The 40,940-nt window shown below is 71.8% G+C and carries 39 protein-coding genes (1 of these 39 running past the window's edge); 23 read left to right on the plus strand and 16 right to left on the minus strand.

All coding sequences use genetic code 11. The features are described 5' to 3' along the window. Window positions 1–151 carry the end of an ATP-binding protein gene (locus tag F0L46_RS06240; RefSeq protein ID WP_149816190.1) on the plus strand. It extends 2,705 nt beyond the left edge of the window, so the window shows 151 of its 2,856 coding nt (coding positions 2,706–2,856); its start codon lies off the left edge, out of view; its stop codon occupies window positions 149–151. Between the two features lie 182 nt (window positions 152–333). Here F0L46_RS06240 and F0L46_RS06245 read toward each other — a convergent pair whose 3' ends face one another. Together F0L46_RS06245 and F0L46_RS26055 are read right to left on the minus strand one after the other, a co-directional pair. Then, window positions 334–642 carry a hypothetical protein gene (locus F0L46_RS06245; RefSeq protein WP_149816191.1) on the minus strand — a complete coding sequence of 103 codons (309 nt, stop codon included), beginning with the start codon at window positions 640–642 and terminating at the stop codon, window positions 334–336. A gap of 65 nt (window positions 643–707) precedes the next feature. Further along, on the minus strand, window positions 708–872 hold the full coding sequence (locus F0L46_RS26055) for a hypothetical protein (protein ID WP_188311872.1): 165 nt from the start codon (window positions 870–872) through the stop codon (window positions 708–710). Window positions 873–977: 105 nt separating this feature from the next. Between F0L46_RS26055 and F0L46_RS06250 the strand changes: the two genes are divergently transcribed. After that, window positions 978–1,448: a GNAT family N-acetyltransferase gene (locus F0L46_RS06250; protein WP_149816192.1), complete on the plus strand. Its 471-nt coding sequence runs from the start codon at window positions 978–980 to the stop codon at window positions 1,446–1,448. 4 nt (window positions 1,449–1,452) lie between these two features. On the opposite strand, the gene F0L46_RS06255 is transcribed toward F0L46_RS06250, so the two are convergent. Further along, complete coding sequence (locus tag F0L46_RS06255; RefSeq protein ID WP_149816193.1) at window positions 1,453–2,430, minus strand: helix-turn-helix transcriptional regulator; 978 nt, start codon at window positions 2,428–2,430, stop codon at window positions 1,453–1,455. A gap of 674 nt (window positions 2,431–3,104) precedes the next feature. On the opposite strand from F0L46_RS06255, the gene F0L46_RS06260 reads away from it, so the two are divergent. Together F0L46_RS06260 and F0L46_RS06265 are read left to right on the plus strand one after the other, a co-directional pair. Then, window positions 3,105–3,746: a response regulator transcription factor gene (locus tag F0L46_RS06260; protein ID WP_149816194.1), complete on the plus strand. Its 642-nt coding sequence runs from the start codon at window positions 3,105–3,107 to the stop codon at window positions 3,744–3,746. A gap of 158 nt (window positions 3,747–3,904) precedes the next feature. Next, the gene (locus F0L46_RS06265) at window positions 3,905–4,786 is read left to right on the plus strand and encodes a response regulator (RefSeq protein ID WP_188311873.1); all 882 of its coding nucleotides are present in this window, start codon (window positions 3,905–3,907) and stop codon (window positions 4,784–4,786) included. A 37-nt stretch (window positions 4,787–4,823) separates the two neighbouring features. Here F0L46_RS06265 and F0L46_RS06270 read toward each other — a convergent pair whose 3' ends face one another. Further along, on the minus strand, window positions 4,824–5,306 hold the full coding sequence (locus tag F0L46_RS06270) for a sigma-70 family RNA polymerase sigma factor (RefSeq protein ID WP_149816196.1): 483 nt from the start codon (window positions 5,304–5,306) through the stop codon (window positions 4,824–4,826). 283 nt (window positions 5,307–5,589) lie between these two features. On the opposite strand from F0L46_RS06270, the gene F0L46_RS06275 reads away from it, so the two are divergent. The 4 genes from F0L46_RS06275 (at window position 5,590) to F0L46_RS06290 (ending at window position 11,663) form a co-directional block, all read left to right on the plus strand. Further along, window positions 5,590–6,933 carry a dicarboxylate/amino acid:cation symporter gene (locus tag F0L46_RS06275; protein ID WP_149816197.1) on the plus strand — a complete coding sequence of 448 codons (1,344 nt, stop codon included), beginning with the start codon at window positions 5,590–5,592 and terminating at the stop codon, window positions 6,931–6,933. A gap of 115 nt (window positions 6,934–7,048) precedes the next feature. Further along, entirely contained in the window at window positions 7,049–7,942 is an 894-nt protein-coding gene (locus F0L46_RS06280) for a helix-turn-helix domain-containing protein (protein ID WP_149816198.1), read from the plus strand. A 237-nt stretch (window positions 7,943–8,179) separates the two neighbouring features. Further along, a complete protein-coding gene (locus F0L46_RS06285) occupies window positions 8,180–10,468 on the plus strand; it encodes an ATP-binding protein (protein WP_188311874.1) in 2,289 nt (762 codons plus the stop codon). Between the two features lie 217 nt (window positions 10,469–10,685). Then, the gene (locus F0L46_RS06290) at window positions 10,686–11,663 is read left to right on the plus strand and encodes an alpha/beta fold hydrolase (RefSeq protein ID WP_240539890.1); all 978 of its coding nucleotides are present in this window, start codon (window positions 10,686–10,688) and stop codon (window positions 11,661–11,663) included. A 258-nt stretch (window positions 11,664–11,921) separates the two neighbouring features. On the opposite strand, the gene F0L46_RS06295 is transcribed toward F0L46_RS06290, so the two are convergent. Genes F0L46_RS06295 through F0L46_RS06310 form a run of 4 tightly spaced genes read right to left on the minus strand, consistent with a single transcriptional unit; the run spans window position 11,922 to window position 14,459 of the window. After that, a complete protein-coding gene (locus F0L46_RS06295) occupies window positions 11,922–12,977 on the minus strand; it encodes an NAD(P)H-dependent flavin oxidoreductase (protein WP_149816200.1) in 1,056 nt (351 codons plus the stop codon). 58 nt (window positions 12,978–13,035) lie between these two features. Beyond that, entirely contained in the window at window positions 13,036–13,266 is a 231-nt protein-coding gene (locus tag F0L46_RS06300; protein WP_149816201.1) for a tautomerase family protein, read from the minus strand. A 20-nt stretch (window positions 13,267–13,286) separates the two neighbouring features. Beyond that, window positions 13,287–13,997 carry an SDR family NAD(P)-dependent oxidoreductase gene (locus tag F0L46_RS06305; protein WP_149816202.1) on the minus strand — a complete coding sequence of 237 codons (711 nt, stop codon included), beginning with the start codon at window positions 13,995–13,997 and terminating at the stop codon, window positions 13,287–13,289. A 48-nt stretch (window positions 13,998–14,045) separates the two neighbouring features. Then, window positions 14,046–14,459, minus strand: a complete 414-nt coding sequence (locus tag F0L46_RS06310) for an organic hydroperoxide resistance protein (protein WP_149816203.1) — start codon at window positions 14,457–14,459, stop codon at window positions 14,046–14,048. A 352-nt stretch (window positions 14,460–14,811) separates the two neighbouring features. Here F0L46_RS06310 and F0L46_RS06315 point away from each other — a divergent pair, with 352 nt between their 5' ends. Next, on the plus strand, window positions 14,812–16,998 hold the full coding sequence (locus tag F0L46_RS06315; protein ID WP_149816204.1) for a mechanosensitive ion channel family protein: 2,187 nt from the start codon (window positions 14,812–14,814) through the stop codon (window positions 16,996–16,998). Between the two features lie 28 nt (window positions 16,999–17,026). Here F0L46_RS06315 and F0L46_RS06320 read toward each other — a convergent pair whose 3' ends face one another. Both F0L46_RS06320 and F0L46_RS06325 read right to left on the minus strand, forming a co-directional pair. Next, on the minus strand, window positions 17,027–17,833 hold the full coding sequence (locus F0L46_RS06320; RefSeq protein WP_149816205.1) for an SDR family NAD(P)-dependent oxidoreductase: 807 nt from the start codon (window positions 17,831–17,833) through the stop codon (window positions 17,027–17,029). A gap of 27 nt (window positions 17,834–17,860) precedes the next feature. After that, window positions 17,861–18,277: an organic hydroperoxide resistance protein gene (locus F0L46_RS06325; protein ID WP_149816206.1), complete on the minus strand. Its 417-nt coding sequence runs from the start codon at window positions 18,275–18,277 to the stop codon at window positions 17,861–17,863. A gap of 488 nt (window positions 18,278–18,765) precedes the next feature. Here F0L46_RS06325 and F0L46_RS06330 point away from each other — a divergent pair, with 488 nt between their 5' ends. The 5 genes from F0L46_RS06330 (at window position 18,766) to F0L46_RS06350 (ending at window position 22,726) form a co-directional block, all read left to right on the plus strand. After that, entirely contained in the window at window positions 18,766–19,230 is a 465-nt protein-coding gene (locus F0L46_RS06330) for a hypothetical protein (protein ID WP_149816207.1), read from the plus strand. Between the two features lie 28 nt (window positions 19,231–19,258). After that, window positions 19,259–19,723, plus strand: coding sequence for a hypothetical protein (locus F0L46_RS06335; RefSeq protein WP_149816208.1), 465 nt, complete (start codon window positions 19,259–19,261; stop codon window positions 19,721–19,723). A 36-nt stretch (window positions 19,724–19,759) separates the two neighbouring features. Further along, window positions 19,760–20,557 (plus strand): TVP38/TMEM64 family protein, encoded by a 798-nt coding sequence (locus F0L46_RS06340; RefSeq protein ID WP_149816209.1) that lies wholly within the window; start codon window positions 19,760–19,762, stop codon window positions 20,555–20,557. Beyond that, entirely contained in the window at window positions 20,554–21,984 is a 1,431-nt protein-coding gene (locus tag F0L46_RS06345) for a dihydrolipoyl dehydrogenase family protein (RefSeq protein ID WP_149816210.1), read from the plus strand. The genes F0L46_RS06340 and F0L46_RS06345 overlap by 4 nt, the downstream gene beginning before the upstream one ends. Before the next feature lie 178 nt (window positions 21,985–22,162). Then, window positions 22,163–22,726: an SPOR domain-containing protein gene (locus tag F0L46_RS06350; RefSeq protein WP_149816211.1), complete on the plus strand. Its 564-nt coding sequence runs from the start codon at window positions 22,163–22,165 to the stop codon at window positions 22,724–22,726. A gap of 9 nt (window positions 22,727–22,735) precedes the next feature. Here the strand turns inward: F0L46_RS06350 and F0L46_RS06355 are convergent, their stop codons facing one another. Genes F0L46_RS06355 through F0L46_RS06365 form a run of 3 tightly spaced genes read right to left on the minus strand, consistent with a single transcriptional unit; the run spans window position 22,736 to window position 25,119 of the window. Beyond that, window positions 22,736–23,428, minus strand: coding sequence for an amino acid ABC transporter permease (locus F0L46_RS06355; protein ID WP_149816212.1), 693 nt, complete (start codon window positions 23,426–23,428; stop codon window positions 22,736–22,738). After that, a complete protein-coding gene (locus F0L46_RS06360) occupies window positions 23,425–24,159 on the minus strand; it encodes an amino acid ABC transporter permease (RefSeq protein WP_149816213.1) in 735 nt (244 codons plus the stop codon). Before F0L46_RS06360 ends, F0L46_RS06355 begins: the two co-directional genes overlap by 4 nt. A gap of 51 nt (window positions 24,160–24,210) precedes the next feature. Continuing rightward, on the minus strand, window positions 24,211–25,119 hold the full coding sequence (locus F0L46_RS06365; RefSeq protein WP_149816214.1) for an amino acid ABC transporter substrate-binding protein: 909 nt from the start codon (window positions 25,117–25,119) through the stop codon (window positions 24,211–24,213). A 383-nt stretch (window positions 25,120–25,502) separates the two neighbouring features. Between F0L46_RS06365 and F0L46_RS06370 the strand changes: the two genes are divergently transcribed. The 8 genes from F0L46_RS06370 to F0L46_RS06405 all read left to right on the plus strand — a co-directional run bounded on the left by F0L46_RS06370 (window position 25,503) and on the right by F0L46_RS06405 (window position 38,636). Next, window positions 25,503–27,026, plus strand: a complete 1,524-nt coding sequence (locus F0L46_RS06370) for a hybrid sensor histidine kinase/response regulator (RefSeq protein ID WP_149816215.1) — start codon at window positions 25,503–25,505, stop codon at window positions 27,024–27,026. Window positions 27,027–27,200: 174 nt separating this feature from the next. Then, window positions 27,201–32,471, plus strand: coding sequence for an AAA family ATPase (locus tag F0L46_RS06375; RefSeq protein WP_149816216.1), 5,271 nt, complete (start codon window positions 27,201–27,203; stop codon window positions 32,469–32,471). Between the two features lie 443 nt (window positions 32,472–32,914). Continuing rightward, on the plus strand, window positions 32,915–33,532 hold the full coding sequence (locus tag F0L46_RS06380) for a CDP-alcohol phosphatidyltransferase family protein (RefSeq protein ID WP_149816217.1): 618 nt from the start codon (window positions 32,915–32,917) through the stop codon (window positions 33,530–33,532). A gap of 5 nt (window positions 33,533–33,537) precedes the next feature. Next, complete coding sequence (locus F0L46_RS06385; RefSeq protein ID WP_149816234.1) at window positions 33,538–35,319, plus strand: bifunctional alpha/beta hydrolase/class I SAM-dependent methyltransferase; 1,782 nt, start codon at window positions 33,538–33,540, stop codon at window positions 35,317–35,319. Next, a complete protein-coding gene (locus tag F0L46_RS06390) occupies window positions 35,316–36,641 on the plus strand; it encodes a phosphatase PAP2/dual specificity phosphatase family protein (RefSeq protein ID WP_149816218.1) in 1,326 nt (441 codons plus the stop codon). The genes F0L46_RS06385 and F0L46_RS06390 overlap by 4 nt, the downstream gene beginning before the upstream one ends. Then, a complete protein-coding gene (locus F0L46_RS06395) occupies window positions 36,638–37,072 on the plus strand; it encodes a hypothetical protein (protein WP_149816219.1) in 435 nt (144 codons plus the stop codon). Before F0L46_RS06390 ends, F0L46_RS06395 begins: the two co-directional genes overlap by 4 nt. Continuing rightward, window positions 37,069–37,701: a lysophospholipid acyltransferase family protein gene (locus tag F0L46_RS06400; protein ID WP_149816220.1), complete on the plus strand. Its 633-nt coding sequence runs from the start codon at window positions 37,069–37,071 to the stop codon at window positions 37,699–37,701. The genes F0L46_RS06395 and F0L46_RS06400 overlap by 4 nt, the downstream gene beginning before the upstream one ends. Then, on the plus strand, window positions 37,698–38,636 hold the full coding sequence (locus F0L46_RS06405; RefSeq protein WP_149816221.1) for a phosphatidate cytidylyltransferase: 939 nt from the start codon (window positions 37,698–37,700) through the stop codon (window positions 38,634–38,636). Before F0L46_RS06400 ends, F0L46_RS06405 begins: the two co-directional genes overlap by 4 nt. A 252-nt stretch (window positions 38,637–38,888) precedes the next feature. Here the strand turns inward: F0L46_RS06405 and F0L46_RS06410 are convergent, their stop codons facing one another. Together F0L46_RS06410 and F0L46_RS06415 are read right to left on the minus strand one after the other, a co-directional pair. After that, a complete protein-coding gene (locus tag F0L46_RS06410; protein ID WP_149816222.1) occupies window positions 38,889–39,368 on the minus strand; it encodes a hypothetical protein in 480 nt (159 codons plus the stop codon). Window positions 39,369–39,414: 46 nt separating this feature from the next. Next, window positions 39,415–39,600, minus strand: a complete 186-nt coding sequence (locus F0L46_RS06415) for a hypothetical protein (RefSeq protein WP_149816223.1) — start codon at window positions 39,598–39,600, stop codon at window positions 39,415–39,417. A gap of 99 nt (window positions 39,601–39,699) precedes the next feature. On the opposite strand from F0L46_RS06415, the gene F0L46_RS06420 reads away from it, so the two are divergent. After that, window positions 39,700–39,927: a hypothetical protein gene (locus tag F0L46_RS06420; protein WP_149816224.1), complete on the plus strand. Its 228-nt coding sequence runs from the start codon at window positions 39,700–39,702 to the stop codon at window positions 39,925–39,927. A gap of 73 nt (window positions 39,928–40,000) precedes the next feature. On the opposite strand, the gene F0L46_RS06425 is transcribed toward F0L46_RS06420, so the two are convergent. Beyond that, the gene (locus F0L46_RS06425; RefSeq protein ID WP_149816225.1) at window positions 40,001–40,381 is read right to left on the minus strand and encodes a hypothetical protein; all 381 of its coding nucleotides are present in this window, start codon (window positions 40,379–40,381) and stop codon (window positions 40,001–40,003) included. Between the last annotated feature and the right edge of the window lie 559 nt (window positions 40,382–40,940).

Genomic DNA, 40,940 nt, shown 5'->3' on the forward strand with positions numbered 1-40,940 from the left:
CGCGGCGACCGAGCTTGCCGCCATGTGGGCCGACGAGGGCAGGGCCGACGCGGCCCGCGACGTTCTGGAGCCCCTGCACGCAGCCTTCGGCGAGGGCGGCGAGACCGCCGACCTCCAGGCCGCGGCATCGCTTCTCGCCCGGATCGCCTGACGGTTATGTGAGGCCTGGGACGGGGGTCGGACCTGCCGGGATCGCGGCATGGAAAAACCCGGCGGCGCACATCGCAGCCGCCGGGCCAAGTCGGCAGAAAGAGGAGAACGCCCGACCTCGGGCTTCATCAAGGTGCGCCCGTATGGTTAACCGATGGTTAACGCCGGACGACGAACGGTGCCCTACCGACGCCGCCCCGGCCGGGCGGCGGGCGCGACGGGAGCCGGCGGGTCCTCCTGGGCCACCGCGAGCGGCGGCACCGCATTCGCGGCGCGCAGGCGCTCGAAGGCGAGGACGTTCTCGCGCGCGGCCCGCATCGCGGCCTCGGCCCGCCCGTCCTGGAGCCGCCGGGGCTGCTCCTCCATGAAGACCGCATTGCGCCAGATGAAATAGCCGCGCCCCGGCGGGCTCGGCGGTACCTGCTGCTCCTGCCCGAACGCGACGTCGCCGGTGCCGAGCAGCACGAGAGCGACCAGACCGAACTTACGCATGAGGGACCTCCCGCCGGCGACGGACGCCCGTGCACCGATATCGGAAGCGTGCCCCCGCCCCCGGCTCACGTCTTGAGCGCAATTGCGCGGCTTCGCTCGATCTTGAGCCAAAGGGGCGAGCGGCCGGGCGGCTTTCCGGAAATCGGCGGGCTGCCTTCCGGATTTTCCGGCTGCCGCGAGAAGACCCCGGGGATCAGCATGGCTGTGCTGCGGGCCGGAGAACGCGCCATGACCGATCCCCTCCATCGTTACCCGTCCGAGCTGATCGAGAGAGTGGATCTGGGCGGGAGGCGCCGCCTGACGATCCGGCCGATCCTGCCGGGGATGCGCCCGGGGTGCAGGCCTTCGTCCGGGATCTCTCGCCGGGATCGCGCCGCAACCGGTTCTTCCGCACCTTGCACGAGCTGCCCCAGCCCCTCCTGGAAGCGCTCACGCGGATCGACTACCGCACGCACATGGCGCTCGTCGCGGAGGTCTGCGACGGGGGTGCTGGAACCGTGGTCGCCGAAGGGCGGTACGTGATCGATGCGGGCGGCGGCTCGGCCGAGGTCGCCCTGACGGTCGGCGACGGCTGGCAGGGATTGGGCCTCGGCGGTCTCCTGCTCGCACGGCTGGTCGCGCATGCGCGGGCGCAGGGGCTGCGGCGCCTCCACGGACAGGTCCTGCCCGCGAACCGCGCGATGGCGGCTCTTGCCCGCAAGAGCGGCTTCACGATCGGGCGGGATCCATCCGATCCCGGCATCCTGCGCATAGAACGAGCGCTCCAAGGAGCGCCCGCGTCCACCAGGCCCTTGCAGGCGGCGTAAGCTTTCAGAGCCGCGAGCGGAGCCACGCGCGCGGGCTGATGTTCTCGTTCTTGCTGAAGGTGCGGGTGAAGTGCGACTGGTCCGAGAAGCCCACCTCGAGGGCGATCTCGCTCAGCGACAGCTTGCCGGCCAGAAGGTGCTCCTTCGCGCGCTCGACCCGGGCGTTGATCAGCCACTTGTGCGGCGGCAGGCCCGTGGTCTCCTTGAAGCCGCGGCAGAAGTGGGACTTCGAGAGCCCGACGCCGCCGGCAAGCTGGGCGAGGTCGATGTCGGAGCCGAGGTTCTCGACGATGAAGTCGATCGTGCGCCGGACCTGCCAGGCCGCGAGCCCACCCCGCGCCCGCCCGGGAGCGTGCTCCGTCCCGCCCGCAAGGGCCGAGAGGAAGGCCAGCATGATGCTGTCCCGGAACAGGCGGTCGTGGGCCGCCGTGCCGTTGCACTCGTCCGCGATCATCCGCGCCAGGCTCACGGCGCGCGGGTCGGCGCTCATGAGACGAGGCGCGAGGGCGCGGCCGATGTCGAGGGCATCGCCCAGGGCGTCCTCCAGCCCCGCTTCGTCGAGCTGGACGATGAGATGGCGCAGGAAGCTCAGCTTTGATGCCGCGCCCGACACCTCCACGCCCGCCGGCACCACGCTGACGCCGCCCGTCGTCGCGGCCGGCGCGCGCCGCAGCACCGCCTCGCCGCGAAGCGCGAACGGGCCGCCCACCTCCTCGACCGCCACGAGGATCCGCGCGCAGTCCGCCGTGAGGGCCGCGCGCACCTCGCCGGCGGCGCGCACCTGGGCGACGATCACGGTCGCCTGGTTCCAGGCCTCGTGCTCGATCGTGACGGAGCGTGCCCCGGCATAGTCGGGCAGAGCCGGACCGCGCCAGGCGCCCCGGGGGGCGTGAGCCTCGCCGGGGTGCCTCAGCGCGAGCTGGCCGGCCACGAAACCCGGCATCCGGGTGCGGGCGTTCTGAAGATTCGCTGAGAGCTGCATGGTCGACCCCAGGGCTAGATTCCACGCCATCACTGTGCGGTTTCCACGGCCCGTGAGCCCGTTCGAGCTTGCAAGACGGTGCGAGATGGTGCGCGCCGGCGTGGGCTCAGGTGCCGCCGCGCCGGGCTTTGCGCCTGCCCTCCCTTATGCTGAGAGCCTGACCCGGGACGGTCCGCACCTGTCCCCCTCATGCTGAGGTGCCCTGCGTGAGCCGGGCCTCGAAGCACGCACCACAGGCGTGAGCCGGAGGGAGATCCCTGGAGCGCCCTTCGAGGCTCGCTCCGCTCGCGCCTCAGGACGAGGGGGGGGAGTGGGCCTTCTCGCCGGGCCGGTCCCGGAGCTGTCCGGCGAGACGGCCCAGGGCCCGTGAGACGGCGTGAGACGGGGCAAGCGGCGACGATGTTGTTGACCTTAGCCCACCGAAATCCCGGCGGGCCCGAATGGCGCAAGATCCGTCTATCGTTCGGCACATCGCTCCCCTAGGCTCGACAGGCCGGCGTTCTCGGGGGAGCGGATCGATGGCGGGCATCATGTGGAGGGTCGTCGGCTCGGCGACCGGCCCCTTGCTCCGCCTCCTCACCCCTCCGGTCGGGCGCCGGCGATCCGGGCTCCACACCCCCATGGCGGCCCGGCCGTGAGCGCTCGCCCCCCTTCCCTCGCAGGACTCTCCCGCCTTGCCCGCCTCGCCTGACCAGACCCCGCCCGCGACCGTCGTCGTGATCGACGACGACGGCCATGTCCGGGAGGCCCTCGGCGGCCTCTTCCGCTCCGTGGGCCTGCGGGTGGAGGTCTTCGCCTCGGTGCGGGACTATACGTCGAGCGCGGTCGTCGACGCTCCCGGATGCCTCGTCCTCGACGTGCGTCTTCCGGGCCAGAGCGGCCTCGACTTCTTCGACGAGCGGCGGGGATCGGGCTCGCTTCCGCCCGTGATCTTCATCAGCGGCCATGCCGACGTGCAGATGTCGGTACGTGCCATCAAGGCCGGCGCGATCGATTTCTTCACGAAGCCCGTGCGCGACCAGGATCTCCTCGACGCCGTCCAGATCGCGATCGAGCGGGACCGCGCCCGCCGGGACGAGGCGCGGCGCACGGCCGAGGTGCGGGCAGGCCATGCGAGCCTCACGCCGCGCGAGCGCGAGATCATGGGGCTCGTCGTGTCGGGGCTGCGCAACAAGCAGATCGCGGCGGCCTGCGGCCTCACCGAGGCCTCGGTCAAGTTCCACCGCGGCCATCTCATGCGCAAGATGGGAGCCGAATCCCTCGTCGACCTGGTGCGCATGTCGGACCTGCTGAAGGCCGGCTCGCCGGGGGAGTGACCCCGGCCCGGCGCGGCCGGTACACCTTCGTTCAAGCGACCTCGACCAAAGTCGGGCCGGCCTCGACCGTGGTCTGAGAGCCCCCACCCCTTTGCAGGATGGATCGCGACGGGATCCCTCGGGTAACCTGCAGGCAAGCGGGACAGGGGAGAAGCCCTATGAGTGCGAACGCGATGGCGGACGAAGCCGACGCACCCCCGGCCGGTGATGTCAGCGAGGCGCGCCCCCAGACCCGGTTCCGCGGCTTCGAGCTCGTGATGGGATCGCGGGTCCTGCTGCGCGACGGGGTGCCGGTCGAGATCGGCAGCCGGGCCTTCGACCTGCTCGCGGTGCTCCTGCTCGCGCGCGGCACCATCGTGACGAAGGACGAGATCTTCCGGAACGTCTGGCCGCGCATGGTCGTGGAGGAGAGCAACCTGCGCTTCCAGATGGCCTGCCTGCGCAAGGTGCTGGGGCCCGACCGCGACGTCATCAAGACCGTCCCGGGGCGCGGCTATCTGCTCGCCGACGAGGCCGCGCCCGCCGAGACCCGCCGTCCCTTCCCCGGCGGCATGCCGCTCCTCGCCCTACCTGACGTCGCCCCCGCCAGGGCGACGCCGGCCGAACGGCCCGTGCCCATGGCTCACCCGTCCGCCGGCGAGGCGCCGGAGGTAGTGCTCATCGAGGACGATCCCGATAGCCGCGACTCCCTCCAGAGCCTCCTGCGCTCGGCGGGGCTGAGCGTCGCTCCGTTCGGCTCGGTCCGCGCCTTCCTGGAGGGCGCGAGCCCCGCCCCGCCGCGCTGCGTGATCCTGGACGTGTGGCTGCCCGAGCGGAGCGGCCTGGAGTTCCAGGCCGACCTCATCCGGGCCGGGCTCCAGGTGCCGCTGATCTTCATCAGCGGCCATGCCGACGTCCATATGTCGGTTCGTGCCATGAAGGCCGGCGCCCTCGAGTTCCTGGTGAAGCCCGTGCGCCACCAGGAGCTTCTCGACGCGGTCCGGTCCGCCATCGCGGCGCCCGCCGGAGGAGCGTGGGACCTTGAGCGGCTCAGCGTCTGACCGCGGGCCCGCGGCCCGCGGCAACCCGCGCGCCGTCTCATCCCATCAGGGCCGAGAGCTGGTGTCGGGCGCGGTGGACGCGGCTCTTGATCGTGCCCGTCACGACGCCTGCGCGCTCGGCGGCCTCCGCATAGCTGTGCCCCTCGCCCCCGAGCAGCATGAGCACCTCCCGCTGCTCCGAGCTGAGCCGGTCGAGGGCGTACTGGAGCGAGAGGCGCACGACGACGGCCTCCTGCGGCGCCGGGATCTCCATCCGGTCGGCGAAGACCCCGTCGGGATCGTCCACCTCGTGCCGGCGGCGGCGGTGGCCGCCGATGAACGAGTTGCGCAGGATCGTGAAGAGCCAGGCCTCCAGCTTCGTGCCGGGCGAGAACTGGTGTCGCGCCGCCCAGGCCTTGAGGGCCGTCTCCTGGACGAGATCGTCGGCAGCGTCCGCGTCGCGCGTCAGCGAGCGGGCATAGGCCTTCAGGGCCGGCAGGGCGGCCACGAGCCCGGCTCCGAGAGAGGCGTCGTGGGTCATGGTGCTCGTCCTCCGGGTCCGGGGCGCCCCTCGGGCGAACCCATGGGGCGGGGTGCGGCCGTCGCCAGCCTTGTGGGGACTGTCGCCCGGCTGGGCCGCCCGCGATTGCTCGCGCTTGCTGCGGGTTTCCCGGCACGACGACAGGAACGGCGGCGTGGGGGCCGTCCGCCGCTCGGTCGTGCGAACCCGACAAGGCGGATCTTCATCGGGGACTTCGACGGGGTGACATTGCGGCTTCGGTCGGCCGGCTCGGCGGACCGTTCGATGCCGCGAGGAGCTGCCCATGCACCCCGAACCACAGCCACCCGGCGCCCCCCGTCCGACCCCCTGGTACGGGGTCCTCTACGTGCAGGTGCTCGCGGCGATCGTCGCGGGCGTCGCGGTGGGCTACGCCTATCCGGGCCTCGGTGCCGCCCTCAAGCCGCTGGGCGACGCCTTTATCGGGCTCATCAAGATGATGATCGCGCCCGTGATCTTCTGCACGGTCGTGCACGGCATCGCGTCCATGAGCGACCTCAAGAGCGTCGGGCGGGTCGGGCTGAAGGCGCTGGTCTATTTCGAGGTGGTCTCGACGGCGGCCCTCGCGATCGGGCTCGTGGTCGGGCGGACGGTCCGGCCTGGCGCCGGGTTCGACATCGACGCCACGGCCCTCGACCCGCGTGCGGTGGAGAGCTACGTGCGCCGGGCCGGCGAGGGTTCGTTCGTCGACCACCTCATGGCCATCGTGCCCTCCACCTTCGTCGATGCCTTCGCCAAGGGCGACCTCCTGCAGGTCCTGCTGGTATCGGTCCTCTCGGGCGTCGCGGTCTCCCGGATGGGCGCTCCCGGGCAGCGCATCGCGGCAGCCGTCGACCTCGCGGGGCAGATGTTCTTCCGCATCATCGGCCTCATCGTCCGGCTCGCCCCCATCGGGGCGTTCGGCGCGATGGCGTTCACGGTGGGGGCCTATGGCCTGGGCTCGCTGTGGAACCTCGTCCAGCTCGTGGCGACGTTCTACCTGACGAGCGCGATCTTTGTGCTCCTGGTCCTCGGCAGCATCGCGCGGCTCAACGGCTTCTCGATCCTGCGGCTCGTCCGTTACATCGGGGACGAGCTCCTCATCGTTCTCGGCACCTCGTCCTCCGAGACCGTCCTGCCGCACATGATCCAGAAGCTCCAGACGCTCGGCGCGTCGCCGTCGGTGGTCGGGCTCGTCGTGCCGACCGGCTACTCGTTCAACCTCGACGGCACGAACATCTACATCACCCTTGCGGTGCTCTTCCTGGCGCAGGCCACGAACACGCCGCTGACGCTAACCCAGGAGCTCACGATCCTGGCCGTCGCGATGCTCACCTCCAAGGGGGCGTCGGGGGTGACGGGAGCCGGCTTCGTCACCCTCGCCGCGACCCTCTCGATCGTACCCGACATCCCGATCCAGGCCCTCGCGATCCTGGTCGGCATCGACAAGTTCATGAGCGAGTGCCGCGCCCTGACGAACCTCGTCGGCAACGCGGTCGCGACCCTCGTCGTGGCGCGCTGGGAGGGGGCGCTCGACGCCGGGCGCCTGACCCGCGAGCTGGCCGGAGGGCCCGGGCGCGGGACGACCGACGCGGCGCCGATGGCAGGCGCCCGGGGGCTCCCCTCTTGAGCCCCGCAAGGCCCGTGCAATCCGGAGCTTTCGGGCGGTTTCCAGCAACGATCTCCAATCGCGCGGGCGGACCCGTCAGCATCATTCCCCGCATCCTTACGACCGGGAGCCCTCCGTGACCGTCAACGTTCAACCCGCAAGCCTCTGGACCGGGCAACCGCTCACCCCGCAGCCGAGCCCCGGCGGCGACGCGAGCGAGCGGACGATCCCAGGCCTCGCGCGGATCCGGCGCGCCCGGGGCCCGGCGGGCCCCCATGCCCTCCCCGCCTCCCCGGAGCCGACGCTGCTCCTCACCCGCGGACGGCTGGCCCAGGGCACCATGCGCAGCGGCGGCGCGGCTCGCCCGTTCACGCTGGCGCCGGGACAGGTTCTCGTCCTGCCGCCGGGTCCGGCCGCGGAGATGCGGCTCGACCAGGAGCACGATCTCCTGGTGCTCACGATCGATCCTGCCGGGCCAGCCGGAGCGTCGCCCCTGACGGGCGATCTGGACGGCCTGGGGCTCGGCGCCCGCACGAGCCCGCTCATCACGGCTCTTTGCGAAAGCCTCTGGGCGGAGCGCGACGACACGCCCGACGGCGGTTTCGACCGCAGCCGCGTCGCGACCCTCCGGCACGAGCTCGCCCGCCTGTCGCGCGCGGCCCCGGCGCGGTCGACGGGAGGGCTGGCGCCCTGGGCGCTGCGCCGGGTGATGGCCCACATCGACGCCTCCGTCTCCGACGCCCTCACCCTCGACGAGCTCGCCGGGGTGGCGCGGCTCTCGACCTATCATTTCGCGCGCGCCTTCAAGGCCTCGACGGGACTGCCGCCCCATCGCTGGATCCAGATGCGGCGCATCGAGCGCGCCAAGGAGCTCCTGGCCGGACGCGGCATGCGAGTCGTGGATGTGGCGGCGGCGGTGGGCTACGAGAATCCCAGCCGCTTCGCAAAGCTGTTTCACCGCGAGACGGGCCTCTCGCCGCGCGCATTCGGCCGCCGGTCGGAGCCGGCCGCCGCGCGCTCGGCAAGTTGAACGTAGTCGAGCTGTGGTTTTCCTTCCGTAACGTCATGTTCGTATCAGCAACCTACGGCGACGGTTGTCTTCCAGGTGTCGCGATCGACCTGCGACGAGCCTCGTTCGTTCCGTAAACACATCACCCGCGCGTGTTTACTGCCTGCGGCATGACGTTCACCGCCGTGCCAAGCGCTTGTGTCCTCCCGCCCCCGGGCTATGATCCTGCGACTCGTACCCGAGGCGAAGGCGGGCCTGATGAACCTGGTCGGATGGGCGATCACGCGTCTGCACGACGACGAGATCGTCACCTACAGGGCGTGGAACCCGTTCCTCGGCCAATCCGTCCTCATGCGCGCCCCTGGCAGGGACGGGCTGGACGAGGGCGTCGCCGAGACGCTCCGGCGGGAGCACGCGCTGGCCGATCGCCTGGAGCCGGACTGGGCGGCGCGCCCGCTGCGGATGATCCGGCACGAGGAGCGGCCCGCCCTCCTTCTCTCCGATCCCGGCGGTGCCGTCCTGGCCGCGGCGGTCGCGAGCCCGCTTGCCGTCGACCGCGTTCTGCGGCTGGGCGAGAGCCTGTCGGACGCGATCCGGCGGGCGCATGAAGCGGGTCTCGTCCATGGCGACATCCGGCCGGCCAACGTTCTCGTCACCGATGGGGACCGTTGCCGGCTCACCGGCTTCGGCCGCGCCCGACCGCGCCTGACCGGCGAGACCGGGGGAGCGGCGCGCGACGCGGACCCGCGCGACGACCTCCATGCGCTCGGGTCTCTTCTCTACGCGCTCGTGACCGGGACATCTCCCACGCCCGGCCGCCCGGCCCGACCTGGCGAGCGGGCGGAGGGCGTCCCGGCCCGGCTCGACGAGACGATCCTCCGGCTTCTCGCGCCGGATCCCGCTCATCGCCACGCCTCCGCCGAGCAGGTGGTCGCGGATCTCAGCGCCTGCGCGGCCGACCTCGGGTCGCGGCGCGGATCTCCAGCCGTGCGCCCCGCCGGCGATCGGGCGCGGCTCCTCGAGGCCGTTCGGATCCTCTCGCGGCAGCTCACCCCGGAGGACGTCGGCAGGACCCTCGTGCGCCTTGGCATCGATCTAGCCGGCGCCTCGTCGGGAACGCTCGTTCTCCTTGCGCACGAGCCGCATGTCGCAGCGGCGAGCGGCACCGGACCGTCAGGAGCCGCGCTTACGGAGCGCTTGGGCGCGGTCGTTCGCGAGGTGGCGGGGGCGGGTCGCGCGCTCGTCCTGGGCCCCTCCCCCGCCCTCGTCTTGGGGGTTCCCTTGATCGAGGAGGAGAGCCCCGTCGGCGTCCTGTGCCTCACCTTCGCTCCGGGGGCCGCGCCCCCGGGCATGGACATGATCGAGGCCGTCGCCGCGCTGGCGGCCCAGGGCGCCACCTCGCTCGCGACCGCGCGCCGCCACATGGATGTGGTGCTCCGGGAGGCCCTCTTGAGCGAGGGCGAGCACCTGAGCCACGCGGGCAGCTGGTGCATGCACCTCGCCTCGGGGCGGCTCACCTGGTCGCCGGAGCACTTCCGGATCCTCGGCATGGAGCCTGACCCGGCCGGCTCCACGCGGCTCGACTGGTTCCTCGAAAGGGTGCACCCGGACGACCGCCAGCGTTGCGACGAGCTCTTCGCGGCGGCCGTTCGCGACCGGCGCGTCTTCGAGCTCGACTACCGCGTCAAGTCGCTCGACGGGCAGATCAGGCACGTCCACGGCTCCGGCCGGCCGCTCTACGATTCCGCGGGCGAGGTTCACTACTATATCGGCATGCTGATGGACGTGACCCGCCGGAAGCTCGCGGAGGACCGTTTCCAGCAGGCCCAGGCCGAGCTCGCCCACGTCAACCGCATCGCCATGCTGGGCGAGCTGGTGGCCTCGATCGCCCACGAGGTGAGCCAGCCCATCGGTGCGGGATCCACGAATTGCGAGGCGGCGCTGCGCTGGCTCCAGCGCGCGGAGCCCGATCTCGTCGAGGTCGAGAACGCCATCCGGCGCGCCATCCAGAACGGGCGCCGGGCGGGAGACGTGCTCAACCGGCTGCGGGCGCTCGTACGCAACAGCCCGCCCGAGCTCGTCGCCCTCGACCTCAACGCGGTGGTTCACGAGGCCTTGCCCGTGATCCAGCAGGAGCTGTCCCGCCGCGAGGTCACCCTCGAGCTGGGGCTCGCGCCGGACGCCCTCGAGGTGGCCGGGGACGCGATCCAGCTGCAGCAGGTGATGATCAACCTCGTGGTCAACGCCGCGCAGGCGATGGAGACGATGCGCGATCGCCGCCGCGTGGTGAAGCTCACCACGCTCGCGGGCGAGGGCGACCACGCCCGCCTCGTGGTTCGCGACACGGGACCGGGCCTCGACGCCGAGACCCGGGAGCGCCTGTTCAGCGCCTTCTTCACGACGAAGCCGAACGGGCTGGGCGTCGGCCTCTCGATCTGCCGCTCGATCATCGAGAGCCACGCCGGCACGATTCGCGCCCTCCCGGCGGAGGGCGGCGGGGCCGTCTTCGAGGTCAGCCTCCCGCGCCTGCGGGGCGCCAGGGCCTGAGCGGCGGCGCGGCTTTAACAAATGCCGGAAGCCCGGCACGCGCCTCGAAATCCTGATTTTCCTTACGACGTAATGGGTTGGCCAGTGGCGAAGCGTTCACCTCAAGCGGGCGAGCCGGGAGCTTTACAGGTTTTTACGACGTTTAATTCCGTGGTGGCGGTGGGCGGTGCGAAGCTGAATGCGTCGAGATCGATTCCTCGATGTTTGAGGCAGACCCATGTCCCCCGTCGCCAGCGCCGCTCCTCCGACGTCCGCTGGGCCAAGCCAGGCCCGCGCTCGCCAGCGCCGCCTGTCCATCCCGGCCGGGCGCCCGTATTCCTTCGCGCTCCCGATGCTGCCGCCCCGCGCGCCGCGGATCGGAACCGATCGCCCCGCCGGGTCACGCTCGCTCATGCTGCGGGACGGGGCCGCCATCCACGTGAAGGATTGGGGAACGGGACGGCCCGTGGTGTTCAGCCATGCCTGGCCGCTGTCCTCGGACGCGTTCGACCCGCAGATGCGCTTCCTCGCCGCGCGGGGCCTGCGCTGCGTGGCGCATGACCGGCGCGGCCACGGCCGCTCGAGCAGGACCCTCGCCGGGCACGACATGGACACCTACGCGGACGACCTGCACGAGCTGCTCAAGGCCTACGACCTGCGCGACGCCATCCTCGTCGGGCACGGCGCGGGCGGCGGCGAGGTGGTGCGCTATCTCGGCCGCTACGGATCGGAGCGCGTCTCCAAGGTCGCGCTGATCGGCGCCATCCCGCCGCTGATGCTGCGGACGAAGGACAACCCGGAGGGCACGCCCATCGAGACCTTCGACCGCATGCGCGAATCGATGCTCACGGACCGGGCCGGCTTCTTCCGGGACTTCGCCGCCACGTTCTTCGGCTGCGAGCGCGAGGGCGCCGACGCGGCGACGCGCGAGGCCTTCGTCGACCAGGGCATGCGCACGGGCCTCACCGCCGCCTATTTCGGGATCTCGGCCCTCTCGGAGACCGACCTCACGGACGATCTGCGGCGGGTCGACGTGCCGGCCCTCGTGATCCACGGCGGCGACGACCGCTTCGTGCCCGTCGAGGCCTCGGCCCTGAAGGCGGCACGGCTGATCCGCAACACGACCCTCAAGATCTACCAGGGCGCCTCCCACGGCCTGTGCGCCACGCACACCGACTGGGTGAACGAGGACCTCCTGGATTTCATCACGGGTTAGCGGCACGCGTGCCTCCCCTCTCCAGGATGGGAAAGGGGCCGGGGTGAGGGCGGCCAACTCCGACCAGCCGTCTCGACGCCTCCGCTTGTCATGGCCGGGCTGGACCCGGCCACCCAATCGCACCCCGAGCCTGGGCCCCGGGGTCAAGCCCGGGGGTGACCGGTAGTGCGGCGGCCGCGAAGCGTGCCACGCCCAGCGTGCACCCTCACCCCCGACCCCTCTCCCATCCAGGAGAGGGGAGTTCCCGCATCCATCCCATCACCCCTCCACCCCCGCAAGCCGGCGCGTGAGGTCGGCCGCCGAGAGGGGGCTGGCGAGGGGGAAGGCCTGGCCGGCCCAGAGATTCGTGAAGTCGTCGCGCCCGGCCGCCTCGGCGGCGGCGCGGATGGGTCCGAGGGCCGTGCCCGCGGTCGGGAAGGCGGGTGCGTCGTCCGACAGGGGGCCGAGCTCCGCCATGAGGCGGTTGACGATGCTGCGCGCGGGACGACCCGTCAGGAGATTCGTGAGCGCGGTCGGGCGATCGGGCTCCTGGAGGGCCGCGCGGTGGACGGCCGGGATCTTCGCCTCGGGCGTCAGGAGAAAGGCGGTGCCGACCTGCGCGGCCGACGCCCCTAGGACGAACGCGGCCTCGACGCCGCGGCGGTCCGCGATCCCGCCCGCCGCGATCACCGGCACGGGCACCGCGTCCGCGACCTGCGGCACGAGGGCGAAGGTGCCGATCTGGCGCGATATGTCGAGGTCGAGGAAGGCGCCGCGGTGACCGCCGGCCTCGGCGCCCATGGCGATCACCGCGTCGACGCCGCGCTCCACGAGCCAGCGAGCCTCGGCCACATTGGTGGCGCAGCCGAGCACCACGGCGCCCGTGGCCTTCACCCGCCGCAGCAGGCCGTCCTCGGGCAGGCCGAAATGGAAGCTCACCACCCTCGGCCGCACCTCCTCGACGATCGCGCAGGCCGCCTCGTCGAAGGGCGTGCGTCCGCTTGGGGGCGCAGGCCTGTCGGGGTCGAGACCGGCCTGCGCATAATAGGGCCGCAGGCGCTCGCGCCAGGCGGCCTGGCGGGCGGGATCCTCGGGCGGCGGGACGTGGCAGAAGAAGTTGAGGTTGAAGGACCGTCGCGTGCCGGCGCGGACCCGGTCGAGGGCGGCGCGAAGCTCGGGGGGCGTGTACAGGGCGCCCGGCAGCGATCCGAGCCCCCCGGCCTCGCTCACCGCGATCACCATCTCCGGCGTCGCGGCACCGGCCATGGGCGCCTGGATGATCGGGAGCTCGATCCCGAGGAGGCGCAGGAGGTGGTCTCGATCGCGTACCGGCATGACGGTTCTCCTGCCCCCGTGCGGCGCGGCCGCACGCCGGGTCCAAGGACAGGCGCGCTCAGGGCGCCTGCTGTCTCTTGCGGAACTCGAGCGCGGGCAGGCCGCCCCAGCCCCAGTTCTCGGTCTCCACTTCCTCGATCACCACGAAGGTCGAATCAAGCGGCTTGTGGAGCACGTCGAGCAGAAGCCGGCTCGCGCCGGCGATGAGCGCGGCCTTCTCCGCCGCCGTGGCGGCCGAGCGGCCCGGGCCGGTGCCCTCGCGGGTGATCTGGATGGTGACGATCGGCATGGCGGGCTCCTCCTCGCGGGTCAGATTCCGGCCGTCTGGCCGCCGTCGACATGCAGGATCTCGCCCGTGACGTAGCCCGCCGATTCGAGAAACATCACGGCGTCGACAACGTCGCCGATCTCGCCCATCCGGTTCATGGGATGGAGGGACGCGAGGAACTCGTGCGTCTCCGGCGGATGCATCGGCGTCTTGACGACGCCGGGCGAGACCGCGTTCACGCGCACGCCCCGCGCCGCGTACTCGACGGCGAGAGCCTTCGTGGCGGAGTTGATGCCGCCCTTGGTGAGGTTGGCGAGCACCGTGGGGACACGGCTCGTCGGATGGTCGGCGAGGCTCGTCGTGATGCTCACGATATGGCCGGAGCCCTGGTCCAGCATCGCGCCCGCGACCCGCTGGGTGACGAAGAAGAAGCCAGCGAGGTTCGTGGCGACCTTCGCGCGGAAATCCTCGGCCGTGTATTCCGTGAACGGCTTGGCGATGAAGATACCGGCATTGTTCACGAGCGTGTCGATGCGCCCGAAACGGGCCAGCGCCTCCGTGACCAGCCGGTCGGCGGTCGCGGGGTCGCCCACGTCCCCGCGCACGGTGAGGATGTCGAGGTCCGCGCTTGGCTCGATGGAGCGCGAGGCGGCGACGACGCGGTAGCCGCGCTCCCGAAACGCCCTGACGAGACCCGCGCCGATGCCCTGCGATGCGCCTGTGACGATCGCGACCTTCACGTCGTTGCTCATATTCGATCTCCTCTCAAGGGTGGGTGCGATCCGGCTCTTGCGCCGGGGTCAGACGAGCGCGATGGCCACGTCTACGTTGCCGCGGATCGCCTTCGAGTAGGGGCAGGTCGCCTCCGCGGCGTCGACGATCTCCTGCGCCGTGGCGCGGTCGAGGCCCGGCAGGCTCACGTTGAGCCGCGCGCCGAGATTGTAGCCGTCGCCTCCCAGCAGCAGGTCCACCTCCGCGTCGATCGCGAGGCTGGCCGGCAGCGTGATTCCGCGGGTCTTGGCGGCGAGGCCCATGGCGGCCTCGAAGCAGGCCGACCAGCCCGCCGCGAAGAGCTGCTCGGGGTTGGTGCCCGCGGCCTTCGTCCCACGCGTCGAGAGCTTCACGTCCAGCTGCCCGTCCGAGCTGCGGGCGGCGCCCTCGCGGCCGCCCGTGGTGTGGATGCGCGCCGTGTAGAGAACTCTGTCGGTCGTCATCGTGAATCTCCTTGCTCTTGGCCGGGCGCCGGCCGGCCGGTCCCGGAGCCCGCCCGGATGATCTCGGGGCGCGGTAGCCGGCTCTGAACCGGCCCGCGCCGTAAGACGGCCTTCCATCGCGTGGAAAGATCGGCGCCGGCCGCGAAAGCCACGCTTGCAGTGTCGCCGGACGGCGAGGTCGCCGCTTGCCCCATCTTGCTGCCGGTTTCTCGCGCTGGCCGAACCACGGGCGTCGCGGCCGGGCGTTCGCGAAAGCTCACGGCGCCTCACCGGCGATAACGGGCGCTCGTGCGGGGGCTGCGCGACCATCGTCCGCGGGGGCCGGAGACGCGAGCGGGCCTGGAGGATCGACATGACACCCCACGTCCGGACCTGGCTCGGCGCGGCGCTCGCCGTGATCTTCGTCGCCCTCTCCGGCGCCGCCCGCGCGGCCGAGGCGCCGCTCGCGCCGATCACGATCGTGGTGCAGCCAGGCGACGATCAGGACCGCCTGGGGCGCCTCGTCGATACGCTGCGCCGGCAGGGCAACCCCGTGCAGATGGGCTCCGCGCCAGCCGCCGCCGCGACGCCCCTGACGCCGGCCCGGGGCTTAGGAGATCTGTGGCAGGCCTTCCTCAGGGGTGTCGCGCGTGGCGCCCACGCCGTGCCCGCGATCCCCGAACTCTGGCGGGCCACCGACCGGGCCTGGCGGGAGGCGCGCAACGGGGGCGGGCCGGGCGGCGCGGCGGGGCTCGTCGTCGCCGTGCTCGGCACGGGGCTCGCCGCCGCGGGCGTGGCGCATGCCCTCCTGCGACGCGCCCTCCCCGCCCCGTCGATCGGGCCGGAGCACCGCTTCGTGGACAGGCTGAAGGCGTCGGGCGCCGCGCTCGGGCGCGACGGCGCGGTGCTTCTCGCCTTCGCGGTCGCGAGCGCCACGAGCCTTCCGGGCTGGCTGCCCGAGGACGACGTGGCGCGGGCCGCCGCGATGAGCCTCGTGAACGCTGCGACGGCAGCGGGCATCGGCTTCGCGATCATCCGGTTCCTGGTGTCGCCGGGGGCGCCCGAGCGGCGCCTCCTCCCGATCCTGCATCCCGTCTTCCATGCGCGCGCGCTCGGCGCCTATGCCGTTCTGGCGGCGGCGATCCCCGCGGCCGCCGGCTTCGCCGCCGAGATCGGCGCGCCGCGCGAGGGCGTCGCCGGATGGCACTTCGCCGCCGGCCTCGCGCTCGCCGCGGGCAAGGTCTGGTGGGCCCTCGCCAGCCGCGCCGACATCGCCGATCTCGTCAGGGGCGGCGGCGCGGCGGGGCCCGTCCGGGCGTTCGCGGCGGGCGTCGCGCCGGGGCTCATCGCGGCGCTCGCGGTCCTTCTCTGGTGCGCCGGGCGGCTCGGCCTCGCGATGGCGGACGGCGGGTGGTGGGGCGAGACCGCCGCCGCCACGCAGGTGCTCGCTCTCGTCCTGCCGATCACGGCGGCGGGCATCGGCGCCCTGGCGCGCGACCTTGCCGGAGGGCCGAACGACGGCGCCGAGAGGGCCGCCACGCCGATCGGGGTCCTCGGCACCATGGGGGTGGCGGCGACTTGGCTCCTTGGGGCTTTCTGCCTCGCGCATCTGTGGGGCGTCCCCGTCTTCGGCACGAGGACCCAGGGCGTCGGCGCGTTCGCACGCGCCGTCGGCGGGGCCGCGACAGCGATCGTCGCCGGCTGGGTGGGTTGGCGCCTGCTGTCGGCCTATTTCGATGGGCACACCCCGAAACCCTTCGGCACTGTCCCGGGAGCCGAGGACGAGGGGGACGACGGCGTCCGGTCGCGCTTCGTCACCGCGCTGCCCCTGTTGCGCAGCCTTGCCCTCGGCCTCGTCGCGGGCACCACGGGCCTCGTGGCCCTGTCCTCGCTCGGGTTCGACATCGGGCCGTTCCTGGCAGGCTTCGGCGTCGTGGGGCTCGCGCTCTCCTTCGGGAGCCAGGCGCTGGTGCGCGACATCGTCTCGGGGATCTTCTTCATGGCCGAGGACGCGTTCCGGGTCGGCGAGTATATCGACACGGGAAAGCTCAGGGGCACGGTCCAGAAGATCACCCTGCGGTCGGTGCAGCTGCGCCATCAGAACGGGCCGGTCCACACCGTCCCCTTCGGCCAGATCCAGGCGACGACGAACTATTCCCGCGACTACGCGACCATGAAGTTCGTGCTGCGCCTCGACCGGGCCGCGGATATCGAGACGGCTCGCAAGACGATCAAGCGCGTCGGCCAGGACCTGCTCGCCGATCCGGAGGTCGGGGAGGACTACCTTCTGCCGCTCAAGATGCAGGGCGTGGACGACATCACCGAGACGGCCGTCATCGTCCGCTGCAAGTTCACGGCAAAGCCCGGCCGGCCGACCTACCTCCAGCGTCACGCCCTGCGGCGCCTCTACGAGGCGCTGGGCGCCGCGGGCGTCCCGTTCGCCTCGAACGCCGTGACGGTTCGCGGCGGCGACGCGTCCGCCGCGGCGGCGTTCCCGCGGATGGTGGAGCCCCCGGTACGGGGATCCGCGGCGCTCCCCCTCGCGGCGGCCGCCTCGTGAGCGGGGTTCACGAAGCGGCCGCTCGGGCCTATCGGGCCCGTCCGGCGGCGTAGCGGGCGGCCGGGGCGGCATTGGAGAGGTGCCCCGCCATGGCGCGCCGCGCCGTCTCGTAGCGGTCCCACTCGCCTGCATCGGGCAGGGCCGGGATGGTGACGACCTCGCCCTGATCGAGCCCCGCGAGGGCCGCGCCGACGAGATCGTCCGCCGTCATCACGATGGCGCTCGGCAGGTGGGCGAGCGGGAGGCCCGCCGCATCCCAGAACTCGGTGGCGGTCGCGCCGGGCAGCACGGCCTGGACGCGCACGCCCCGGCCGTGGAGCTCGTGGTGCAGCGACTGGCTCAGGGCGAGCACGAAGGCCTTCGTGCCCCCATAGACGCCGTTCAGCGTCTCCGGCGCGATCGCCACGATCGAGGCGACGTTCACGATCGTCCCGCCGCCGCGCTCCACGAAACCCGGCACGGCCGCGTAGGTGAGCCGGGTGAGCGCGACGACGTTGAGCCGGATCATCGCGTCCATGCGCTCGACGTCGGCTTGGAGGAGCGGCGCCGTCGCGCCGACGCCCGCATTGTTGACGAGGAGCGTGATGCCCGCGTCGGTACGCAGGCGGGCCTCGACCCGGGCGAGATCGCCCGGATGGTCGAGGTCGGCGACGAGGGGCTCGACCCGCTGGCCGGTCTCGGCGGCGAGGCGCGCCGCCAGCGCCGTGAGGCGGGCCTGGTTGCGGGCGACGAGGACGAGGTCGTAGCCGCGGCGGGCGAGCCGGTCCGCGTAGACGGCGCCGATGCCGGCCGAGGCGCCCGTGATCAGCGCCGTTCCCTTGGTCGAATGGGTCATGATGGATCTCCTGTAGGGTCGTGTGGGTCAGGCGACGGTGATCGCGACGTCGACGTTGCCGCGCGTGGCCTTGGAATAGGGGCAGGTCTCGTGAGCGGCGCGGACCAGAACCTGCGCGAGGGGCCGCAGCACGTCGGGCAGGCTCACGTGAAGGCGCGCCCGCAGGAAGGAGGCGTCCTCGTCGCGATAGAGGTGGACCTCGGCGTCGATGGCCGCCCCGGGGGGCAGGCGAACGCCGCGCTCCACCGCGGCGATCTGGAGCGCGTCGAGGAAGCTCGCCGACCAGCCCGCCGCAAGCAGCTGCTCGGGATTGGTGCCGGTGCCCGGCGTGCCGGGCCTCGACAGCGCGACCGCGAGGCGTCCGTCGCTGCTGCGCGCGGCGCCGTCGCGGCCGCCCGTCGTATGCGTCCGGCCGGTCTGGACGAGCCGTTCGGTGGTGGACATTGGGTAGGTCTTTCGTGCGAAGCCGGCTCGGTGCCGGCCCGTTCATGAGATGGGCGCCCCGGGCGGAGCCGACGACGGGCGGGATTGGAATGGACGCTTCCATTCCGTGGAACGGACGGGGCCGGGCTCCCCCTTTTCTCCGGCGCGGGAGCTGCCGCCGCCGGCCGCGGGACGATCCTTCCATTTCGCGGAACGATGCCTTCCGCTCCGGCCCCTCTCGGTGAGGCGAAAAGCGGTCCATCTCGAATGGCGTCGGGGCACGGCCGCTCCGGCGTGACGGGCGAGCCCCGCCGATCGCGGATGCCGCGGGAGGCTCCCCTCGGGAGCAACAAGCGTCAAAAGCCGGCGGGGCCAGACAGGCACCGGGAGCCCGCGCCGGCTAACCTTGGCGTGAGCCGCTGGAGCCCGTCATGCCGGCGACGTCGAACCCGCTTCCAAACACCCGGGCGGCGGGTTGCCGCCAACCGAACGGCACGAAGGATCATCCCATGTCCACCACCAACCGCATCCTCGTCGGCTTCGCCGCGGGCTTCCTGTCGCACGTGATCTTCCAGGGCGCGCTCGGCGCCGCTCTCTACGCGGCGCACCTCATTCCGGCCCTGCCCTGGAGCCTTGCGGGGGTGCCCCCGCTCGGCATCCCGCGCACGGTCTCCCTGGGCTGCTGGGCCGGGCTGTGGGGCATCGCCTACGTGCTCCTGGAGCCTCGCATCACCGCCGCCCTCGGGCGCTGGACGGGCGGCATCGCGTTCGGCCTGGTCGGACCGCTGATGGGGCACTGGTTCGTCGCCCAGCCGCTGCGGGGCCTCGGCGTCGGCGGCGGCTTCCACGCTGGGATGATCCCGATCGAGATCGCCTTCCACGCGGTGTTCGGCTTCGGCCTCGCGGTCCTGGTCTGGGCCGCGTTCGGCCTCGGCCGCCGTCATCCGGTCGCCCCGCAAGCGCTGCGGAGCTGACCGGCGCCCCGGCACGAGGACCGCACCCATGCGCAACGTCGCGTCCCGCATCGCCCTCGGCTTCCTTGCCGGGGCCCTGTCCAACCTCGTCGTGGAGGGCGCCGTCGGCGCCCTTCTCCACGCGGCGCATCTCTCGGCCCACGCGCCCTGGAACTTCGCCCCCGTCGCGCCGCTCGGCATCCCGGCAGGCCTCTCGCTCGCCTTTTGGGCGGGGCTCTTCGGGGTCGCCTATGCGCTTCTGGAACCCCGCCTCACGGCCCGCCTCGGACGGGGCGCGGGCGCCCTCGCCTACGGCGCCGTCGTGCCGCTCCTCGTGGACTGGCTCGTCGTCCTGCCGCTCAAGGGCCGGGGCCTCGGCGGGGGCTTTGATCCCGCCTCGGTCCCGGTCGACATCGCGCTCAACGTCGCCCTCGGCCTCGGCCTGGCGGCGCTCTACTGGGCGGGCCTGGGGCTCGCACCACGACGGCAACCGTCCCGCACCCTCGCCCGCTGACCCGCGGCACCGCGAGGCACACGAAAGGCTCCGACGATGACCAGCATCTCGACCCCACGACCGCCCGCACCGGGGGGCGGGGCTCCGGCAGAGGACTCGCGCCGCCCGCCCGCGTCTCTCACATTACGGCTGCTCATCGTCACCGTGGCGGCCGCAGCGGCCTTCGCGGTCCTGAAGGCGACGGGCACGCTCGACCATCTCAGCTTCGCGGCGCTCGCCCGCAACCGCGAATGGCTCGCCGCGCAGGTCGCGGGGCTCGGCCCTCTCGCGCCGGTCGCGTTCGTCCTGGTCTACGCCGCCTGCACGGCGCTCTCGCTTCCCACGGGCCTGCTGCTGTCGACGCTCGGCGGCTTTCTCTTCGGGACGGTGTTCGGCGGCAGCCTCATCGTGGTCGGCGCCACGCTCGGCGCCACCCTCGTCTTCGCCGTCGCCAAGACGGTGCTCGGCGACGTGCTGCGGGCGCGCGCCGGGCCGTTCCTGCAGAAGCTCGAGGCAGGCTTTCGCGAGGACGCCCTGAGCTACATGCTCGTGCTGCGCCTCGTGCCGCTCTTCCCGTTCTGGCTCGTGAACCTCGCGCCGGCCTTCCTCGGCGTGCGCCTGTCCACCTTCGTCATCGGGACCTTCGTCGGGATCATCCCCGGCGCCTTCGTCTTCGCGAGCGTCGGCACCGGCCTCGGCGCGATCCTGGAGCGCGGCGGCGCGCCGGACGGCTCGGCCTTCCTCCAGCCCCGGGTGATCATCCCCGTCGCGGGTCTCGTGATTCTGGCCCTCATCCCCGTCGTCGCCAAGCGGCTGCGCCGCGCGCGGCCCCAACCTGCCGAGAGGCTGTCATGAGCGGTCCCTTTCTCGATGTCGACATCTGCGTCATCGGCGCGGGCTCCGCGGGGCTGTCGGTCGCCGCTGGCGCGGCGCAGCTTGGCGTCTCCACGGTGCTGATCGAAGGGGGCCGCATGGGCGGCGATTGCCTCAACACGGGGTGCGTACCCTCGAAAGCCCTGCTCGCCGCTGCGAAGGCGGCCCGCCGCTGGCGCAAGGACGCGGCATTCGGCATCACCTTCCAGCCTCCCGTGGTCGACTTCGCCGCGGTCCGCCGGCATGTCCACGCGGTGATCGGCGCCATCGCCCCGAACGACTCCGTGGAGCGTTTCGAGGGTCTCGGCGTCACGGTGATCAAGGGCTATGCCCGCTTCGTCGGGCCGCAGGAGGTCACGGTCGACGGCACCCGCATCCGCGCGCGCCGCATCGTCGTCGCGACGGGATCGAGTGCCGCCGTCCCGCCGATCCCAGGGCTCGCCGACGTCCCCTACCTGACCAACGAGACGGTGTTCGAGAACGGCGAGCTGCCGGGACACCTCATCGTCGTCGGCGGCGGCCCGATCGGGATCGAGATGGCGCAGGCGCACCGGGGGCTAGGGTCAGAGGTCACGGTCCTGGAGGCCGGCGGGATCCTGGCCCGGGACGATGCCGAGCTCGTGGCGCTGTTGCGCGAGGATCTCCTCGCCGACGGCATCACCGTTCGCGAGGGCGCGCGGATCGCCCGGGTGGAGCGGGACGGCGCCGGGATCGCCGTCGTGCTCGCCACGGAAGCGGGCGAGGAGCGCATCTTGGGATCGCACCTCCTCGTCGCCGCGGGGCGGCGCGCGAACGTGGCGGGGCTCGACCTGGAGAAAGCCGGGATCGCGTATGGCCCGCGCGGCATCGAGGTCGACGGGCGGCTCATCACCTCGAACCGCCGGGTCTTCGCCATCGGCGACGTCGCAGGCGGGCCGCAATTCACCCACGTGGCGGGCTACCACGCAGGGATCGTGATCCGGAACGCGCTGTTCCGCCTGCCCGCCAAGGTCGACTACCGCTCGCTGCCCTGGGTGACTTACACGGACCCCGAGCTCGCGCAGGCAGGCCTCACCGAGGCGGCCGCGCGGGAGGCGCACGGGGACCGCATCCGGGTGCTGCGCTGGCCCTATCACGAGAACGACCGGGCGCAGGCGGAGCGCGAGACCAGGGGCCTGATCAAGGTGGTGACCACCGCCTCGGGCCGGGTCCTCGGCGCCTCGATCCTCGGCGCGCATGCGGGCGAGCTCATCCATGTCTGGGTTCTGGCGATCGGCCAGGGGCTCAACATCAAGGCGCTCGCCGGCATGATCGCGCCCTACCCGACCCTCGGCGAGATCGGCAAGCGTGCCGCGGGGAGCTATTTCACGCCGAAGCTTTTCGGCGCCGGGACGAAGCGGCTCGTGCGCGTCCTGTCCCACCTCGGATAGGGAACGGCCGGGGCGCGAGGCGAGCGCCCCGGCCTCACGAAGATCGGCCCCGAGCCGTGCAAAACCGGCAGCCTTTCCGACAATCCGCGCCGGCCGCGACGGGGCACTCTGGGGCTCGAAGCAACCTGCCCGTCCGGTGGAGCAACGCCACCCGGGCCCATCGCGATCGAGCCTGACCATGCCGAAGCGCACGCCCTTCCCCATGCCCCTGCCCGGCGCCGCACGGCGCGATTCCATCATCGTCGCCGGAGCCGAGATCGATCCCGACGAGCGGCACCTCCTCGCTCGCCTATGGGCCGATCTCCTGGCCTGGAGCCGGACGCGGCCGGAACGCCGGCGGGGCGGCGCGTCGCGGGCGCGGCACGCGCCGGGCCATCTGATGATGGGCCTGATCGGCGCCTTCGCGGCAGCGGCCGTCTCGATCGACCCCGTCCATGCTCAAGCGGAAGCGCCGGAGGCGGAGATCACCTGGGGCGTGCAGCTCGCGGGGGGCTTCTCGGAAGCCGAGGCACGCGCGCTCTACGAGCGGGCGCGCGGCATGCTGCCGGGCTCGCTGCCGGTGGGCCCGCCGGTCATCGAGCGCTCGTCCTATGCGAGCCGAGGCTCGGCGCCGTTCTACCGTGCCAGGATCGACTTCGCCTCGCAGGCATCCGCCATCGACCTCTGCGACCGGATCCGCAAGGCCGGCGGGAGCTGCATCGTGCTCCGCATGGCGCGCCGCCAAGCCGATTCGGGGCCCTGACCGGCGCGCTCAGGCCGGCGCGCCCGTCCTCCCCGCGAGACGCCGGACGGCGTGGGACGCCAGAAGGGAGATCAGGAAATAGACGACTGCCACGAAGAGATACATCTCGACGAGGCGGCCGTCGCGCTGGCCGATCTTCGCCGCCGCGCCCAGGAAGTCCGTCATCGAGACGATGTAGACGAGCGACGTATCCTGGAACAGGACGATGGTCTGGGTGAGCAGGAGGGGGAGCACGTTGCGGAAGGCCTGCGGCAGGACGATGTGGGCCGTGACCTGCCGGGCCTTGAGCCCGAGGGCCTGGCCCGCCATGACCTGCTCCCGCGGCACCGATTGAATGCCGGCGCGCACGATCTCCGCGAAGTACGCCGCCTCGAACAGCACGAAGGTGATCAGGGCCGCCGTGAGCGAGCCTACGCTCACCGGCCGGCTCGCCCCGATCAGCCATGCCGCCGCATAGGGCACGAGGAAGTAGAACCAGAAGATCACGAGCACCAGCGGCAGCGCCCGCATGAGGTTCACGTAAGCCCCCGCGCCCACCCGCAGAAGCGGCCGCCGCGACAGGCGCGCGAGCGCGAGCAGCGTGCCGAGCGCGATGCCGCCGATGCCCGACAGGATCGTGAGCATCAGCGTGAACGCCATTCCCTCCAGGAAGAGGTACCCCAGGGAATCGAGGATCACGTGTGGGTCGAAGCGGGAGGTCATGGCGGGCCCGAGCCGCTTCCCGGCATGGCGACCCGGCGCTCGAGAGCGCGCATCAGGAGCGTCACGACGAGGTTGATCGCGAGATAGATCAGGGTCGCGGCCGTGAACGCCTCGAACACCTGGAACGAGAATTCCTGCATCGCGCGGGCCCGGGCCATGACCTCGGCCAGGCCGATGGCGAGGGCGACCGACGTGTTCTTGATCGTGTTCAGAAGCTCCGACGTGAGCGGCGGCAGGGTGAGGCGGAACGCCTGGGGCAGGAGCACGTGACGATAGACCTGCGCCGTCGTGAGCCCGAGCGCGGCTCCGGCGAGGCGCTGGCCCGCCGGCAGCGCCTCGATCCCGGCCCGCACCCCCTCGGCGACGCGTGCCGACATGAAGAACCCGATGCCGATCACGGCCGTGACGAAGGAGGCATCGGGGAGCTGCTTCAGCCATGAGCCCACGGCGAAGGGCAGCATCTCGGGTAGGACGAAGTACCAGAGGAAGAGCTGCACGAGGAGCGGGACGTTGCGGAAGAGCTCGACATAGGCGGCGGTGAGCACCCGGGCGGACTTCGACGGCAGCGTGCCGAGGATCCCGACGAGAGAGCCCAGGGCAAGGGCCAGGATCCACGCTGCCGCGGCGGTCGCGAGCGTCGTCTGCAGCCCCAGCAGGAGCGTATCGAGATAGGTGCCGTTCTCCTCAGGGGAGCGCTCGAGGAAGACGCTCCAATGCCACTGGTAAGTCATCGTGGGCTCCAGCCCGCCCGGCTCCGCTGCACCTGCGGCCCCGGGGCACGCTCAGTTGAAGTAGCTCGCCGGGTCGGGCGAGTCCGTCGGATGCGCGAAGGCGCGCCGCAGGGCCGGCGCCATCGGGACGTTGAGGACGATGCCACGGGGCGGGATGGGCTGGGTGAACCACCGGTCATAGATCGCCTGGATGTCCGGGCTCCCGAAGAGGTCCGCGGTCGCCTTGTCGACCACGCGCTTGAAGGGCTCGTCGTTGCGCCGGAACATGATGCCGTACGGCTCCGGCATCGACAGGGCTTCCTCGGAGAGTGCGTAGGCCGACGGGTCCTTCGCGGTCGCGACGAGCGACGACAGAAGGATGTCGTCCATCACGAACGCCGCCGCGCGGTCCGTCTCCAGCATCAGGAACGCCTCGCCGTGGTCCCTTGCGGCAAGGATCCTGAGGCCGAGCGAACGCGCGGCGTTGATCTCGTGGAGCTGCCGGATGTTGGTCGTCCCCGCGGTCGAGACCACGGGCTTGCCCTTCAGGTCGTCGAGGGAGGCGACGTTCGCGGCCGTCTTCGCGAGGATGCGGCTCGTGGCGAGGAAGTGCGTGTTGGTGAAGGCGACCTGCCGCTGGCGCTCGGCGTTGTTGGTCGTCGAGCCGCAATCGAGGTCGACGGTGCCGTTCGCCATGAGGGGGATGCGCGTCGCGGGCGTGATCGAGGTCATCGTGACGGCGAGCGACTTGAGGCCGAGCTCGCGCTTGATGGCGTCGGCGATCTGCAGGCAGATGTCGATGGTGTAGCCCACGGGCTGCTGGTTCGGGCCGAGATAGGAGAACGGCACGGAGGAGTCGCGCACGCCCAGCACGATTGTCGCCGTCTCCTTGATCTTCTTGAGGGTGCCGGTCGGCTCGGCGGCCGCGGCGGGGCCGCAAAGCGACGCGGCGACGACGACGGCCCCCAAACCCCTCAGCATGCCCTCTCCCTCGGCCTCCCGATACGTGCCTAGCGCCCCATGAACCGTGCCGCATCGCAGCACGACATTGCCAGAGCGCTCGGGACGCCGTCCACAACCCAGCAAGATCCGGGCGTCCGGCATATAGGCGGGCCGATCCGGGCCGCTTTCGCGAAAACACGCCGCGATCTCGAGGGACCTGCGAGAACCGCGTTAGAACTTGTTAGTTTTCCGCAGTTGGCGGCCGCGTGAGTGGACGATGCGGGCGAACGCCGTCATTCTGGTTTTGCATCGGCCGGCCCATGGCACGGAGAGGTTGCTGACCCGCATCCTGTCCCGTCTCGGCGGGCCGATGCTGGTCTTTGCCGCGGTTGCTGTGAGGCGTTCCGTATGATCACGCCCGTGTGCCCACACTCCTATCGCTATTCGTGCTCGCGCCCGACGACGCCGCCCCTCTGGCCGGCGGGGCGGCGGGCATGAAGCGCTCCGACGGCGGCCCGACCGCGCCGGCGCGGATTCTCGTCGTCGAGGACAATCGCATCGTGGCGCGCGACATCCAGCGGCAGCTGCGCCACGTCGGGTACGAGGTCGTGGGGACCGCCGTATCCGGGGAGGAAGCCGTCCGTCTCGCCCTCGCGACCCGGCCGGACCTCGTCTTGATGGATATCTCGCTTGAAGGGGCGATGGACGGGATCGATGCCGCCCGCGTCATCGGCGCGAGCTGCCCCGTGGTCTTCCTCACCGCCTATGCCGACGACGAGACGGTGTACCGGGCGGGCCAGTCCGCGCCGTTCGGCTATCTGCTGAAGCCCTTCGACGAAATCCAGCTGCGCACCTCCATCGAGATCGCGTTACGCCGGCACGAGGCGGAGAATCGGGTGCGGCGGGCCGCGAGCCAGCATGCCGCGACCCTGGCCAGCCTCTCGGACGCGCTGATCGCCACGGACGAGGCGGGCCGCGTGACGTTCCTCAATCCCGCCGCGGAGGCCCTCACGGGCTGGGTCCGGGCGGACGCGGCGGACCGCGCGCTGGAGGAGGTGCTCGGCGCCGGCCTCGCCCCGTCCGACGGCCCCACGACAATCGTCGGCCGGGACGGACGCCGGACGCGGATCCGGCACTGCTCCGCGCTCGTCCGCGACGAGGACGGCGGCATTACCGGCTCGGTCCTGATCCTGCGCGAGCTGCCCGACGAGGACCCGGTCGTTCCCGCCTTGAGCGACGGCGGACGCGGGCGCGCCAACCAGGACCTGCTCGTCACGATGGCGGACGGGATCAGCCAGCCCCTCATGGCCATCGTCACGAACGCAGCCTCCTGCCTGCGATGGCTCCAGGCCGGCAACATGAACGTTGAGGAGGCCTTCCGCGCCGTCGAGCGCATCGTGACCGACGGCCACCGCGTCGGAGACCTCGTCTCCAACATCCGCACCTTCGCGCAGGCCGCCCCGCCCAACCTCGCCGACTTCGACCTCCAGGAGACCATCCTCGAAGCCATCGCCCGGCTCCGCCACGAGCCGGCCCGGATCGCGGTCTCGTGGGAGACAGCCTTCGATCTGCGAAGCCGTTGGGCGCTCGGCGACCGGGGCCAGATCGCGGGGGTGCTGCACGAGCTCGTGGTGACCGGCCTTGGCGCGCTGGGCCCGAGCGCGCGCGCCGGGACGGTGGCGTTTCGCACCTGCCCCGACGCGAGCGAGGGGGTCGTCGTCGGCATCGCGACGTTCGGGGCGAGCCGCCCCGATTTCGAGCCCATCCGTCCCCCCTCCCCGATCGACTGTCCGGGCCTCGGCGGGATCGGCATGGCGATCTGCCGCTCCACCATCGAGGCCCATGGCGGCCGGCTCTGGTCCGGCCCCGGCACGGCGGACGGAACGTCGGTCTATTTCAGCCTTCCGGGCGCGACCGCGCGGGACCACGGTGAGACCCATGCCTGATCGTGCCGCGAGCCGACCGCAAAGGAGCCCCATGCGGCCGTGGGATGGGACGATCCTGGCCAAGGCGCGAACCGCTCCGCCCTTGTCCCGGCGGGGGCCGGCCCGCATGATCCGGGGTCGACATCGATCGCCGGTCCTCGGCGGGATCGAGCTCTGACGACGGGGATCGTCGGCATGGATCTCACGGGCTACGCCCTGCACCCGGTCTGGGCCGACGATCAGGCCGTGCTCTACCGAGCGACGGCGCCGGGCGGCGCGGCATCGCTGCTCGTGCGGGCGCCGCGGACGGAAGAGTGCCTTCGCGGGCTCCGGCGCGAGTGCGCGCTCGCCGCAGAGCTCGGCCCCGGCTGGGCCGCGCAACCGGTCGGCATGGCCATGGTCGACGGGGCGCCGGCCCTGGCCCTGCGCGACGCGGGCGAGCCGCTGGAGAGCCGCCTGTCCGGCCCGCTGCCGCTCGGCGAGGCGTTGCCCCTCGCCATCGCCATCGTTGGCGCCGTCCGGCAGATGCATGCCTGCGGCCTCGTCCACCGGGACCTGCGCCCGGCCAACATTCTCTTGGCCCCGGACGGGACGGTGCGGCTGTCGGGCTTCGGCCTCGCCTCGAGCCTTCCCCGCCAGCGCCAGGCGCTGCTCTCGCCCGAGCGCTTAGGCAGCGATCTCGCCTACATGGCGCCCGAGCAGAGCGGACGCATGAACCGCTCCGTCGATTCGCGCACGGACCTCTACGCGCTCGGGGCGACGCTCTACCGGATGCTCGCAGGCACCACGGTCTTCACAGCCGCCGATCCCCTCGAATGGATCCACTGCCACATCGCCCGCAAGCCCCCGCCACTGTCGGCCCGGGTGCGGGGCATCCCCAAGGCGGTGGAAGCGATCGTCACGAAGCTCCTCGCCAAGATCGGCGAGGAGCGCTACCAGACCGCGGCCGGGCTGGAGCACGACCTGAGGCGCTGCCTCGACGCCCTGGCGACCGGCGGCCGGATCGAGACGTTCCGGCTCGGCGAAAGCGACCTGCCGGACCGGTTCATCCTGCCCGAGCGCCTCTATGGCCGCGAGGCGGAGATCCGCTCGCTCGTCGGCGCCTTCGAGCGGGTGGCGCTCAACGGCGAGCCGGAGATCGTTCTCGTCTCCGGGTATCCGGGCATCGGCAAGTCGTCCCTGGTGAGCGAGCTCCACAAGGTGCTCGTTCCCGCCCGCGGCCTCTTCGCGGCGGGAAAGTTCGACCAGTTCATCCGCGACATCCCCTACGCGACCCTGGCCCAGGCCTTCGGCGGCCTCGTGCAGGAGATCCTCGGCAAGGGCAACGACGAGCTGGAGCACTGGCGCCGGGCGCTGCTGAAGGCGCTCGCCGCCAACGGGCAGCTCGTCGTCAACCTCATCCCGGACCTCGCCCTGATCATCGGCGAGCAGCCTCCGGTGCCCGACCTCCCGCCCCAGGACCGCCAGAACCGCTTCCACCTGATCTTCCGGCGCTTCCTCGGCGTGTTCGCGCAAGCCGACCACCCGCTGGTGCTGTTCCTCGACGACCTGCAATGGGTCGATCCGGCCTCGCTCGAGCTCCTGGAGAACATCCTCAGCGAAGCGGACACGCGCCATGTCCTTCTCGTCGGCGTCTACCGCGACAACGAGGTCAGCCCCATCCATCCCCTCGTCCGGGCGCTCGGCCGGATCCGGCGCGTCCGCCACGCGGAGGAGATCGTGCTGGCGGGCCTCAAGCTTTACGACGTGGTGAGCTTCCTGCGCGACGCCCTGCTCGCTCCGCCCGAGCGCGTGCGGCCCCTCGCCGAGCTCGTCTTCGGGAAGACGGGCGGCAATCCGTTCTTCCTCATCCAGTTCCTGCTCGCCCTCGTCGACGAGGGGCTGCTGGTCTTCGATCGCGTAGCCCGCGCCTGGGCCTGGGACCTCGCCCAGGTGCGCGCCAAAGGGATCACCGACAACGTCGTCGACCTCATGGCGGACAAGCTCACCCGCTTCCCGCCACGCGCCCTCCAGGTCGTCCAGGCGCTCGCCTGCCTCGGGGTGGCGGCTCCCGCCTCGATCCTCTCCGCCGTCCTCGACGAACCCGAGGAACGCCTCCATCGCGCCCTGCGGGAGGTGGTCCACGCCGAGCTCCTGATCCGCAACGGCGAGACCTATGCCTTCTCGCACGACCGGGTCCAGGAGGCGGCCTACGCCCTCCTGGAAGAGCCCGAGCGGGTTGCGCTGCACCACCGGATCGGGCGGGTCCTCGCGGCCAGGCTTTCGGACCCGGGCCAGGACGCCGGGATCTTCGACGTGGTCAACCAGCTCAACCGCGGCGCGGCGCTGCTCGCGGTACAGGCCGAGCGCGACGAGGTCGCGCGGCTCAATCTCGTGGCGGGGATCAGGGCGAAGACCTCGGTCGCCTACGGCTCGGCGCTCACCTATTTCGCGGCAGCCCACGGGCTCCTCGCCGCCGACAGCTGGGATGCCCGCTACCGGCTCACCTTCGACGTGGCCTTCAACGAGGCCGAATGCGACTTCCTGACGGGCAACCTGGCCCGCGCCGAGGAGCGCCTGACCTTGCTCCTGCGCCGGGCGCGGGCGATCGGCGACCTCGCATCGGTGGCCCGGGTCGCCATCGCGCTTCAGTTCACGGTCGGCCGCAACGACGAGGGCGTGAGGATCGGCCTCGAATATCTGCGCCGCGTCGGCATCGAGTGGTCCGTGACCCCGACCGAGGCGGACGTGGCGAACGAGTACGGCCCGATCTTCGCCTTCGCGGAGACGTACCCCGTCGAGACGCTGGTCGACCTGCCGCGGATGGAGGATCCCGACCTTCGCTGCACGATGAGCGTGCTCGCCTCGCTTCAGACGCCGGCCTTCTTCACCAACCGCGATTTCTGGTGCCTCGTCGTCGGCCGGATGACGAACCTGAGCCTCCGGCACGGCAACTGCGACGCCTCCACCTTCGCCTACAGCCTCATGCCCCTGGTGCTGAGCACCGTCTTCGACGATCGCGACCTCGGCTTCCGGTTCGGGCAGGTGGGCTACACGCTCGTCGAGCAGCGCGACTTCAAGGCGCTGCGGGCCCGCGTCTACGCCCTCTACGGCACCCTGATCGTCCCCTGGACGCGCTCGCTCCAGGAGAGCATCGACTTCAACCGGCGCGCCTTCGACGCGGCACTGGAGGCGGGCGACCGCATCTACGGCACCTGGGCCTGCAGCATGCTGACGGGCCTGCTCCTGTGCTGCGGCAAGCCCCTGCCCGACATACGCCCTGAGATCGACACCGGCCTCCAGCTCGCGCGCGCCGCCTGGTACGGCTACATCGCCGACATCCTGACGGCGCAGTCGCGGTTCGTGCGCGCCATGCGGGGACCGCTCGCCGATCCGCCGCCCGCAGGCGACGTCGACGTGGACGGCATCGGCATCGAGAGCGACCTCGTCACCGACCCGGAGCGGTCCATCCGCGGCTGCCGCTACTGGATCTACAAATTGCAGGCCTGCTTCTTCCTGCGCGACCTGGAGGGTGCGTGGGAAGCGGCGTCCCGCGCAGGGGAGACGATCGCCACCATCCCGCTATATTTCGAGCGGGCCGAGTTCCACTTCTACGCCGCGCTCACGGGCGCGGCGCTCAGCGCCGGACCCGGCGATGCAGGCTTCGAGGCGCTCGCCGGCCACCACCACGCCCTGGGCGAGATCGCCCGCCAGTCGCCGCGAAACCTCATGGAGCGGCTTGCGGTGCTCGCCGCCGAGATCGCCCGTCTCGAAGGGCGCGGCCTCGACGCGCAGCGCCTCTACGAGGACGCGATCGAGGGCGCCCGGCGCGAGGGCTTCATCCATATCGAGGGCCTCGCGAACGAGCTCGCGGGCCGCTTCCACGCCGAGCGCGGCCTCAGGACGATCACCGACGTGTTCCTGCGCAACGCCCGCGCCTGCTACCTGCGCTGGGGGGCGAACCGGTGCGTCGAGCGGCTCGAGCGGGACTATCCGCTCCTGCGCGAGTTCAACGCGGTCCGCGAGGACGGCCCCCTTGCGGGCTCGGACCGCCTAGACCTCGCGACCGTGATCCGCGTCTCGAACGCCATCTCCAGCCGGATCGACAGCGGCACCCTGATCACCAACCTTCTGGGAACGGCCCTGGAGCACTCGGGGGCGAGCCGCGGGGTGCTGGTGCTGCTCGACGAGGGGCGGATGCGGGTCCGGGCCGAGGCGAATGCGGGCGACGAGGCGCTGGAGGTGAGGCTCCTCGACGAGGAGCCCTCGCCCGACATGCTCCCGCTCTCGACGCTGCGCTATTGCGCCCGCACCCGCCAGACCTTCGTGCTCGCCGACGCGGCGCTGGATCGGAGCGGGGCGGCCGACGAGTACCTTGCGGCCCGCAATCCCCGTGCCCTCCTCTGCCTTCCCCTGGTGAGGCAGGAGGACCTGGTGGGCATCCTCTACCTGGAGAACCGGCTCACCCCCAACGTCTTCGGCCTGTCGCGGCTGCCCGTGCTGCGCCTGATCGCCTTCCAGGCCGCCACCTCGCTCGAGAACGCGCGCCTCTACGGCGAGCTGCGCCGGGCTTCCGCCGACAAGGACGTATTGCTCAAGGAGGTCCACCACCGGGTGAAGAACAACCTCCAGCTCGTGAGCAGCCTCCTCAACCTCCAGGCCATGACGTGCGAGGACGCGAAGGCCGCCTCCGGGTTCATCGCGAGCCGCAACCGCGTGCGCTCCATGGCGCTCGTGCACGAGAACCTCTACAGGACCGGCGACTTCGCGAGCGTCTCGATCTCGAAGCACGTGAGCGCGCTGTGCTCCCAGCTCATGCGCGCCTACGGGCTTCCCAACGGCGGGGTCGAGCTTGAGGCGCGGATCGAGGACATCGAGCTCGACCTCGACCTCGCGATCCCGATCGGCCTCATCGTCAACGAGCTCGTCTCGAACGCCTTGAAGCACGCCTTCCCCGAGCAGCGGCGCGGTCGGATCGAGGTCTCGCTGCGCATGCTCGACGCCGACCGCTGCCTCCTCGCCATCAAGGATGACGGCGTGGGCCTGCGGGTACCGTTCGACGCGAACCATCCCGGCACCATGGGCATGCAGCTCATCGCCGACCTCGCCGAGCAGGTGCAGGGCAGCGTCGCGGTCGAGACCGGCCGGGGCACGTCCTTCGAGATCATCTTCGGCATCCACGGCATCGCCGGGCGAGCGCACCCGCCGGACACGTCCGGCCCTGGGGGGGAGGCGCCGGCGAAAGCGGGACCGAGCGAGCGCGCTGGTGACGTTGCTCAGGCGGCGCCGTTCAAAGATCTGGAGCGGGTGAAGGGAGCCGAACCCTCGTCGTCAGCTTGGAACGCTGACAATCGTGCGAACCATTCGGCCGGCGATCCGCCCCTCGCATCAAAGGAGGCACTGAACAACCTCTGCTTCAGTCGAGAACCATCGACGCCTGCCTCGTGTCCCCCTTCCATGCCGGTCGTATCGTGGGGAGACGCATGAGTTCCGGCACCTGCACGCGCCAGGGCGCCTGCGGATGTCCAAGGTGGCATCCGGAACGTCGCCGCTGCGCCGGGAGCGCACGCCAGCGCGGATCTCGGAATGTGACAGCGAGCGGGCCCAGCTAGCGCAGGGCGACCGGCGTCCAGCGCCTCCCGGCCGGTCGCAGGAAGCTCCCGCTCGATCGGCCGTCCCCCGCAACGCGCGCACCTTGAAGCCTAGTTGGATCTCCGGCGCCTCTCGTGCTGGCGCGCACCGATCGCCTCGCACACGTCGATCATACCGATGCTCGTGGTCCTTCCGGCCCACGCGGCGTTCCGGCCGCCCCTTGCTTCCACGCACGACCCCCGCGAGGCCTCCGTGAGCGCGCCACCTGAACCCGCTTGTCCGCACGGCGGCTTGGAGGGACCGGATCTGGATGCCCCCTCGGATGTGAGGTCGGTCCCATGACGCTCTATGCCGTGAAGCCCATGTTCCAGGCCTGCCTGCGCCCGCTGACGGCGCGGCTCGCCGCCGCGGGGGTCACCGCGAACCAAGTGACGATCGCCGCGGCCGCCGGCTCCTGCCTCGTCGGGCTCCTCGTCGCCATCGTGCCGGTGCAGGGGATGTTCATGCTGCTGCCGGCGTGGCTTCTCGTCCGCATGGCGCTCAACGCCATCGACGGGATGCTGGCGCGCGAGCACGGCCAGGCGAGCCGGCTCGGCGCCTGCCTCAACGAGCTCGGCGATACGGTCTCCGACGCGGCGCTGTACGCTCCCTTCGCCCTCGTGGCGCCCCTCGGCGCGGGGCCGGTCGTTCTCGTCATCGGCCTTGCGGTCCTGTCCGAATATGCGGGCGTGCTCGGCGTCGTGATCGGCAGCGCGCGCCGCTACGAGGGCCCGATGGGCAAGAGCGACCGCGCCCTCGCGTTCGGAGCGCTGGGCCTCTGGATCGGCCTCGGCGGCGCATTGCCGGCGCCCGCCGCCGTGATCCCGTGGATTCTCGCGCTCCTCCTCGTCCTCACCATCGTCAACCGCCTGCGCGCCGCCCTGCGCGAGGCGCCCGCCTCGGAGATGCGCTCGTGACCGAGATGCCTGTGCCCACCGCCTCTACCGCCGCTCCGACCCGCCCGGTCCTGGAGGGCAGCTTCACGGCGAGCGACGGCGTGGAGCTGTTCTACCGCCACTGGCCCGCCGCCGGATCCCGGCCCCGGGGCGCCGTCCTGCTCCTGCACCGGGGGCACGAGCATTCGGGGCGTGTCGCCCATCTCGCCGACGAGCTCGGCATGCCCGACCTCGCGATCTTCGCCTGGGACGCGCGCGGTCACGGCCGCTCTCCGGGGAAGCGAGGCTTCAGCCCCGGCGTCGACCAGTCGGTGCGCGATCTCCAGGCCTTCGCCGACCACGTCGCTGAGACGCACGGGATCGCCATCGAGGATATCGCGGTGGTGGCGCAGAGCGTCGGCGCCGTGCTCGCGACCGTCTGGGCGCACGACTACGCGCCGCGGATCCGGGCCCTCGTCCTCGCCTCGCCCGCCTTCCACGTGAAGCTCTATGTGCCGTTCGCCCGGCCGGGCCTGGCGCTTCTACGCCGCCTGCGGGGCGACTTCGCGGTGAATTCATACGTCAAGGCGGGCCTCCTGACCCGCGATCCCGCGCGGCGCGCAGCCTACGCTGCCGATCCGCTCGTCACCCGGCCGATCTCTGTGAACATGCTGCTGGGGCTGCACGCCGCCGCCAAGCGGGTGGTGGCGGACGCGCGGGCGATCACGATCCCGACCCAGCTCATCGTCTCGGGAGCGGACGTCGTGGTCCGTCAGGGGCCGCAGCATCGCTTCTACGAAAATCTGGGCTCGGCCGAAAAGGAGCGCCACGTCCTGGTGGGCTTTCGCCACGACACCTTAGGCGAGCGCGACCGCGAGACGGCTCTGGTCAAGGTACGGGCGTTCCTGGAGGCGTGCTTCGCGGCGCCCCCGCACCGCCCGACGCTCCTCGACGCGCACCGGACGGGCTTCACCCGGGACGAGGCGGACCGCCTCGCGACGCCGCAGCCGGCCCTCTCCCCGGCGGGCCTCGGCTGGGGCGTCGTGCGCCTGGGCCTTCGGCTGGGAGGGCTCGTCTCGGAGGGCCTGCGGATCGGGCGCCGCACAGGCTTCGATTCAGGGTCGACCCTCGACTACGTCTACCGTGACGAGGCCAGGGGCATGGGCCCCCTGGGGCGCCTCGTCGACCGCCTCTATCTGGACGCCGTCGGCTGGCGCGGCATTCGGCGGCGAAAGATCCTTGTCGAGGAGCTCCTGCGGGATGCCATGGCGCGCCTCGCCGCGGCGGGCGAGCCCGTGCATGTGCTGGACATCGCCGCGGGCCACGGCCGGTACGTCCTGGACGCCCTCGACGGGGGCCCTGCCCCTCCCGCGAGCGTCACCCTGCGGGACTACAGCGAACTCAACGTCGCGGCCGGCAAGCGGCTGATCGCCGGGCGGGGTCTCCAGGGCGTGGCGCGCTTCGTCGCGGGTGATGCCTTCGACGCCGGGAGCCTCGCCGCCGCCGAGCCCCGCCCGACCCTGGCGGTCGTCTCGGGGCTCTACGAGCTCTTTCCCGACAACGCCGTGGTCGGCCGATCGCTCAAAGGCCTCGCTGCCGCCGTGCCGCCGGGGGGCTACCTGGTTTATACGGGCCAGCCTTGGCATCCCCAGCTCGCCTTCATCGCGCGCGCGCTCACCAGCCATCGCGGCGGCGCTTGGGTGATGCGCCGGCGCAGCCAGGCCGAGATGGATGCCCTCGTCGAGGCGGCGGGCTTCACGAAGGTGGCGCAGCGCATCGATCCCTGGGGCATCTTCACGGTCTCGCTCGCACGTAGGGCAGCGTCGTGACGGCGCTCGCGGCGGCCCGCCCCGCCGGGCGGCCCTGGCGGCGCGCAGCCCTATGGCTCGCCGGCTTGGCGCCGTTCTTCTACGCGACCTACGGCCTGGCCAACTGGCTCGCGGCGCAGCGCGACGAGGTCGGCGCCGTCGTCTTCGCCTTCGAGCGGCACGTGCCCTTCCTGGCCTGGACCATCGTGCCCTATTGGTCGATCAACGCCTTCTACGCCGCCTCGCTCTTCGTCCCCGCGACCGCTGGCGAGCTCGACCGGCACGGGCGCCGTCTCCTGACCGCGCAGGCTGCAGCGGTGGCGTGCTTCATCCTCTGGCCGCTGCGCTTCACCTTCGAGCGCCCGCCGGTGACAGGCTTGCCGGGCTTCATGTTCGACGCGCTGACGAGCTTCGACAAACCGTTCAACCAGGCGCCCTCGCTGCACATCGCGCTCCTCGTCATCCTTTGGGACCTCTACGCGCGCCATCTGCCGCCGGCCTGGCGTCCGGCCCTGCACGCCTGGTTCGCGCTCATCGGCGTCTCCGTGCTCACGACCTATCAGCACCATTTCGTCGACGTGCCGACCGGCGCGCTCCTTGGCTTCGCCTGCCTGTGGCTGTGGCCGCTCGCGGGGGACACCCCGCGCCCAGGCCCGCTCGCGGCCGATCGCCGGCGTCGGCGCCTCGCGGCCGCCTACGCGGCGGGAGCGGCGCTTCTCGCCGCTTTCGGGGCGGGCCTCGGCGGGGTGGCCCTCTGGCTCGCCTGGCCGGCCCTCTCGCTCGCCCTCGTGGCCCTGGCCTATGCGTGCGTCGGCGCAGCGCTGTTCCAGAAGGCGCCCGACGGCACGGTCAGCCTCGCATCGCGGGTGCTGCTCGCGCCCTACCGGCTCGGCGCTCACTTGAACGCTCTCGCCTGGACGCGGGGCGAGGCCGCGCCGGTCGAGGTGGCCGACGGCGTGCATCTCGGGCGGCTGCCGTGGGGGAGGGCCAAGCCTCGGTGGCGCGGCGCGACCCTGGTCGACCTGTGCGCCGAGCTGCCCTCGCCCGGGGGCTTCGCGGCGGTTCGGGCCGTGCCGCTCCTCGACCTCGCGACGCCCTCCCCGGCGCGCCTGCGCGCCGCGGCCGAGGCGATCGAGCGGGCGCGGGGGGACGGACCCGTGCTCGTCGCTTGCGCCCTGGGCTACGCGCGCTCCGCCGTTGCCGTCGCGACCTGGCTCCTCCGGACGGGGCGGGCGGGCGGCGTCGACGAGGCGGTCGCGATGGTGCGCCGGGCGCGTCCGCGGGTGGTGATCGGTGACAACGCGCGGCTGGCCCTCGCCCGTGCGGCCGGTGTGCTGCCATGACCCGAGACCCCGCCCCCGCCCTGATGGCGGCGATCGCCGCAGACCTCCTGGCTCAGGCCCGGCCTCTGCGGGCGCTCTCGCTCGCCCTGGCGTCCGCCGCCGCCCTGGCGCTCGCCGGCGGCGCCGTCGCGGCCCCGGGCCCATGGCTGTGGGCCGCGGGCCTCAGCTTGGCGGCGGGCCTTGCCCACGGCGCGCTCGCGGTGCGCACGGGCTTCGACGAGGCGCTGTTCCGGCGCCTCGGCGGGGATCCGGACCTTCAGGGCTTCGACACGGCGATGACGGCGCTAGGCCTCCTGCCCGCCGCGAAGGCCGGGCGGGCGATGGCCGCCCGGTTCGCCGGCGCGCGCCGGCTCCTGGCGCTCCAGGCGGCGGCGCTCGCGGTCCAGGCGGGGTTGCTGGGGCTCGCGGCGGGCCTGGCGGGGCTCGCATGATCGACCGGCTTCTCGCAGGCGGCCTCGCCGGCTTCGCCCGCGCCGTCACGGGCGTGCGGGCGGACTGGCGCGGCTGCGCGCCCGTTCCCGAGCAGCGGATCTACTACGCCAACCACGCGAGCCACGGCGACTTCGTGCTGATCTGGTCCGTCCTGCCCCCTCCTCTCCGGAGGGCGACCCGCCCGGTCGCGGCAGCCGACTATTGGGGCCGCGACGCCCTGCGGCGCTATCTCGGGCAAGCCCTGTTCGCCGCGGTGCTCATTGACCGCAACCCGGCGGCCCGGGCGGCGGACCCGATCGCCGCCATGGGAGACGCGCTGGACGCCGGCTCCTCCCTCATCCTCTTCCCCGAGGGCACCCGTAACGCCACCGACGCGCCGCTCCTACCCTTCAGGAGCGGGCTCTACCACCTTGCGCGCGTCCATCCGAGGGTCGCCTGCGTGCCGGTCTGGATCGAGAACGTGAACCGCGTGCTCCCCAAAGGCGAGTTCCTGCCCCTCCCGCTCCTGTGCTCCGTCACCTTCGGCGAGCCCCTGCGGCCGGCCCCGGAGGAGGGCAAGGCCGCGTTTCTCGACCGGGCGCGCGACGCGCTCCTGACCCTCGCGCCCGGCTGCCGGGAGGCCCCATGACCGCACACGCCCTCGCCCTGTTCGCCGCCGTCGTCGGCGTGCTCACGACCGCCTCCCTCGTCGGCCTGGTCTTGCGCCGGCGCGCCGCGCTCGCAGGCCCGAACCCCACGATCGAGAACCTCAATGCCCGCATTCGAGCCTGGTGGGTCATGGTGGCGGTGCTCGGCGGCGCCTTTGCCCTAGGCAAGGCCGGGCTCGTCCTCGTCTTCGCCTTCGCATCGTTCACGGCGTTGCGCGAGTACATGACGCTCACGCGCACCCGGCGCGGCGACCACTACGCCCTGGGAGCCGTCTTTTTCGTCATCCTGCCCGCGCAATACTGGCTCGTCTGGACGGAATGGTACGGGCTCATGGCAGTGTTCATCCCCGTCTACGCCTTCCTGCTCCTGCCCATCGCCGCGGCCCTGAGGGGCGACGCCACGAACTTCCTCGACCGGGTCGCGGCGGTGCAGTGGGGGCTGATGATCTGCGTGTTCTGCCTCTCGCACGTGCCCGCCCTGGGCATGCTGGACATCCCAGGCTACGAGGGCCGCAGCCTTCTCCTGGTCGTCTTCCTGATCCTCGTCGTGCAGATGAGCGACGTGCTCCAATATGTCTGCGGCAAGATCTGGGGGCGTACCCCAGTCGCGCCGGTCCTGTCCCCATCGAAGACCTGGGAGGGGCTGATCGGGGGCGGGGCAGGCGCCATGCTGATCGGCACGGCCCTATGGTGGGCGACGCCGTTCTCTCCGCTCCAGGCTTGTTGGCTCGCAGGCCTCGTGACCCTGATGGGTTTCCTCGGCGGTCTCGTCATGTCGGCGATTAAGCGTGACCGAGGGGTTAAGGATTGGGGACACCTGATCGAAGGCCATGGCGGGGTGCTGGACCGCCTCGACTCGGTGGTGTTCTCCGCCCCCATCTTCTTCCACGTCGTCCGGTACGGGTGGACCGTGTAGCTGTCCCACGAACGGGTTCACCGCTCCCGTCGCGGATGACGTGGCTCCGTCGAGGTCGGCCGGCCCCAATGCGTTCGAGGCTGGAATGCGGAGGGAAACATGGGCGGCAAACGTCACATGCCCGCGGAGACCGTTGCCTAGCCCGCCCCTTGGCTGTGGCTCCTTACGGACGCCACGAGCCCGTGAGCGACGGCGAGGCACGATCCCTGGCCCGAACCGCTCCCCTTCCCATGGCAATTCCCGGTCGATCACCTAATCGGGGATGCGGGTGAGACGCGGACGCCAGATCCCGAGGACCACGTTCGCCGTCGCGACGGCGAGCAGCAGCCACAGCGTCCCCTGCTCGGCCCCAAGCGACGCCCCGAGCGTTGCGCGATCAACCCGGCCGGCGAGGGCTGCCGCGCTCTGTTCGGCCTCCACCTGCATCGGCCCCAGCACGCCGACGAACGTGCCCTCGAAGACCAGGACGCCGGTCAGCAGCTTCAGCCAAACCCAGCCCGCGTTGTGGTAGGCGCGGGTCACGGCCATGCTGACGAGGCCCGCCAGCAGCACGAGGGCAACCGAAGGAAAGAGAAGCCAGGTGGCGACGGCGCTCATCGTGCCGCGGATCAGGGCGTAGCCGTCCAGCGCGCTCGGGGCGGGCAGGCGGCTCATCATGACGAGCAGGGCCGCGAGGGCTCCGGCATATCCGAGCGAGCCCATCGTGTGAAGGAACTTGAGGAAGCGTCGCACAGCGTCGAGACCAGCCTACCGCAGCGCTGAGCCTTAGCACAGGCCGCTAGTGCAGGCGAAGGGAACGCTCTGCCTGCGCGGTTCTCAACGACAGGCGCTCGCACTCGCCGTCGAGGCCGGCGAGAAGCGCATCGACCCCGCACCTCGCGATCCGGCGCACGAGCTCGGGCGCGGTCTCGTCGCTCGCGACCTCCGCGAGGTCCTGCATGATCGCGTCCAGGCGATCGAGCACCCCAGTACTCTCCGTCATCCGTCCGCCCCCGAATCAATTTGTTGTTTGTACCTTCGGAGTAGCGGCTTCGCTTCGTCGCGCCAAGCGGGTTCCTATGGCTTGACCGACCTGTGGCGGGCGGGCGTCCAACACCGGTCGGACATGAAATGCCCCGCCGGGTTGACCAAGAAGGACAGCGGCTCGCATGACGACCACCACCCCTACATTGCGGGTGCCCTCGCTGCCGCTTTCGAGGGACATCGCGTGCGGCTGTCCGCCAACGGCGACGCCGCCGCCCTGCTCGAGGAGGAGCGGGGCGGCGAGCCGCTGGCCGGTCACCGACCCTGATCGTCGGGACGCGAGATCAGCCCGCGGGGCGTCGCAGCCCTGGGCCGGACGCCTTGCGGATCACGCCTGCCACTCAGTACGCGTCGCGGCGACGGTCCCGCTCGTCCGATCGGCCGTAGGTGGCTCCGTAGCGATCGCTGCTGCGGCTCATGCCCCGCGCCACGTCGTCCCCATGCGACCGCTGGCCAAAGATCAGCCATGCGAGCCCAAAGCCGACCGCGCCGGCCAGGAACGTCGCCGTCAACGTATCCACCCCGCCGAGCGCCTCGCTGCCCCGTCGGTAGTAGCGGCCACCTTGGTCATAGGCCTCGTCCCACAGCTCGGAGGCCGTGCTCGCAGCGCTGCGCATCGCATCCTGCGCCTGGTCGGAGAAGCCGTGGTCCCCACGGTTCTGCCTGTTCGCCCCGCCGGCGTTCGACCCTCGTCCAGTGCCGGCGCCTTGGTTCTCAGCCATGTGTTCCTCCATGTGGCTTCGGAGCAGCGTGGTCGACGCTCCTTGCCAAGGGGAACGCCCGCCGGGTCGGAACGTTCTGCGCCGCCGTGCGCGTCCCACCTCGCGTCGGGCCGTAGCTCATTCGCGTGCGGCACGCGCAGCCGCGGACGTGCTCCAGGTGGTGAGCTCCCGAAGCGGCGAACACGGCCGCCATGCGCCCATTTAGACCTACGCGACGAGGAAGCGGCTCCTCGGAAGAGGTCGCTGCGTAGCCTTCCCGACCGAAGGCGACCATCCACTCCCATTCCGAGCAGGCCGATCGCAGCGCGGATCGGTTCACGAGGCCCGGCGCGCCCATCGCTTTTTGCCGCGGGGACGCCCGGGGTGGTGTCGAGACGGATCACGCGCCGGACCCGGTCAGCTGACCTCGGCAACGCCCACCATGGCTGAGGATCGGCGGGCGCCGGGCGTCCCAGGCGCTTGTCCGAAGGCCGCCCCGTCAGACCAGGCACGCAGGGCCAGTCCACCTTGGATCGGCAGCTGGGCTCATGGACCGGAGAGACTCGGATCGCGGACCGCG

The sequence above is a fragment of the Salinarimonas soli genome (assembly GCF_008386575.1).
In the GTDB taxonomy this organism is placed as follows: Bacteria; Pseudomonadota; Alphaproteobacteria; order Rhizobiales; family Beijerinckiaceae; genus Salinarimonas_A; species Salinarimonas_A soli.

Coding starts and splice junctions, on each gene's coding strand:
- F0L46_RS06295 (WP_149816200.1), bottom strand. CDS start 12,977: ATGCCGGTACGCGATCGAGACCACCTCCTGCGCCTCCTCGGGATCGAG.
- F0L46_RS06285 (WP_188311874.1), top strand. CDS start 8,180: ATGAACCTGGTCGGATGGGCGATCACGCGTCTGCACGACGACGAGATC.
- F0L46_RS06275 (WP_149816197.1), top strand. CDS start 5,590: ATGCACCCCGAACCACAGCCACCCGGCGCCCCCCGTCCGACCCCCTGG.
- F0L46_RS06345 (WP_149816210.1), top strand. CDS start 20,554: ATGAGCGGTCCCTTTCTCGATGTCGACATCTGCGTCATCGGCGCGGGC.
- F0L46_RS06305 (WP_149816202.1), bottom strand. CDS start 13,997: ATGAGCAACGACGTGAAGGTCGCGATCGTCACAGGCGCATCGCAGGGC.
- F0L46_RS26055 (WP_188311872.1), bottom strand. CDS start 872: ATGGCGCGTTCTCCGGCCCGCAGCACAGCCATGCTGATCCCCGGGGTC.
- F0L46_RS06355 (WP_149816212.1), bottom strand. CDS start 23,428: ATGACCTCCCGCTTCGACCCACACGTGATCCTCGATTCCCTGGGGTAC.
- F0L46_RS06300 (WP_149816201.1), bottom strand. CDS start 13,266: ATGCCGATCGTCACCATCCAGATCACCCGCGAGGGCACCGGCCCGGGC.
- F0L46_RS06330 (WP_149816207.1), top strand. CDS start 18,766: ATGTCCACCACCAACCGCATCCTCGTCGGCTTCGCCGCGGGCTTCCTG.
- F0L46_RS06395 (WP_149816219.1), top strand. CDS start 36,638: ATGACCCGAGACCCCGCCCCCGCCCTGATGGCGGCGATCGCCGCAGAC.
- F0L46_RS06400 (WP_149816220.1), top strand. CDS start 37,069: ATGATCGACCGGCTTCTCGCAGGCGGCCTCGCCGGCTTCGCCCGCGCC.
- F0L46_RS06360 (WP_149816213.1), bottom strand. CDS start 24,159: ATGACTTACCAGTGGCATTGGAGCGTCTTCCTCGAGCGCTCCCCTGAG.
- F0L46_RS06255 (WP_149816193.1), bottom strand. CDS start 2,430: ATGCAGCTCTCAGCGAATCTTCAGAACGCCCGCACCCGGATGCCGGGT.
- F0L46_RS06310 (WP_149816203.1), bottom strand. CDS start 14,459: ATGACGACCGACAGAGTTCTCTACACGGCGCGCATCCACACCACGGGC.
- F0L46_RS06340 (WP_149816209.1), top strand. CDS start 19,760: ATGACCAGCATCTCGACCCCACGACCGCCCGCACCGGGGGGCGGGGCT.
- F0L46_RS06405 (WP_149816221.1), top strand. CDS start 37,698: ATGACCGCACACGCCCTCGCCCTGTTCGCCGCCGTCGTCGGCGTGCTC.
- F0L46_RS06315 (WP_149816204.1), top strand. CDS start 14,812: ATGACACCCCACGTCCGGACCTGGCTCGGCGCGGCGCTCGCCGTGATC.
- F0L46_RS06375 (WP_149816216.1), top strand. CDS start 27,201: ATGGATCTCACGGGCTACGCCCTGCACCCGGTCTGGGCCGACGATCAG.
- F0L46_RS06325 (WP_149816206.1), bottom strand. CDS start 18,277: ATGTCCACCACCGAACGGCTCGTCCAGACCGGCCGGACGCATACGACG.
- F0L46_RS06380 (WP_149816217.1), top strand. CDS start 32,915: ATGACGCTCTATGCCGTGAAGCCCATGTTCCAGGCCTGCCTGCGCCCG.
- F0L46_RS06385 (WP_149816234.1), top strand. CDS start 33,538: ATGCCTGTGCCCACCGCCTCTACCGCCGCTCCGACCCGCCCGGTCCTG.
- F0L46_RS06245 (WP_149816191.1), bottom strand. CDS start 642: ATGCGTAAGTTCGGTCTGGTCGCTCTCGTGCTGCTCGGCACCGGCGAC.
- F0L46_RS06425 (WP_149816225.1), bottom strand. CDS start 40,381: ATGGCTGAGAACCAAGGCGCCGGCACTGGACGAGGGTCGAACGCCGGC.
- F0L46_RS06350 (WP_149816211.1), top strand. CDS start 22,163: ATGCCGAAGCGCACGCCCTTCCCCATGCCCCTGCCCGGCGCCGCACGG.
- F0L46_RS06290 (WP_240539890.1), top strand. CDS start 10,686: ATGTCCCCCGTCGCCAGCGCCGCTCCTCCGACGTCCGCTGGGCCAAGC.
- F0L46_RS06365 (WP_149816214.1), bottom strand. CDS start 25,119: ATGCTGAGGGGTTTGGGGGCCGTCGTCGTCGCCGCGTCGCTTTGCGGC.
- F0L46_RS06335 (WP_149816208.1), top strand. CDS start 19,259: ATGCGCAACGTCGCGTCCCGCATCGCCCTCGGCTTCCTTGCCGGGGCC.
- F0L46_RS06270 (WP_149816196.1), bottom strand. CDS start 5,306: ATGACCCACGACGCCTCTCTCGGAGCCGGGCTCGTGGCCGCCCTGCCG.
- F0L46_RS06320 (WP_149816205.1), bottom strand. CDS start 17,833: ATGACCCATTCGACCAAGGGAACGGCGCTGATCACGGGCGCCTCGGCC.
- F0L46_RS06265 (WP_188311873.1), top strand. CDS start 3,905: ATGAGTGCGAACGCGATGGCGGACGAAGCCGACGCACCCCCGGCCGGT.